This is a genomic window from Saccharothrix xinjiangensis (assembly GCF_039527585.1).
Lineage (GTDB): Bacteria > Actinomycetota > Actinomycetes > Mycobacteriales > Pseudonocardiaceae > Actinosynnema > Actinosynnema xinjiangensis.
This window is the reverse complement of sequence record NZ_BAAAKE010000015.1, coordinates 113,121-170,791: the sequence shown is the minus strand read 5'-3', so window position 1 is coordinate 170,791 and position 57,671 is coordinate 113,121. Positions and strand designations below refer to the sequence as shown.

Annotated in this window: 50 protein-coding genes (2 of these 50 cut by a window edge); 13 read left to right on the top strand and 37 right to left on the bottom strand. The window is 73.4% G+C overall.

The window, feature by feature from the left end; translation table 11 throughout:
• A protein-coding gene (locus ABD223_RS26910; RefSeq protein WP_344039314.1) for a heme o synthase crosses the window boundary here: on the bottom strand, positions 1 to 603 show its 5' portion. It extends 321 nt beyond the left edge of the window; 603 of the gene's 924 nt are visible here — the first part of the coding sequence; it begins with the start codon at positions 601 to 603; its stop codon lies beyond the left edge, outside the window.
• Positions 604 to 841: 238 nt separating this feature from the next.
• Here ABD223_RS26910 and tkt point away from each other — a divergent pair, with 238 nt between their 5' ends.
• The 7 genes from tkt (at position 842) to ABD223_RS26875 (ending at position 10,966) form a co-directional block, all read left to right on the top strand.
• Positions 842 to 2,959, top strand: a complete 2,118-nt coding sequence (tkt, locus tag ABD223_RS26905) for a transketolase (RefSeq protein ID WP_380648454.1) — start codon at positions 842 to 844, stop codon at positions 2,957 to 2,959.
• Between the two features lie 27 nt (positions 2,960 to 2,986).
• Positions 2,987 to 4,099 (top strand): transaldolase, encoded by a 1,113-nt coding sequence (gene tal / locus ABD223_RS26900; protein ID WP_344039312.1) that lies wholly within the window; start codon positions 2,987 to 2,989, stop codon positions 4,097 to 4,099.
• 13 nt (positions 4,100 to 4,112) lie between these two features.
• On the top strand, positions 4,113 to 5,729 hold the full coding sequence (locus tag ABD223_RS26895) for a glucose-6-phosphate isomerase (protein WP_344039311.1): 1,617 nt from the start codon (positions 4,113 to 4,115) through the stop codon (positions 5,727 to 5,729).
• Entirely contained in the window at positions 5,726 to 7,270 is a 1,545-nt protein-coding gene (gene zwf / locus ABD223_RS26890) for a glucose-6-phosphate dehydrogenase (RefSeq protein WP_344039310.1), read from the top strand. Before ABD223_RS26895 ends, zwf begins: the two co-directional genes overlap by 4 nt.
• The gene (opcA, locus tag ABD223_RS26885) at positions 7,267 to 8,544 is read left to right on the top strand and encodes a glucose-6-phosphate dehydrogenase assembly protein OpcA (protein ID WP_344039309.1); all 1,278 of its coding nucleotides are present in this window, start codon (positions 7,267 to 7,269) and stop codon (positions 8,542 to 8,544) included. The genes zwf and opcA overlap by 4 nt, the downstream gene beginning before the upstream one ends.
• Complete coding sequence (gene pgl, locus ABD223_RS26880) at positions 8,541 to 9,275, top strand: 6-phosphogluconolactonase (protein ID WP_344039308.1); 735 nt, start codon at positions 8,541 to 8,543, stop codon at positions 9,273 to 9,275. The genes opcA and pgl overlap by 4 nt, the downstream gene beginning before the upstream one ends.
• Positions 9,276 to 9,703: 428 nt before the next feature.
• Positions 9,704 to 10,966: a sensor histidine kinase gene (locus ABD223_RS26875; RefSeq protein WP_344039307.1), complete on the top strand. Its 1,263-nt coding sequence runs from the start codon at positions 9,704 to 9,706 to the stop codon at positions 10,964 to 10,966.
• A 418-nt stretch (positions 10,967 to 11,384) separates the two neighbouring features.
• Here ABD223_RS26875 and ABD223_RS26870 read toward each other — a convergent pair whose 3' ends face one another.
• Positions 11,385 to 12,167 (bottom strand): hypothetical protein, encoded by a 783-nt coding sequence (locus ABD223_RS26870; RefSeq protein ID WP_344039306.1) that lies wholly within the window; start codon positions 12,165 to 12,167, stop codon positions 11,385 to 11,387.
• Between the two features lie 40 nt (positions 12,168 to 12,207).
• Between ABD223_RS26870 and ABD223_RS26865 the strand changes: the two genes are divergently transcribed.
• On the top strand, positions 12,208 to 13,119 hold the full coding sequence (locus ABD223_RS26865) for a hypothetical protein (RefSeq protein ID WP_344039305.1): 912 nt from the start codon (positions 12,208 to 12,210) through the stop codon (positions 13,117 to 13,119).
• Positions 13,120 to 13,197: 78 nt separating this feature from the next.
• Here ABD223_RS26865 and ABD223_RS26860 read toward each other — a convergent pair whose 3' ends face one another.
• The 12 genes from ABD223_RS26860 to ABD223_RS26805 all read right to left on the bottom strand — a co-directional run bounded on the left by ABD223_RS26860 (position 13,198) and on the right by ABD223_RS26805 (position 24,024).
• Positions 13,198 to 13,542, bottom strand: coding sequence for an RNA polymerase-binding protein RbpA (locus ABD223_RS26860; RefSeq protein WP_344039304.1), 345 nt, complete (start codon positions 13,540 to 13,542; stop codon positions 13,198 to 13,200).
• A 69-nt stretch (positions 13,543 to 13,611) separates the two neighbouring features.
• Positions 13,612 to 13,842 (bottom strand): preprotein translocase subunit SecG, encoded by a 231-nt coding sequence (gene secG / locus ABD223_RS26855; protein WP_344039303.1) that lies wholly within the window; start codon positions 13,840 to 13,842, stop codon positions 13,612 to 13,614.
• 90 nt (positions 13,843 to 13,932) lie between these two features.
• Positions 13,933 to 14,721 (bottom strand): triose-phosphate isomerase, encoded by a 789-nt coding sequence (gene tpiA, locus ABD223_RS26850; RefSeq protein WP_344039302.1) that lies wholly within the window; start codon positions 14,719 to 14,721, stop codon positions 13,933 to 13,935.
• Positions 14,721 to 15,887: a phosphoglycerate kinase gene (locus ABD223_RS26845; RefSeq protein WP_344039301.1), complete on the bottom strand. Its 1,167-nt coding sequence runs from the start codon at positions 15,885 to 15,887 to the stop codon at positions 14,721 to 14,723. The genes tpiA and ABD223_RS26845 overlap by 1 nt, the downstream gene beginning before the upstream one ends.
• A gap of 20 nt (positions 15,888 to 15,907) precedes the next feature.
• Positions 15,908 to 16,912 carry a type I glyceraldehyde-3-phosphate dehydrogenase gene (gene gap, locus ABD223_RS26840; RefSeq protein WP_344039300.1) on the bottom strand — a complete coding sequence of 335 codons (1,005 nt, stop codon included), beginning with the start codon at positions 16,910 to 16,912 and terminating at the stop codon, positions 15,908 to 15,910.
• Between the two features lie 256 nt (positions 16,913 to 17,168).
• Entirely contained in the window at positions 17,169 to 18,155 is a 987-nt protein-coding gene (gene whiA / locus ABD223_RS26835) for a DNA-binding protein WhiA (RefSeq protein ID WP_344039298.1), read from the bottom strand.
• A complete protein-coding gene (locus ABD223_RS26830) occupies positions 18,146 to 19,177 on the bottom strand; it encodes a gluconeogenesis factor YvcK family protein (RefSeq protein WP_344039296.1) in 1,032 nt (343 codons plus the stop codon). The genes whiA and ABD223_RS26830 overlap by 10 nt, the downstream gene beginning before the upstream one ends.
• Positions 19,174 to 20,031, bottom strand: a complete 858-nt coding sequence (gene rapZ / locus ABD223_RS26825) for an RNase adapter RapZ (RefSeq protein WP_380648505.1) — start codon at positions 20,029 to 20,031, stop codon at positions 19,174 to 19,176. The genes ABD223_RS26830 and rapZ overlap by 4 nt, the downstream gene beginning before the upstream one ends.
• 26 nt (positions 20,032 to 20,057) lie before the next feature.
• Positions 20,058 to 21,998, bottom strand: coding sequence for an excinuclease ABC subunit UvrC (uvrC, locus tag ABD223_RS26820; protein WP_344039294.1), 1,941 nt, complete (start codon positions 21,996 to 21,998; stop codon positions 20,058 to 20,060).
• 252 nt (positions 21,999 to 22,250) lie between these two features.
• The gene (locus tag ABD223_RS26815) at positions 22,251 to 22,724 is read right to left on the bottom strand and encodes a Rieske (2Fe-2S) protein (protein WP_344039293.1); all 474 of its coding nucleotides are present in this window, start codon (positions 22,722 to 22,724) and stop codon (positions 22,251 to 22,253) included.
• A 103-nt stretch (positions 22,725 to 22,827) separates the two neighbouring features.
• On the bottom strand, positions 22,828 to 23,241 hold the full coding sequence (locus tag ABD223_RS26810) for a Rieske (2Fe-2S) protein (protein ID WP_344039292.1): 414 nt from the start codon (positions 23,239 to 23,241) through the stop codon (positions 22,828 to 22,830).
• A 291-nt stretch (positions 23,242 to 23,532) separates the two neighbouring features.
• On the bottom strand, positions 23,533 to 24,024 hold the full coding sequence (locus ABD223_RS26805) for a hypothetical protein (RefSeq protein WP_344039291.1): 492 nt from the start codon (positions 24,022 to 24,024) through the stop codon (positions 23,533 to 23,535).
• A 329-nt stretch (positions 24,025 to 24,353) separates the two neighbouring features.
• Here ABD223_RS26805 and ABD223_RS26800 point away from each other — a divergent pair, with 329 nt between their 5' ends.
• From ABD223_RS26800 to ABD223_RS26790, 3 genes are all read left to right on the top strand, one after another.
• Entirely contained in the window at positions 24,354 to 25,850 is a 1,497-nt protein-coding gene (locus ABD223_RS26800) for a helix-turn-helix domain-containing protein (protein ID WP_344039290.1), read from the top strand.
• 2 nt (positions 25,851 to 25,852) lie between these two features.
• Positions 25,853 to 26,335, top strand: coding sequence for a hypothetical protein (locus tag ABD223_RS26795; protein WP_344039289.1), 483 nt, complete (start codon positions 25,853 to 25,855; stop codon positions 26,333 to 26,335).
• Positions 26,336 to 26,398: 63 nt separating this feature from the next.
• Positions 26,399 to 27,361 (top strand): helix-turn-helix transcriptional regulator, encoded by a 963-nt coding sequence (locus ABD223_RS26790; RefSeq protein ID WP_344039360.1) that lies wholly within the window; start codon positions 26,399 to 26,401, stop codon positions 27,359 to 27,361.
• A 3-nt stretch (positions 27,362 to 27,364) separates the two neighbouring features.
• Here ABD223_RS26790 and ABD223_RS26785 read toward each other — a convergent pair whose 3' ends face one another.
• The 7 genes from ABD223_RS26785 to rpe form a co-directional block, all read right to left on the bottom strand.
• Entirely contained in the window at positions 27,365 to 28,711 is a 1,347-nt protein-coding gene (locus ABD223_RS26785) for a M28 family peptidase (protein ID WP_344039287.1), read from the bottom strand.
• A 410-nt stretch (positions 28,712 to 29,121) separates the two neighbouring features.
• Complete coding sequence (locus ABD223_RS26780) at positions 29,122 to 29,553, bottom strand: PH domain-containing protein (RefSeq protein ID WP_380648507.1); 432 nt, start codon at positions 29,551 to 29,553, stop codon at positions 29,122 to 29,124.
• Positions 29,554 to 29,561: 8 nt separating this feature from the next.
• The gene (ribH, locus tag ABD223_RS26775) at positions 29,562 to 30,041 is read right to left on the bottom strand and encodes a 6,7-dimethyl-8-ribityllumazine synthase (protein WP_344039284.1); all 480 of its coding nucleotides are present in this window, start codon (positions 30,039 to 30,041) and stop codon (positions 29,562 to 29,564) included.
• The gene (locus tag ABD223_RS26770) at positions 30,038 to 31,312 is read right to left on the bottom strand and encodes a bifunctional 3,4-dihydroxy-2-butanone-4-phosphate synthase/GTP cyclohydrolase II (RefSeq protein WP_344039283.1); all 1,275 of its coding nucleotides are present in this window, start codon (positions 31,310 to 31,312) and stop codon (positions 30,038 to 30,040) included. The genes ribH and ABD223_RS26770 overlap by 4 nt, the downstream gene beginning before the upstream one ends.
• Positions 31,309 to 31,932 carry a riboflavin synthase gene (locus tag ABD223_RS26765; protein WP_344039282.1) on the bottom strand — a complete coding sequence of 208 codons (624 nt, stop codon included), beginning with the start codon at positions 31,930 to 31,932 and terminating at the stop codon, positions 31,309 to 31,311. Before ABD223_RS26765 ends, ABD223_RS26770 begins: the two co-directional genes overlap by 4 nt.
• A 12-nt stretch (positions 31,933 to 31,944) precedes the next feature.
• Positions 31,945 to 32,928, bottom strand: coding sequence for a bifunctional diaminohydroxyphosphoribosylaminopyrimidine deaminase/5-amino-6-(5-phosphoribosylamino)uracil reductase RibD (gene ribD / locus ABD223_RS26760; protein ID WP_344039359.1), 984 nt, complete (start codon positions 32,926 to 32,928; stop codon positions 31,945 to 31,947).
• 14 nt (positions 32,929 to 32,942) lie between these two features.
• Positions 32,943 to 33,593, bottom strand: coding sequence for a ribulose-phosphate 3-epimerase (gene rpe, locus ABD223_RS26755; protein ID WP_344039358.1), 651 nt, complete (start codon positions 33,591 to 33,593; stop codon positions 32,943 to 32,945).
• 198 nt (positions 33,594 to 33,791) lie between these two features.
• Here rpe and ABD223_RS26750 point away from each other — a divergent pair, with 198 nt between their 5' ends.
• The gene (locus ABD223_RS26750; protein WP_344039281.1) at positions 33,792 to 34,427 is read left to right on the top strand and encodes an SDR family NAD(P)-dependent oxidoreductase; all 636 of its coding nucleotides are present in this window, start codon (positions 33,792 to 33,794) and stop codon (positions 34,425 to 34,427) included.
• 69 nt (positions 34,428 to 34,496) lie between these two features.
• Here ABD223_RS26750 and ABD223_RS26745 read toward each other — a convergent pair whose 3' ends face one another.
• The 8 genes from ABD223_RS26745 to ABD223_RS26710 form a co-directional block, all read right to left on the bottom strand.
• Positions 34,497 to 37,049 carry a helix-turn-helix transcriptional regulator gene (locus ABD223_RS26745; RefSeq protein WP_344039279.1) on the bottom strand — a complete coding sequence of 851 codons (2,553 nt, stop codon included), beginning with the start codon at positions 37,047 to 37,049 and terminating at the stop codon, positions 34,497 to 34,499.
• A 112-nt stretch (positions 37,050 to 37,161) separates the two neighbouring features.
• Positions 37,162 to 37,689 (bottom strand): flavoprotein, encoded by a 528-nt coding sequence (locus tag ABD223_RS26740; protein WP_344039277.1) that lies wholly within the window; start codon positions 37,687 to 37,689, stop codon positions 37,162 to 37,164.
• A gap of 88 nt (positions 37,690 to 37,777) precedes the next feature.
• The gene (locus tag ABD223_RS26735) at positions 37,778 to 39,202 is read right to left on the bottom strand and encodes an RsmB/NOP family class I SAM-dependent RNA methyltransferase (RefSeq protein WP_344039276.1); all 1,425 of its coding nucleotides are present in this window, start codon (positions 39,200 to 39,202) and stop codon (positions 37,778 to 37,780) included.
• Positions 39,199 to 40,128 carry a methionyl-tRNA formyltransferase gene (gene fmt / locus ABD223_RS26730; RefSeq protein ID WP_344039357.1) on the bottom strand — a complete coding sequence of 310 codons (930 nt, stop codon included), beginning with the start codon at positions 40,126 to 40,128 and terminating at the stop codon, positions 39,199 to 39,201. The genes ABD223_RS26735 and fmt overlap by 4 nt, the downstream gene beginning before the upstream one ends.
• A 134-nt stretch (positions 40,129 to 40,262) precedes the next feature.
• Complete coding sequence (def, locus tag ABD223_RS26725) at positions 40,263 to 40,811, bottom strand: peptide deformylase (RefSeq protein ID WP_344039275.1); 549 nt, start codon at positions 40,809 to 40,811, stop codon at positions 40,263 to 40,265.
• Positions 40,812 to 41,109: 298 nt separating this feature from the next.
• Entirely contained in the window at positions 41,110 to 42,894 is a 1,785-nt protein-coding gene (gene ggt / locus ABD223_RS26720) for a gamma-glutamyltransferase (RefSeq protein WP_344039274.1), read from the bottom strand.
• A 329-nt stretch (positions 42,895 to 43,223) separates the two neighbouring features.
• On the bottom strand, positions 43,224 to 45,209 hold the full coding sequence (locus ABD223_RS26715; protein WP_380648466.1) for a primosomal protein N': 1,986 nt from the start codon (positions 45,207 to 45,209) through the stop codon (positions 43,224 to 43,226).
• Between the two features lie 292 nt (positions 45,210 to 45,501).
• Positions 45,502 to 47,475, bottom strand: a complete 1,974-nt coding sequence (locus ABD223_RS26710) for a phosphocholine-specific phospholipase C (protein WP_344039273.1) — start codon at positions 47,473 to 47,475, stop codon at positions 45,502 to 45,504.
• A 205-nt stretch (positions 47,476 to 47,680) separates the two neighbouring features.
• Here ABD223_RS26710 and ABD223_RS26705 point away from each other — a divergent pair, with 205 nt between their 5' ends.
• The gene (locus ABD223_RS26705) at positions 47,681 to 48,589 is read left to right on the top strand and encodes an alpha/beta hydrolase (protein WP_344039272.1); all 909 of its coding nucleotides are present in this window, start codon (positions 47,681 to 47,683) and stop codon (positions 48,587 to 48,589) included.
• A gap of 118 nt (positions 48,590 to 48,707) precedes the next feature.
• Here the strand turns inward: ABD223_RS26705 and metK are convergent, their stop codons facing one another.
• The 8 genes from metK to carA form a co-directional block, all read right to left on the bottom strand.
• Positions 48,708 to 49,910: a methionine adenosyltransferase gene (gene metK / locus ABD223_RS26700; protein WP_344039271.1), complete on the bottom strand. Its 1,203-nt coding sequence runs from the start codon at positions 49,908 to 49,910 to the stop codon at positions 48,708 to 48,710.
• A gap of 64 nt (positions 49,911 to 49,974) precedes the next feature.
• Positions 49,975 to 51,213, bottom strand: a complete 1,239-nt coding sequence (gene coaBC / locus ABD223_RS26695) for a bifunctional phosphopantothenoylcysteine decarboxylase/phosphopantothenate--cysteine ligase CoaBC (protein ID WP_344039270.1) — start codon at positions 51,211 to 51,213, stop codon at positions 49,975 to 49,977.
• On the bottom strand, positions 51,210 to 51,488 hold the full coding sequence (rpoZ, locus tag ABD223_RS26690) for a DNA-directed RNA polymerase subunit omega (protein WP_015103666.1): 279 nt from the start codon (positions 51,486 to 51,488) through the stop codon (positions 51,210 to 51,212). The genes coaBC and rpoZ overlap by 4 nt, the downstream gene beginning before the upstream one ends.
• Positions 51,489 to 51,548: 60 nt before the next feature.
• A complete protein-coding gene (gene gmk / locus ABD223_RS26685) occupies positions 51,549 to 52,151 on the bottom strand; it encodes a guanylate kinase (protein WP_344039269.1) in 603 nt (200 codons plus the stop codon).
• The gene (gene mihF / locus ABD223_RS26680) at positions 52,148 to 52,465 is read right to left on the bottom strand and encodes an integration host factor, actinobacterial type (RefSeq protein ID WP_033427832.1); all 318 of its coding nucleotides are present in this window, start codon (positions 52,463 to 52,465) and stop codon (positions 52,148 to 52,150) included. The genes gmk and mihF overlap by 4 nt, the downstream gene beginning before the upstream one ends.
• 299 nt (positions 52,466 to 52,764) lie before the next feature.
• The gene (gene pyrF, locus ABD223_RS26675) at positions 52,765 to 53,583 is read right to left on the bottom strand and encodes an orotidine-5'-phosphate decarboxylase (protein ID WP_344039268.1); all 819 of its coding nucleotides are present in this window, start codon (positions 53,581 to 53,583) and stop codon (positions 52,765 to 52,767) included.
• Positions 53,580 to 56,879, bottom strand: coding sequence for a carbamoyl-phosphate synthase large subunit (gene carB / locus ABD223_RS26670; RefSeq protein WP_344039267.1), 3,300 nt, complete (start codon positions 56,877 to 56,879; stop codon positions 53,580 to 53,582). Before carB ends, pyrF begins: the two co-directional genes overlap by 4 nt.
• Positions 56,879 to 57,671, bottom strand: the 3' portion of a protein-coding gene (gene carA, locus ABD223_RS26665; protein ID WP_344039266.1) for a glutamine-hydrolyzing carbamoyl-phosphate synthase small subunit. It continues 320 nt past the right edge of the window; 793 of the gene's 1,113 nt are visible here — the last part of the coding sequence; its start codon lies off the right edge, out of view; it ends in the stop codon at positions 56,879 to 56,881. Before carA ends, carB begins: the two co-directional genes overlap by 1 nt.

Sequence of the window (57,671 nt, the reverse complement as noted above, 5' to 3'; positions counted from 1 at the left end):
GTAGTCCTCCTTGAACTTCATCGCGAGCGCCCACGTGTGCGGCGGCGTCCAGAAGAAGATCACGCCGAACATCACCAGGGCGGGCCACGCCACCGTGCCGGTCACCGCGGACCAGCCGATGATCACCGGCATGCAGCCGGCCATGCCGCCCCAGATGATGTTCTGCGAGGTCCGACGCTTGAGCACCAGGGTGTAGACGAAGATGTAGAACAGGATCGTGGCCACCGCGAACACGGCCGAGATGAGGTTCGTGGTCAGCCACAGGAAGCCGAACGAGACCACGCCGAGCACGATGCCGAAGATCAGCGCGTTGCGCGGCGGGATCGAGTCCTTCGCCAGCGGCCGGGCGCTGGTGCGCTTCATCACCGAGTCGATGTCGGCGTCGACGTAGCAGTTCAGCGCGTTCGCCGAGCCCGCGGCCAGGGTGCCGCCCGCCAGGGTGCACGCGATCAGCCACAGCGGCGGCAGGCCGCGCTGGGCCAGCAGCATCGCCGGGATCGTGGTGATCAGCAGCAGCTCGATCACCCGCGGCTTGGTCAGCGCCACGTACGCCCCGACGACCTGTCGGGGCGACCGCGCCGGGGCCTCGGTGACGGCACTCATCGCAGGGCGCTCCTCGTCGGGGTCAAGGGGGATGCGCAGATCGTAACCAGGGGTTCCCCGGACAGCCCGTTCGGGTACTCCTCGATCGCACGAACTAAGCCTGTGCGTACGCCCACAGAGCGTGTGACGACACGAGTGTCCGCTCGCCGGACTAGGCTTGCCGGCGGACCTTGGTAACCGCGGATCGGACCTGACGGAAACGATTGAGTTCACCGCCAGCCGTCACCCGTAGCCGCCTATGCGAGTTTGGAGCTGGAAGTCAGTGTCCGTCACCGATGACATCGCCCGGTTGACCGAAGCCCACCTGCCCGACGACTGGACCGATCTCGACAAGCGCGCCGTCGACACCGCCCGCGTGCTGGCCGCGGACGCGGTGCAGAAGGTGGGCAACGGCCACCCCGGCACGGCGATGAGCCTCGCGCCCCTGGCCTACACCCTGTTCCAGCGCGTGATGCGGCACGACCCCGCCGACGGCGACTGGCTCGGCCGGGACCGGTTCGTGCTCAGCGCGGGCCACTCCAGCCTGACCCTCTACGTCCAGCTGTTCCTCAACGGCTACGGCCTGGAGCTGGACGACCTGAAGGCGCTGCGCACGTGGGGCTCGAACACCCCGGGCCACCCCGAGCACCGCCACACCCCCGGCGTGGAGATCACCACCGGCCCGCTGGGCCAGGGCCTGGCCTCCGCGGTCGGCATGGCGATGGCCGCCCGCCGCGAGCGCGGCCTGTTCGACCCGGACGCCCCGGTCGGCGAGAGCCCGTTCGACCACCACGTCTTCGTGATCGCCTCCGACGGCGACATCGAGGAGGGCGTGACCAGCGAGGCGTCGTCCCTGGCCGGCACCCAGAAGCTGGGCAACCTGACGGTCGTCTACGACGACAACAAGATCTCCATCGAGGACGACACCACCATCGCGCTGTCCGAGGACACCGCGAAGCGCTACGAGGCGTACGGCTGGCACGTCCAGGTCGTCGAGGGCGGCGAGAACGTCGCCGGGATCCTGGAGGCGCTGGAGAACGCCAAGGCCGAGGTCGACCGGCCGTCGTTCGTCCTGCTGCGCACGATCATCGGCTACCCGGCGCCGAACAAGCAGAACACCGGCGCGGCCCACGGCGCGGCGCTGGGCGCCGACGAGGTCGCCGAGGTCAAGAGGATCCTGGGCTTCGACCCGGAGCAGACCTTCGAGGTCGCGCCCGAGGTGCTGGAGCACACCCGCTCCGTGGTCAAGCGCGGCGAGCAGGCCCGCGCCGAGTGGCAGGAGTCGTTCGACGCGTGGGCCGGGGCGAACCCGGAGCGCAAGGCGCTGCTGGACCGGCTGCTGGCCGACGAGCGGCCCGACGGCTGGACCGACGCCCTGCCGTCCTGGGACCCGGACCCCAAGGGCGTGGCCACCCGCAAGGCGTCCGGCGAGGTGCTGAACGCGCTGCGGGACGTGCTGCCGGAGCTGTGGGGCGGCTCGGCCGACCTGGCCGAGTCGAACAACACCACGATGAAGGGCGTCGACTCGTTCGGCCCCGAGGCGATCTCCACCAAGATGTGGAACGCCGCGCCGTACGGCCGCACCCTCCACTTCGGCGTCCGCGAGCACGCCATGGGCGCGATCCTCAACGGCATCGCGCTGCACGGCCCGACCCGCCCGTACGGCGGCACGTTCCTGGTGTTCAGCGACTACATGCGCCCGGCGGTCCGGCTGGCCGCGCTGATGAAGTCGCCCGCCGTCTACGTGTGGACGCACGACTCCATCGGCCTGGGCGAGGACGGCCCCACGCACCAGCCGGTCGAGCACCTGGCCGCGCTGCGCGCCATCCCGGGCCTGCACGTGGTGCGCCCCGGCGACGCCAACGAGACCGCCGCGGCTTGGAAGACGACCGTCGAGCGCCGCAACGGCCCGGTGGGCCTCGCGCTGACCCGGCAGAACCTGCCGGTGCTGGTCGGCACCAAGGAGAAGGCGCCGGAGGGCGTGGCGCGCGGCGGCTACGTCCTGGAGGGCGAGGGCGAGCCGGAGCTGATCCTGGTCGCCACCGGCTCCGAGCTCCAGATCGCGGTCGAGACCCGGAAGGTGTTCGAGTCCGAGGGCATCGCCACCCGGGTGGTGTCCATGCCGTGCGTGGAGTGGTTCGACGCCCAGGACGAGTCCTACCGCGAGAGCGTGCTGCCGACCTCGGTCAAGGCGCGCGTGGTCGTCGAGGCGGGCATCGCCCAGCCGTGGCACCGCTTCGCGGGCGACGCGGGCGAGATCGTCTCCATCGAGCACTTCGGCGCCTCCGCGGACTACCAGACGCTGTTCCGCGAGTTCGGCTTCACGACCGAGAACGTCGTCGCGGCGGCGCGGCGGTCGCTGTCCCGGACCCGCTAAGAGACTTCTTCGCAGGGAGATGACGACATGAGCAGCAACCCACTCGCCGACCTCAGCGCCGCGGGCGTGTCGATCTGGCTGGACGACCTGTCCCGCGAGCGGCTGAACACGGGCAACCTGGCGAGCCTGATCGCCGAGCAGCACGTGGTCGGCGTGACCACGAACCCGACGATCTTCGCCGCCGCCCTGTCCAAGGGCACGGCCTACGACGAGCAGGTCCGCGAGCTGGCCGCCCGCGGCGCGGACACCCACGCCACCGTGCGCGAGGTCACCACGACCGACGTGCGCAACGCGTGCGACCTGTTCCGCGACGTCCACAACGCCACCGACGGCGTCGACGGCCGCGTGTCGATCGAGGTCGACCCGCGCCTGGCCAAGGACACCGAGCGCACCGCGGCCGAGGCGCTCGACCTGTGGAAGACCGTCGACCGGCCCAACCTGATGGTCAAGATCCCGGGCACGGTCGAGGGCCTGCCCGCGATCACCCGGACCCTGGCCGAGGGCGTCAGCGTCAACGTCACGCTGATCTTCTCCGTCGAGCGCTACCGCCACGTGATGGAGGCCTTCGTCGCGGGCCTGGAGCAGGCCAAGGCCAACGGGCACGACCTGCGCACCATCCACTCCGTGGCGTCGTTCTTCGTGTCCCGCGTGGACGCCGAGATCGACAAGCGGCTGGACGCGCTGGACGACCCGCGGGCGAAGGACCTGCGCGGCAAGGCGGCCACCGCCAACGCCGTGCTGGCCCACGCGGCGTTCCAGGAGACGTTCCAGGGCCCGCGCTGGGAGGCGCTGGCCGCCGACGGCGCCCGCGCGCAGCGCCCCCTGTGGGCGTCGACCGGCGTCAAGGACCCGGCGTACTCCGACACGCGCTACGTGGACCAGCTCGTCGTGGCCGACACGGTCAACACGATGCCCGAGAAGACCCTGCACGCGGTCGCCGACCACGGCAAGATCGAGGGCGACACCGTGACCGGGCGGGCCGCCCAGGCCCAGGAGGTCTTCGACGCGCTCGTCGAGGTCGGCATCGACCTGGACGACGTGTTCATCACGCTGGAGACCGAGGGCGTGGACAAGTTCGAGAAGTCCTGGGCGGAGCTGCTCGAGACGGTGACCGGACAGCTGGACCAGGCCAAGGGCTGAGGACGAGGACAACATGACCGAGGTGATCTCCGTGGAGATCGTCCGCACACCGAACCAGGACCAGGTCGACACCGTCATCGGTGACCTGGTCCGGGACTCGGCGCCGAGCAGGCTCGCCGCCGGGGACGCCACCCTGTGGGGCCCCGCGGCGGAGCCGGAGGCGTCGATCCGCCTGTCGTGGACGACGCTGCACGAGACGTCGCGCCCGCTGGTGGCCGAGATCACCGCGCTGCGCGAGGAGCTGCACGCGGAGGGCGTGGACCGCGTGGTCCTCGCCGGCATGGGCGGCTCCTCGCTGGCCCCCGAGGTGATCACCGGCACGGCGGGCGTGCCGCTGGTCGTGCTCGACACCACCGACCCGGGCCAGGTCGCCGACGCGCTGGAGGGCGACCTGGAGCGGACCGTCCTGGTGGTGTCGTCGAAGTCGGGCGGCACCGTCGAGACGGACAGCCACCGGCGGATCTTCGAGGAGGCGTTCGCCGCCGCGGGCGTCGACGCCGCCTCGCGGATCGTCGTGGTGACCGACCCGGGCTCGCCGCTGGAGGCGGCGGCCCGGGAGGCCGGCTACCGCAGGGTGTTCCTGGCCGACCCGAACGTGGGCGGCCGCTACTCGGCGCTGACCGCGTTCGGCCTGGTCCCCTCGGGCCTGGCCGGCGCGGACGTCGCCGGGCTGCTCGACGACGCGGCCGCCGTCGCGCCGCTGGTCTCGGCGGACTCGCCGGACAACCCGGCGGTGGTGCTGGCCGCGACGTTCGCGGTGGCGCACGCGCACGGGGCCGAGAAGATCGTGTTCGCGGACACCGGCTCGGGCATCTCCGGCTTCGGCGACTGGGCCGAGCAGCTGATCGCCGAGTCGACCGGCAAGGACGGCACCGGCCTGCTGCCGGTGGTCGTCGAGGGTCCGGGCGCGCCCGGTTTCTCGGACGCCCGCTCGGACGCCACGACCGTCGCGATCGGACCGGCCACCGGCTCGTCCACCCTCGCCGTCGAGGGCAGGCTCGGCGCGCAGTTCCTGGTGTGGGAGTACGCGACCGCGCTGGTGGGCCGCGTGCTGGACATCAACCCGTTCGACCAGCCGGACGTGGAGGCGGCGAAGAAGGCCGCCCGGTCGCTGCTGGACGCCCCCGCCGCGTCCTCGGTGTCGCCCGCGTTCACCGACGGCCCCATCGAGGTGCACCCGAGCGAGGGCTGGCTGTCGCCGGACGTGAAGACCGTCGCCGAGGCGATCAAGGCGCTCGTCGCGGCCACCTCGGAGCACGGGTACCTGTCGGTGCAGGCGTACCTGGACCGGATCGACGACGCTTCTTTCGCCCTCGTGCGCCCGGAGTTGGCGCGGCGTTCACATCTCCAGACCACCTTCGGCTGGGGACCGCGGTTCCTGCACTCCACCGGCCAGTACCACAAGGGCGGCCACCAGAACGGCGTGTTCCTCCAGCTCACCGGGGCTTCGGAGACGTCGTTGGACGTGCCGGGCCGCCCCTACGACCTGAGCACGCTGCAACTGGCGCAGGCGCTGGGCGACGGCCAGGTGCTGGCCGAGCACGGCCGGCCGGTGCTGCGGCTGCACCTGACCGACCGCGTCGCCGGGCTGGCGCAGCTCGTCGAGGCAATCCAGGAGGATGGTTCGTGACTGCGCCTTCCGCCAAGCGCAATCCGCTGCGGGACCCGCGGGACAAGCGGCTGCCCCGCATCGCCGGGCCCTCGGGCCTGGTGATCTTCGGCGTGACGGGTGACCTGTCGCGCAAGAAGCTCATGCCCGCGATCTACGACCTGGCCAACCGCGGCCTGCTGCCGCCGGGCTTCGCGCTCGTCGGCTTCGCCCGCCGCGACTGGGCCGACCAGGACTTCATGCAGGTCGTGCACTCCGCGGTCAAGGAGCACGCCCGCACGCCGTTCCGGCAGGAGGTCTGGGACCAGCTCGCCGAGGGCATCCGGTTCGTCCAGGGCACCTTCGACGACGACATCGCGTTCGACACGCTGGCCACCTGCCTGTCCGACCTGGACCGCGAGCGCGGCACGGGCGGCAACCACGCGTTCTACCTGTCGGTGCCGCCCAGCGCGTTCACCACGGTGGTCAACCAGCTCAAGCGCGCGGGCCTGGCCACGCCGCCGAACGACAACCCGGGCCAGTGGCGCCGGGTGGTCATCGAGAAGCCGTTCGGCCACGACCTGAACAGCGCCAAGCAGCTGAACAAGACCGTCAACGACGTCTTCCCCGAGGAGTCGGTGTTCCGCATCGACCACTACCTCGGCAAGGAGACGGTGCAGAACATCCTGGCGCTGCGCTTCGCCAACCAGCTCTACGAGCCCATCTGGAACGCCAACTACGTCGACCACGTGCAGATCACCATGGCCGAGGACATCGGCCTGGGCGGTCGCGCGGGCTACTACGACGGCATCGGCGCGGCGCGGGACGTGATCCAGAACCACCTGCTCCAGCTGCTCGCGCTGACCGCGATGGAGGAGCCGGTCTCGTTCCGGCCGAGCGACCTGCGCGCGGAGAAGGTGAAGGTGCTCTCCGCGACCCGGGCGATCACGCCGTTCGACGAGACCAGCGCCCGCGGCCAGTACACCGGCGGCTGGCAGGGCGGGCAGAAGGTGCCCGGCCTGCTGGAGGAGGGCGGGTTCGCCAAGGACTCGACCACCGAGACCTACGCGGCCATCACCGTCGAGGTCAACACCCGCCGCTGGGCCGGGGTGCCGTTCTACCTGCGCACCGGCAAGCGCCTCGGCCGCCGCGTCACCGAGGTGGCCGTGGTGTTCAAGCGGGCGCCGCACCTGCCGTTCGACGACACCGCCACCGAGGAGCTGGGGCAGAACGCCCTGGTCGTGCGGGTGCAGCCGGACGAGGGCGTGACCATGCGGTTCGGCTCGAAGGTGCCCGGCAACTCGATGGAGGTCCGGGACGTCACGATGGACTTCGGCTACGGCCACGCGTTCACCGAGTCGTCCCCCGAGGCCTACGAGCGGCTGCTGCTGGACGTGCTGCTCGGCGAGCCGTCGCTGTTCCCGAAGAACGACGAGGTCGAGCTGTCCTGGGAGATCCTCGACCCGGTGATCGAGCGCTGGGCCTCGCACGGCGAGCCCGAGAAGTACAAGGCAGGCACCTGGGGCCCGGCGTCCGCGGACGCGATGCTGGCCCGCACCGGCAGGCAGTGGAGGCGTCCGTGATCATCGACCTGCCCTCGACGACCACGTCGCAGGTCAACAGCAAGCTGGTGCAGATCCGCGAGGAGGGTGGCGCGGTCACCCTCGGCCGCGTGCTGACCCTGGTCATCGTGACCGACGACGGCGCGAAGACCGAGGAGGCCGTCGAGGCGGCCAACGACGCCAGCCGCGAGCACCCCTGCCGGGTGATCGTGGTGGCCCGCGGCGCCCGCAAGGCCGCGCCGCGGCTGGACGCGCAGATCCGCGTCGGCGGCGACGCGGGCGCGTCCGAGGTGATCGTGCTGCGCCTGTACGGGGAGCTGGCCAACGAGGGCGCTTCGTGCGTGGTGCCGCTGCTGCTGCCGGACACCCCGGTGGTGGCGTGGTGGCCGAACGAGTCGCCCGCCGTGCCCGCGGAGGACCCGATCGGGCAGCTGGCGCAGCGCCGCATCACCGACGCGGCCGCCGAGAAGAACCCGATCAAGGCGCTGGAGCAGCGGCGCGCCTCGTACACGCCGGGTGACACGGACCTGGCGTGGACGCGGCTGACGCTGTGGCGGGCGATGCTGGCGTCGGCGTTCGACCTGCCGCCGTACGAGAAGGTCACCGAGGCCGAGGTGAGCGGGGAGAGCGACTCGCCGTCGACCGACCTGCTGGCCGCGTGGCTCGCCGCGTACCTGAAGGTGCCGGTGAAGCGGTCGAAGGCCACGCACGGCGAGGGCATCGTGGACGTGCGGCTGGTGCGCCGGTCCGGCATGGTGGAGCTGGCGCGGCCGGACGGCAAGGTCGGCACGTTGAGCCAGCCCGGCCAGCCGGAGCGGCGGGTGGCGCTCCAGCGGCGCGTCGTGCGGGACTGCCTGGCCGAGGAGCTGCGCCGGCTCGACCCGGACGAGGTGTACGACACGGCGCTGAAGGCGCTGGGCAAGGTGGTGCGGGGGCGGCCCGCGCCGAAGGCCGCCGCGGCGACCGCGCGCAAGCCCAAGCCCGCGCCGGCGAAGGTGTCGACGGACCTCAAGACCGTCGAGGCGAAGGCGCCGATCCCGGCCTCCGTGCCGGCCCCGGAGTCGGTTTCGGTGCCGGAGTCGGTTTCGGGTTCGACGTCGGGTTCGGGTTCGGACGGCAAGGCCGCCGAGGGCAAGCCGGCGTCGACCAAGCCCGCGGCCAAGTCGTCGAGCGCCAAGCCCGCCGCGAAGTCCGCCGCCAAGCCCGCGGCCAAGGCCAAGGCGGCGTCGGACGGCAAGGCCAAGGCCCCGGCCAAGGCGACGAAGTCACCGGGCAAGGCGAAGGCGGGTTCGTGAGCCGCCCGGACGTCGTGGTGCACCGTGGCGGCGACCTGTTGGCCGCCGCCACGGCCGCCCGCCTGGTGACCGCGCTGGTGGACGCCCAGGCCGCGCGCGGCGAAGCGCACCTGGTGCTGACCGGCGGGCGGACCGGAGCCGCCGTGCTGGAGCAGGTGCGCGCCACGCCCGCGCGGGACGCGGTGGACTGGGCGCGGGTGGAGCTGTACTGGGGTGACGAGCGGTTCCTGCCGTCCGGCGACCCCGAGCGCAACGAGACCCAGGCCCGTCGGGCGCTGCTGGACCACATCCCCGTGCCCGCCGAGCACGTGCACGTCGTGGAGCCCTCGGACGGCCGGTTCGGCGACGACCCGGACGCGGCCGCCGCGGCGTACGCCGAACTGCTGGGCGGGGGTGTCGCGTTCGACGTGTGCCTGCTCGGTGTCGGCGAGGAGGGGCACGTGGCGTCGGTGTTCCCGGACTCCCCCGCGGTGCACGAGCGGGAGCGCCCGGTCGTGGCGGTGCGGAACTGCCCCAAGCCGCCGCCGACCAGGGTGAGCCTGAGCCTGCCCGCGATCCGGGCGTCGCGCGAGGTGTGGCTGATGACGACCGGCGCGGCGAAGGCCGGCGCCGTGGCCGCCGCGCTGAGCGGTGCCGGCGAGGTGGACCTGCCCGCCGCGGGCGCGGTCGGCACCGAGCGCACCCTGTGGCTGCTGGACACCGCCGCGGCGGCGGAGCTGCCGCCCCGCTAGGTGACCTCCCGCTGGAGGGAGGGCCGCCAACCGCCCTCCCTCCAGCCGCACTTCCTGCCAGCCGCACTTGCCGCGCCGGCCCTCCCCGCGCCGGCCCTCCCCGCGCCGGCCCTCTCCACGCCACCCTCCCTGCGCCACCCTCCCTGCGCCACCCTCCCTGCGCCACCCTCCCTGCGCCACCCTCCCTGCGCCACCCTCCCCAACCTGGCCTCCCCAACCTGGCCTCCCCAACCTGGCCTCCCCAACCTGGCCTCCCCAACCTGGCCTTCTTCCTCTCGGCTCTGCTCTCCTCTCCTCCCGGTTCCGCTCTCCCGCGTTCGCTCAGCGGACGTTCGCGGTCGCAATTTGTTGGCCGTCCGAGCGTCCCTTTCCGGTGATCAGCCAGTCTCGATGGGTGAGCGGGCGGGTCGGAGGCGGAGGTGCGGGTCATGCCAAGCGTGATGGCGGCGCAGTACGGTGAGGACCGGCGGATAGCTGACTCGGGAGGTCCGACCCTGGCCGGCAACGCTGTGGAGAGGCCGCCGGGCGGTCGGGTCAACGGCGTTCCGACCGATCGGGTGTCGAGTGCTGCCCGGGGTTGGGTGGGGCGGTACCGGCAGGTGGCGTTCGACGTGGCCGCCGTGGCGATCGCGGCGCTCGACGTGTGGCTGCGGGTGGTGCCCGAGGCCGAGACGTACAACTACGTGCTGTCGGCCTTGGCGGTGGTGGCGGTGGCGCTGCGCCGCCGGTTCCCGTTCCTGGTGGTGCTGGTCACCGCGCCGGGGTTCCTGGCCGGGTGGGCGCAGCTGGCGGCGATGATCGCGCTCGGCACGTTGGCGCGGCGCAGGCTGCTGTCGACGCAGACGTTCATCGGCGCGGGGCTGGTGTGGTTCAGCCGGTTCTTCCTGTGGCCGCCGGCCGAGTTCGTGGAGCTGGACTGGAAGACCCACGTCCACAACGCCATCTACGGGTGCCTGGTGGCGGGGATGCCGATCGCGATCGGGCTGCTGGCGCACGCGCGCGAGGAGCTGTCGGCGCGCATCGCCGAGCTGGCCGCGAGCCGGGAGCGGGAGCGGTTGCTGCACGCGCACACCGTGCGGGCCGACGAGCGGGCCCGGCTGGCGCGCGAGATGCACGACGTGGTGTCGCACCAGGTGAGCCTGATCGCGATGCAGGCGGGCGCCCTGCGCGTGGCGGCGGACGACCCGAACGCGCGGCAGGTGGCGGGCACGATCCGCAAGCTGAGCACCCGCACCCTGGACGAGCTGCGCCAACTGGTGAGCGTCCTGCGGACCACGAACGGCGACGACTCGCCCCAACCGAGGATCGAAGACCTGCCACAACTGGTGGCCACCGCGGGCTTCCCCACGACCCTGACCGTGCACGGCGAGGTGTCGACCCTGCCGGCCCCGGTGTCGGGCGCGGTGTACCGGACGGTGCAGGAGGCGCTGACGAACGTCCGCAAGCACGCCGGCGGCGCGCCCACGAGGGTGCTGGTCATCGCCGACGCCGAGGAGCTGCGCGCGGAGATCCGCAACGACCACCCTCGCCACCGGCAGGAGACCGGAACCCTCCCCGGCGGCGGCCACGGCCTCATGGGCCTGCGCGAAAGAGCCGCCCTGCTGAACGGGGACTTCGCCGCGACCCCCACCGAAGACGGCGGCTACCTGGTCCGCGTGACGTTCCCGGTGACCAGGACGCTGAACACCTGACCCGACACACGATCGGGTGGCCGATGTACGGAAACACCGTTACGGCCATCGGTTGGAACATGAGGAAACCCGACCACACCCCTCGGCCACCGCAACCCCGCCCCCACCACCGGCGACCACCACCAGCGAGACCACCACAGCCCCCGCCATGGCAGCCCCCCGAGCCTCGCACCAGCACCCGCACTGGCATCGCTGCCGCCGCCCACAGCACCCGCACGGCCGGCCGCCACACGGCCCCGGCCATCTGCCCGCCGCCCCCTGCCCGGCACCCCACAGACCGACACCCACGGCCCGACACCCACGGCCCGACACCCACGGCCCGACACCCACGGGCCCGGCACTCCCACGGCCCGGCACCGCCGCTACCCCACCAGCTGAACCCGCACCCGCCCCCAAGCCCGCGTCCGCGCCCGCACGGTCACCCCACGCGCCCAGGCAACGGCCGAACAATGCGTTGGGTCGCCTCGGGATCGGCAGGCGGCGGCGCGTCGTCGGTGTCCGGGTTCGGCGTCAGGCAGCCCAGCACGAACGCCACGACAGCCGCGCCCAGCACGATCGGCACCTCCAGGGCGGGTGAGAGGGACACGAACCGCAGCACCGACAGCGAGACCACCGCCACCAGCCCGGTCCCCACCCCCGCGGGCAGGAAGCGGGCCGCTCGCCGCCACCGGTTGGGCGGCAGCCGTCGACGTGACAGGGCCAGCAGGACGCCGCCCCAGGCCAGCACGGTCAGGCCGAACACCGCGAGCCCGAACAACCCGTACACCGACCACGTCGAGCCGCGGACGTCGCCGATGGTCTCGGCGGAGCCGATGACGTCCCGGTTGGCGTCCAGCACCTCCAGCGAGGTCGGCACGAAACCGGTCGCCTGCCCGCCCACCTGGCTCACGTCCAGCACGAACGCCCGCGTCACGCTCTGCCTCCCCGGCACCTCGAACGGCAGGGTGGTGTCGTAGGAGAAGAAGGTCAGCGCCAGCGCGCCGCCGGACAGCCGGATCGACTTGACGTGCCGCACCACGTCCGTTCCATTGTGGACGGTCACCTCGATGCGCGGCGAGGTCGTCGGGTCGAGCACCAGCGGTTCCTCGCCCACCGGTGTTCCGTCCACAGTGGCGTTGACGGTGACCGACTCGCCCTGCGCGACGGCCGGGGCGACGCCGAGGGAGGTCCCGCACAGGAGCAGTAGGACGAGGCTGCTCATAATGCGTCTCACAGGGCACCTCTGAGTGGGGAAGGTCGACATGCGATCGGCAGGAACACTAGCTCTACTCGGCGCCCTGGCCTACGGCGTGGCCGCGCTCGTGGCGACACCGGTGTCCGCCCAACCGCGGGCCACCGCCACCGCGTCGCCCGACACCGGTCCGGCGGGCGCGTCGTTCACCGTGAGCTGGGCCGACCTCTACCTGGACCCGCGCTGTGCCAACCGCACGGTGCAGCTCGTCTGGGACTCGGGCCAGGTCGTCGGCACGGGGCGGCACGGGGATCGGGGGCGCGGTTCCGGCACCGCGACCGTCCCGGCGGGGGCGGCGCCGGGTCCTCACTCGGTCACGGCTCGCCCGCTCTGCGCGGCCACGGGCAGTCCTGCCGACACCTTCACCGTGACCGCCGCGCCGACCACCACGAACCCGGTCACGACCACGACGACCGCTCCCCCGGCCGCCACGACGACGACCGGTTCGCCGAGGACGACCAGCAGCTCGACGACGACCACGACCACCACCACGACAACAACGACCACGACGACAACGACGTCGTCCGGCAGTTCGTCCGCCCCCGCGACCACGCCGTCGTTCGAGGGTGACGGCGCGCTGACCCTCGACAAGGACAGCGTCCAGCCGGGTCACGCCCTGACCGCCACCGGCACCGGGTGCACGCCCGGCTCCGAGGTGAAGCTGACCTCGTTGGACGAGGACGTCGGCGCCACGAGGGCCGACGCGTCCGGGACCTTCAGCGCCGACGTCGAGTTCAGGACCGTCCAACCGGGTCGTCACGTCATCCGGGCGGACTGCGGCATCGTGCTGGTCGGCAGCGTCGACGTGGCCCTGACCAGCTCGACCGGTGGCGCCACGGCCGCTCTCGTGGTCCTGTTCGTCCTGCTCGGCGCCTTCGTGGTCGGCCGCCAGTTCACCGGGCTGTTCGCCAGGCGGACCTGATCGCGGGGTCGTCCGGGTGCGGCAACGGCCCCCGTGGGATTCCCACGGGGGCCGCTGTCACCTCAGGTCCCTTCCCGACTAGGGCTCTTCGCGCTGCTTGCGCAGCTTCATGAGCGCCTCTTCGAGGATCGCCTCGCCGTCCGCGTCGGAGCGGCGCTCCTTCACGTACGCCAGGTGCGTCTTGTACGGCTCGTTGCGCGGCGGAGCAGGGGGTGCCTGCTCGTCGCGCCCCGCCGGAAGACCGCACCGGGGGCAGTCCCAGTTCTCCGGGATCTCCGCCTCGACCGCGAACGACGGCCTGGACTCGTGCCCGTTCGCGCACCAGTACGACACCCGACGTCGGGGCGCGGACTCGCCGCGTTCCGATTCGCCCATCGGGCCTGCGCCGACGCGGGTACCGCGAATCGCGTTACCACCAGCCATCGACCCTCACACCCCCACCACGTGGTTTCCCTGTCTGCCGGACCGAAGCTCGGACCGAGGAGAGCTCGGTCAGAGCTTCATGAGCAGCCCGGTGCCCACGATGGCGATGACCCAGATCGCGCCGACGAACAACGTCAGCCGGTCGAGGTTCTTCTCCACCACGCTGGAACCGGACAGGCTCGACTGCATACCGCCGCCGAACAGCGAGGACAGACCGCCGCCACGCCCGCGGTGCAGCAGCACCAGCAGGATGAGCAGCAAGCTGGAGACGATCAACAGGATCTGAAGGAACAGGATCATTTCATCCTCGCTGTCAGGCAGGTGACGCCACAGAGTACCCGGTCAACTGCCGACCGTGGACCACTGCCGTGGGAGTGCGTGTCAATCACATCAGGGTAGAGGGCCACCCGCGGCGAGCGCGCAGAGCTTGGCGAACTCGTCCGCATCCAGGCTCGCACCACCCACGAGGGCGCCGTCGACGTCCTTCTGGGCGATGAGCTCGGAGATGCTGCCGGACTTGACCGAACCGCCGTAAAGCACCCGAACGGCCGAAGCGACGTCCTCGCCGTGCAGCTCGGCGAGCTTGACGCGCAGGGCGGCGCAGACCTCCTGCGCGTCGGCCGCCGAGGCGACCTTGCCGGTGCCGATGGCCCACACGGGCTCGTAGGCGATGACGACCTTGGCCACCTGCTCGGCGTTCAGGCCCTTGAGGCCCTCGACCAGCTGGGTGGTGCAGTGCGCGACGTGGTTGCCCGCCTCGCGGACGTCGACCTGCTCGCCGAGGCAGAAGATCGGGGTGATGCCGTGCTTGAGCGCGGCCTTGACCTTCTTGTTGACCAGGGCGTCGTCCTCGTGGTGGTACTCGCGCCGCTCGGAGTGGCCCACGGTGACGTAGGAGCAGCCGAGCTTGGCGAGCATCACGCCGGACACGTCACCGGTGTAGGCGCCGGAGTCGTGCGGCGACAGGTCCTGCGCGCCGTACTTGAGCAGCAGCTTGTCGCCGTCGACGAGGGTCTGGATGGACCGGATGTCGACGAACGGCGGCAGCACCGCGACCTCGACCTTGGCGAAGTACTTCTCCGGCAGGGAGAAGGCGATCTTCTGCACCAGGGCGATGGCTTCGAGGTGGTTGAGGTTCATCTTCCAGTTGCCCGCGATGAGGGGCTGGCGCGCGGCCATCAGTCCTCCAGCACCTTCACGCCGGGGAGTTCCTTGCCTTCGAGGAACTCCAGGGATGCGCCGCCACCGGTGGAGATGTGCGAGAAGCCGTCCTCGGGCAGGCCGAGGGCGCGCACGGCCGCGGCGGAGTCGCCGCCGCCGACCACGGTGAACGCGTCGCTCTTGACGAGGGCCTCGGCCACGGCGCGCGTGCCGCCGGAGAAGGCCTCGAACTCGAACACGCCCATGGGGCCGTTCCAGAACACGGTCTGCGCGTCGGCGAGCTTGCCGGCGAACAGCTCCCGGGTCTCGGGGCCGATGTCCAGGCCCTCCCGGTCGGCCGGGATGGCGTCGGTGCGCACGACCTCGTGGGACGCGTCGGCGGCGAACTCGGTGGCCGCGAGCACGTCCACGGGGAGCACCAGCTCCACGCCGCGCTCCTCGGCCTCCTTGAGGAAGCCGCTGACCTGCTCCAACTGGTCCTCCTGGAGCAGCGACCGGCCGACCTCGTGGCCCTGGGCCTTGAGGAAGGTGTAGGCCATGCCGCCGCCGACGAGGAGCCTGTCGACCTTGGAGAGCAGGTTCTTGATGACGCCGAGCTTGTCGGAGACCTTCGCGCCGCCGAGCACCACGACGTAGGGCCGCTTGAGGTCGTCGGTGAGCTTGCGCAGCACCTCGACCTCGGCCAGCACGAGGCGGCCCGCGTAGTGGGGCAGCTTCCGGGCGACGTCGTACACCGAGGCCTGCTTGCGGTGCACCACGCCGAAGCCGTCGGAGACGAACGCGTCGGCCTTGGCGGCGAGCTCGTCGGCGAGGGCGGCGCGCTCGGCGTCGTCCTTGCTGGTCTCGCGCGCGTCGAAGCGGATGTTCTCCAGCAGCACCACGGAGCCGTCGGAGTCGGCGGTCCCGGTGCCGATCACGACGTCCTGGCCGAGCAGCTCGCCGAGCCGCGCGGCGACGGGCGCGAGGGAGAACTTGGGGTCCGGCTCGCCCTTGGGGCGGCCGAGGTGGGCGGCGACGAGGACGCGGGCGCCCGCGTCCACGAGCGCCTTGAGCGTCGGGACCGACGCGCGCACGCGGCCGTCGTCGGTGATCCGGTCGCCGTCGAGGGGGACGTTCAGGTCGGCGCGCACCAGCACGCGCCGACCTGACACACCCTCGCTGAGCAGGTCTTCGAGAGTCTTCACAGCGAGCGTCCCGTACTTCGTCAGAGCTTGCCGGCGACGAGGTTGACCAGGTCGACGAGGCGGTTGGAGTAGCCCCACTCGTTGTCGTACCAGCCGACGACCTTGACCTGGTTGCCGATGACCTTGGTCAGCGGCGCGTCGTAGATGCAGGACGCCGGGTCGGTGACGATGTCGGCCGACACGATCGGGTCCGTGTTGTAGCGCAGGTAGCCCTTCAGCGGGCCCTCGGCGGCGGCCTTGTACGCGGCGTTGACCTCGTCCACGGTGACGTCGCGGCCGACCGTGACGGTCAGGTCGGTGGCCGAGCCGGTGGGCACGGGCACGCGCAGCGCGTAGCCGTCGAGCTTGCCCTTCAGCTCGGGCAGCACCAGGCCGATGGCCTTGGCGGCGCCGGTGCTGGTGGGCACGATGTTCAGCGCGGCGGCGCGGGCGCGGCGCAGGTCCTTGTGCGGCGCGTCCTGGAGGTTCTGGTCCTGCGTGTAAGCGTGGATGGTGGTCATCAGGCCACGCTCGACGGTGAAGGAGTCGTGCAGCACCTTGGCCAGCGGGGCCAGGCAGTTCGTGGTGCACGAGGCGTTCGAGATGACGGTCTGCGAGCCGTCGTACTGGCCCTCGTTGGCGCCCAGCACCACGGTGAGGTCCTCGTTCTTGGCCGGGGCCGAGATGATGACCTTCTTCGCACCGCCCTCGTCGACGTGCTTCCGGGCCACGGTGGCGTCGGTGAAGAAGCCGGTCGACTCGACGACGACGTCGACGCCCAGGTCCTTCCAGGGCAGCTTGCCCGGGTCGCGCTCGGCGAGGGCCTTGATGACCTTGCCGTCGACCGAGATGCCCTCGTCGGTCACCGCCACCTCGCCGTCGAGGCGGCCGAGGATGGAGTCGTACTTGAGCAGGTGAGCCATCGTGTTGACGTCACCGAGGTCGTTGAACGCGACGATCTCGATGTCGTGCCCGCTGGCCTGAACGGCGCGCCAGAAGTTGCGACCGATGCGGCCGAAACCATTGACACCTACGCGAACCGTCACGGTGGGTCTCCTCGATACTCGACTGGCGATAGGAACGCCAGGGGCGTGCAGTCATGGGCTGACCAGGCAGCCGTTGGTCAGCCTAGCCTCCGCGTTGAGGCCCTGGTCACTCGCACCACCAGGATCTCTTTATCGAGCAAGAAAATCCAGCTCGACCGCATTGTTACCAGCAGGTAACAGACTTCGGGGTGCGGCGGGGCGAACGCCACCCGGGATTTCCGGCCGAAGTGGGACCCGGGTCACACCCGGGGTCCGGTCAGACCTCGGCCTCCAGCATTTCCGCGGTCACCGCGGACTCCGTGTCGGGCATGCCCAGCTCCCGGGCGCGCTTGTCGGCCATGGCCAGCAGCCGCCGGATCCGGCCGGCCACCGCGTCCTTGGTCATCTGCGGTTCCGACAGCTGGCCCAGCTCCTCCAGCGACGCCTGCCGGTGCGCCAGCCGCAGCGCGCCCGCCGCCGCCAGGTGGTCCGGCGCCTCGGCGCCGAGGATCTCCAGCGCCCGCTGCACGCGCGCCGCCGCCGCCACCGCGGCCCGCGCCGAGCGCCGCAGGTTCGCGTCGTCGAAGTTCGCCAGCCGGTTCGCCGTGGCCCGCACCTCGCGGCGCATCCGGCGCTCCTCCCAGGCCAGCACGCTGTCGTGCGCGCCCAGCCTGGTCAGCATCGCGCCGATCGCGTCGCCGTCCCGGATGACGACCCGCTCCGCGCCGCGCACCTCGCGCGACTTCGAGCCGATGCCCATCCGTCGCGCCGCTCCCACCAGCGCCAACGCCGCTTCCGGCCCCGGGCAGGTGATCTCCATCGACGACGAGCGGCCCGGCTCGGTCAACGAGCCGTGGGCCAGGAACGCGCCGCGCCACGCCGCCTCCGCGTCGCACACGCCGCCGGACACCACCGGCGCGGGCAGGCCGCGCACCGGGCGGCCGCGGGGGTCGAGCAGGCCGGTCTGGCGGGCCAGGCCCTCGCCGTCCTTGACCACGCGCACCACGAACCGGGTGCCCTTGCGCAGACCGCTGGAGGTGATGGTGAACACGTCCGACTGGTGCCCGTACAGCTCGTGGATCTCGCGGCGCAGCCGCCGGGCCGTCGAACCCAGGTCCAGCTCCGCCTCCACGACCACCCGGCCGCCGACGATGTGCAGCCCGCCCGCGAACCGCAGCAGGGACGCGACCTCCGCGCGGCGGCAGCAGGTCTTGGAGACGGCCAACCTGCTCAGCTCGTCCTTGACCGCAGACGTCATCGCCACGGTGCCTCGCCTTCCCTGGTCGTGCGTTCTTCCTGCAGGGTTGTACTCGACGCCCCACCGGTCCCGTCAGCTGGGCTGCCCAACGCCCGCTGGATGCTCAACGCCAGGGCGGCCGGGTCGTGGCGGTCCGGCGCGCCGTCCACGGCGACGGGCGCGAGGAGCGCCTCGGCCCCCAGAGCTGCGGCGGCCCGCCGCAGGCGGTCCGGGACGGGCACCGCGCCGGTGTCCGCGACCACCGCGTCCACGCGCAGCCCCGGCGCGTGCTCGCACAGCACGTCGAGGTGCAGCTCCGGGGAGAAGCCGGCGGTTTCGCCCGGTTGGGGGACGAGGTTGAGCACCACGACCTTCTTCGCGGTGGTGCGCGCCAACGCGTCGTGCAGCTCGGGCACCAGCAGGTGCGGCAGCACGCTGGTGAACCAGGAGCCCGGCCCGAGCAGCACCACGTCCGCGCCCAGCACCGCTTCGACGGCCTCCGGGCAGCCGCGCGGCGCCTCGCCGGGACCGCCCGGCCCGTGCAGCCGGATGCGCCGCACCCGGCCCGGGGTGGTGGCGATCGCGACCTGGCCGCGGATGCGGCGCACCACGTCGGCGTCGTCGTCCAGCCCGGACACGTCCGCCTCGATCTCCAGCGGCTCGGTGCACATGGGCAGCACGCGCCCGCGCACGCCGAGCAGCCGGGCGGCCTCGGCCAGCACCGCCACCGGGTCGCCCAGCTGCTCCAGCAGGCCCGCCAGCACCAGGTTGCCCACCGCGTGCCCGGCCAGCGCGCCCGTGCCGCCGAACCGGTGCTGGAACAGCTTCGCCCACATCGCGCTGGCGGGGTCCTCGCCCGCCAGGGCCACCATCGCCTTGCGCAGGTCGCCGGGCGGCAGCAGGCCCAGCTCACGGCGCAGGCGGCCGGAGGAGCCGCCGTCGTCGGCGACCGTCACCACGGCCGTCACGTCGTCGGTCACCCGGCGCAGCGCGGTGAGCGTGACGTGCAGGCCGCGCCCGCCGCCCAGCGCCACAGCTGTCCAGCTCACTCGCGTCCCAGGTCCCGGTGCACGACCTTGACCGCCATGCCGTCCTCGCTGGCCAGGCGCGCGGCCAGCTCCTCGGAGATGGCCACGCTGCGGTGCTTGCCGCCGGTGCAGCCCACCGCGAGCGTCAGGTACCGCTTGCCCTCGCGCCGGTAGCCGGCGCCGATGAGCCGCAGCAGCTCGTGGTAGCGGTCCAGGAACTCCTCCGCGCCCTCCTGGGTGAGCACGTAGTTCCGCACGTCGCCGTCCAGGCCGGTCTGCTCGCGCAGCTCGGGGATCCAGAACGGGTTCGGCAGGAACCGCACGTCCATGACCAGGTCGGAGTCCATCGGCAGGCCGTACTTGTAGCCGAACGACAGCACGGTGACGCGCGTGCGGGTCGCCGCCTCGGTGCCGAAGGTGTCCTCGATCTTGTTGCGCAGCTGGTGCACGGACAGGCCGGAGGTGTCCAGCACCAGGTCGGCCTCCTCGCGCAGCGGCGTGAGCAGGACCCGCTCGGCCTCGATGCCGTCCGCGAGGCGACCGTCGCCCTGGAGCGGGTGGCCGCGGCGGACCGACTCGAACCGGCGGATCAGCACCGCGTCGGTGGCCTCCAGGAACAGCACCTTCGGCTTGTAGCCGCGGGCGTCGAGGTCCTTGATGATCGCCGCCAGGTCGTCGGTGAACGCGCGGCTGCGCACGTCCATGACGACCGCGACCCTGGTGATGGCGCCCCTGGCCTGCGCGCCCAGCTCCACCATGGTCGCGATCAGCTCGGGCGGCAGGTTGTCCACCACGAACCACCCGAGGTCTTCCAGGCACTTGGCGGCGGTGCTGCGGCCCGCTCCGGACAGGCCGGTCACCACCGCGACTTCGATGCCGGACTTCTCGCCGGCCGGTGCGCTCACTTCGTTTCCCCTTCGGTACCGGACGCGCTCAGCGTCGCGTGCACGGCCTCCGCGGTGCGACGGCCCACGCCCGGCACCACGCTGATCTCCTCGATGCTCGCCTCACGCAGTCTCTTCAGCGAGCCGAAGTGCTTGAGCAGGGCGGTCTTGCGCGTCTGCCCCAGACCCGGCACGTCGTCCAGCGCCGAGGTCGTCATGCGCTTGGACCGCTTCTGCCGGTGGTAGGCGACGGCGAACCGGTGCGCCTCGTCGCGCACGCGTTGCAGCAGGTAGAGGGCCTCGCTGGTGCGGGGCAGGATCACCGGGTCCGCCTCGCCGGGCACCCACACCTCCTCCAGCCGCTTGGCCAGGCCGATCACCGCCACGTCGGTGATGCCCAGCTCGGCCAGCACGTCGGAGGCCGCCTGCGCCTGCGGCGCGCCACCGTCGACGACCAGCAGGTTCGGCGCGTAGGCGAACCTGCGCGGCCGGCCGGTCTCGGGGTCGATGCCCGGGTTCGGGCCGGCGTTCGCGGTCTCCTTCAGGTAGGCCTGGAAGCGGCGGCGCACCACCTCGGCGATGGAGGCGACGTCGCCCTGGTCGGCGGCCTCGCGGATCGCGAAGCGCCGGTACTCGGACTTGCGCGCCAGACCGTCCTCGAAGACGACGAGCGAGGCCACCACGTCGGTGCCCTGGACGTGGCTGATGTCGGTGCACTCGACGCGCAGCGGCGCCGAGTCGAGGCCCAGCGCCTCCTGGAGCTCCTGGAGGGCGGCCGAGCGGGCCGTGAGGTCGCCCGCGCGGCGCAGCTTGTGCTGCTGGAACGCCTCCTTGGCGTTGCGCTGGACGGTGTCCATGAGGGCCCGCTTGTCGCCGCGCTGCGGGACGCGCAGCGCCACCCGGCCGCCGCGCAGGTCGGACAGCCACTTCTCCACGGCGGGCGCGTCGTCGGGCAGCTCGGGCACCAGCACCTCGCGCGGCACGGGCGCCGCCTCGACCCCGCCGGCCCGCGCGGAGTCGACCTGCTCGCCGTAGAACTGGGTGACGAACTGGTCGACCAGCTCGGGCACGCCGACCTCGTCCACCTTGTCGACGACCCAGCCGCGCTGGCCGCGCACGCGCCCCGCGCGCACGTGGAAGACCTGGACGGAGACCTCCAGGTCGTCCTGGTCGAACGCCACCACGTCGGCGTCGGTGCCGTCGCCGAGGACCACGGCCTGCTTCTCCAGGGCCCGCTTGAGGGCGGCCTGGTCGTCGCGGAGGCGGGCGGCCTTCTCGAACTCCAGCTGCTCGGCGGCGGCGGTCATCTCGCGTTCGAGCCTGCGGACCATCGAGTCGGTCCGGCCGGCCAGGAAGTCGCAGAAGTCGTCGACGATGTCGCGGTGCTCGTCGGCGGTGACGCGGCCCACGCACGGCGCGGAGCACTTGTCGATGTAGCCGAGCAGGCACGGGCGGCCGATCTGGCCGTGGCGCTTGAACACGCCGGTGGAGCAGGTGCGGGCGGGGAAGACGCGCAGCAGCAGGTCCAGGGTCTCCCGGATGGCCCAGGCGTGGGCGTAGGGGCCGAAGTAGCGGACGCCCTTGCGGCGCGGGCCGCGGTAGACGTGCAGGCGGGGGAACTCGTCGCCCAGCGTCACGGCCAGCACCGGGTAGGACTTGTCGTCGCGGTAGCGGACGTTGAAGCGCGGGTCGAACTCCTTGATCCAGTTGTACTCCAGCTGGAGCGCCTCGACCTCGGTGGTGACCACGGTCCACTCGACGCTCGCCGCGGTGGTGACCATCTGCCTGGTGCGCGGGTGCAGGCCCGCGATGTCGGCGAAGTAGGAGTTGAGGCGGGAGCGCAGGTTCTTGGCCTTGCCGACGTAGACCACCCGGCCACCGGCGTCGCGGAACTTGTACACGCCGGGGGCTTCGGGGATGGTGCCTGTCGCGGGGCGATAGGTCGACGGGTCGGGCACGCGACAAGCCTACGTGCGGGCACCGACAAACGATCGCGTGGTCGGTTCACCCGGTTCGGTGGGCGGCCGGTCCCGGGCCCGCGACGTCCGTCGCGGGCCCGGGACCGGTGGCGCCGGGGTGCCCGGGTGTGCGGCACGCGGCGCCCGGGTGGACGACTCGCGGTGCCGGAGTGGAGGACACGCGGTGCCGGAGTGGAGGACACGCGGTGCCGGAGTGGACGACACGCGATGCCCGGGTGGAGGACACGCGGGTCAGGCCAGGAGGACCTGGTCCCCCTCCACCTTGACGCCGACCTCGGTGAGGCCCTTGGTGGCCGGGCCCTTGGCCAGCGAGCCGTCCGCGGCGCTGAACTGGCTGCCGTGGGCCGGGCAGGTGATGGTGCCGTTCTCCGGCGGGGTGACGGCCACGCCCTGGTGGGGGCACGTCGCGTCGTACGCCTTGACGGTGTCGCCGGTGCGGACCAGCACGAGCGGTTTGCTGGTGGCCGGGTTGCCCGCGACCAGGCCGCCGCCGTCGGGCACGTCGGCCAGCGCCGCGATCACCGCGGCGCTCGTCGTGCCGGTCGGGGCGCCGCCGCCGGTCGGGGCGCCGGTGGCGGTGTTGCCGCCGGTCTGGGCGGGCTCGCCGCTGCTGCACGCCGCGAGCCCACCGGGCACCGCGAGCGCGACGAGGACCCCGCACAGCACCGAGCGGCGGGGCAGCCCTGCTTTCTCCGTTGAACTCAAAACCGGTCCTCCGCTGCGTGGTGGGTGGTGGTCGTTCGGGTACACACGCAATACGACACCACGTGAAGCGGGGTTCAACAGATCCCGCGGACTGGGACGTTCTTCAGGAGAGCACCACGTCCGCCCCGGTCACCGCGACCGGCACCTCGACCAGCCCGCGCGGCGACGGACCCGACAGCACCTCGCCCGAATCCGGGTCGAACGTGCTGCGGTGGGTCGGGCAGGTGATCACGCCGGCCGTGGGCGGGCTCACCGTGGTGCCCTGGTGCGGGCAGGCCGGGTTGAACGCGCGGACGACCTCATCGGACGGCCTGACCAGCAGCAACTGCCCGTCGCCCGCCACGTCGACCAGCGCGCCGGAGCCGACCGGGACGTCGGCGAGCCCGGCGACGCGGTCACCGGGGCGGGCCGAGCCGACGCCGGGGCGGCGCGTGGGCGAGCTGGCGCCGCACGCGGTCAGGCCGGCGCCGCCGGCGGTCAGGGCGAGCAGGCCGCACAGCAGCGTTCGTCGGTCCACGCGCCCATTTTGACCGGTGACGAACGGCGCAGCGCGGGCGGCCGGGTGGAGCAAGGCAGGACCCTGGGCAGGACCTGAGGGGTGCGGGCGCGGATCGGGCCGCGACGCGGACCTGGCGGCCGGCACCCCGGATCGGCCGCGTGGGGCGGCGGTCCCGGGTGCCGGCGCCCCGGCGGCCCGGTGGTCGGAGCGCCTCCCGCAGCGGCGCGCCGGCGTCCCGGGCGGTCGGAGTGCGAACGGCCGGCGCCGCGGGCTTCGGGGGTGCCCGCGGCGCCGGCTCAGCGGCCCGGCTCAGCGGTCCTGCGCCACGGCGGTCCGCGCCAGCGCCAGCACCGCCGTGAACGGCGGGAACCAGTGGCGCGAGTGCGACGGCGGGTTCGCCCACCTCAGCGAGCCGTACCGGGTCATGGTCGGCGGCAGGGCGATGCGCTGCGGCGAGCGGACGAACTGGACCTCCGGCGGCGCCTTCAGGTGCGTGGGCAGCAGCGCCACCAGCTCGGCGAGGAAGATCCAGTGCTCCCGCGGGCCGGGTATCACCGTGACCGGGCCCGCCAGCATGCGCGCCTTCAGGTCGGCCAGCACCCGCGAGCCGATCCGGGCGGGCATGGCGAGGGCCGTGGTGGCCGGCCCGAGGGGCAGGAAGACGCCCTGCTCGGTGACGGAGACCTTCCAGCCGAGCAGCCGGTAGCCCGCGATGGCCTCACCCAGTACCTGCTGGTGAGCGCGCTCGCGTGGCCCCAGTCGCGGGCCGTTGTCTGCGGTGGTGGCAGCGGTGACGCTCATCGGTGCGTTCCTCCCCGGTCGGGTGGAGCGGGCGTGGTGCTCGGGGCCGCGGGTCGTCCCGGAACCGGCACACCTCGGAGGGTCCGGGCGCGCGGCCCGCTCCACCACACCGCCGTCGTGTGGGATCCATGCACCGGACGGATCCCGCTCATCCACCACTCGGCGTCACCAGGCCGGGTTCGGCGGGCCCACTTCGCCATATGCATGAAATGCATGGACTCCCGATCACATCTCTATACACTGTTGACCACGCTCAGTGACGGGAGCGAGGCATGGACCGGAAAGCCAGGAGAGCCACCACCAGGCGCGCATGCCCGTCGTGCGGGGCGTTGGTCGCAGCCGACAACACCGATCAGCTCTGCCAGCGCTGCCGGCGCACCGCGGGCGCGGAGCTCAACGGACCACCCCGCGTCCCGGGGGACTTCTGGGACCACCAGGCGATGGCCCCCGCGTTCTCCGACCGGAACATGGGAGCGCTCATCGCCGCCTACCGGCACCACCCCGGGCACGTCAGCCGCATCACCCAGGACCGCATGGCGTCCTGGCTGGGCATCTCCCAGGCACAGCTTTCGCGGTACGAGACCGGTGAGAACCCGATCGACCGGATCGACCGCCTGCGGCACTTCGCGCGGGTGCTCGGCGTCCCCGGCGACCGGCTGTGGTTCGACCGAGTCGGAATCCCAAGCCAGGCGGGCCCCGATGGTGGTGCCCCGCCCGATGTGCTCGGCGCGGCGTGGGACGCGTCGAGCATAGCCAGATCGGTCGAGGAGACGGCGAGGAACGACTTGGCGATCAGCAGACGAGCGGCGCTCAGCGGAGCTGCCGCGGTGGCGATGGGTCCCGCACTGGTCGAGCCGTTGCAGCGGTGGCTCCACCCCTTGCAGCCCCTGTCCCGGTGGTCGTCCAGCGCGGCGATCAGCGAGGAGGAGCTGGCGGCGTTGCAGCACGTCGCCGACGGGCTGCGCGGGTGGGGCGGTCGAGGCGGGTACGGGCTGGCGCGCAAAGCGGTGCTCGGGCAGTTGGAGGAACTGGCCGAGCGCTTGTCGCGCGCGCCGGCGAGCCCGACCACGGAGCGGGCCTTCTTCATCGGCGCGGAACTGTCCAAGGTCGCGGCGAGCATGTCCTGGGACGCCGGCATGCACGACGCGGCGCAGCGGTACTACGTGCTGGGCGTGCGCATGGCCAAGGCCGGGCGCAACGACCCGTTCGCGGCGCTGTGCCTGGCCGCGATGGCGCGGCAGATGTTCGACCTGGGCCGTTCGGAGGACGGCCTGGAGCTGGTCCAGCTGGCCCAGTACGGCACCAGGCGCACCGCCACGCCGACGTTGCGGGCGCTGTTGCAGACGCGGGAGGCGTGGGCGTACGCCCAGCTGGGTCAGGTGCAGGAGTTCCACCGCGCGGTCGGGCAGGCGCAGGACAGCTTCGCCCGGCGGCGGACCGACTCCGACCCGTGGTGGCTGGACAGCTTCGACGAGGCCGAGATGGAGGGTGTCATCGGGGCGAGGATGCGGGACCTGGCCAAGCACGACCCGTCACAGGCGCCGAAAGCCGAGCACCACATCCGGCGGGCGCTGAGCCTGCGCGACCCGTCGCGGGTGCGGAACCGGGCGTTCGACGTCATCGGGCTGGCCCGCACGAAGATGGTGGCGGGTGAGCCCGAGGAGGCGTGCGCGCTGATCCAGCAGGTGCTGCCGAAGGCGGCGGGTCTCGCGTCCGGGCGGGTGGTGCGCAAGCTCCAGGACTTCGCCAAGGAGGCCGAGCTGCACCGGGACCTGGCCGTGGTGCGGGACACCCGGGAAGCGATCAGGGGACTGCGGACGGCCTAGTGATGCGCGTGGGTGTGACGGGGCACAGCAAACTGGTGCCCGAATGCGTCGACGACGTCCTGGACGCGATCCGGGCGGCGTTGGAGGCCGAGGCGGCGGGCGGGTCATCCCTGGTCGGGGTGACCTGCCTGGCGCCGGGCGCGGACCAGCTGTTCGCGCGGGTGGTGCTCGACCTCGGCGGGCGGGTGGAGGTCGTGCTGCCCGCCGCCGACTACCGGGACAAGCTCAAACCGGAGAAGCGCGCCGCCTACGACGAGCTGCTGGCACGGGCGCACGTGGTGAGCGTGCTGCCGAACGAGCTGTCCGGGCGGCACGCGTACGTGATGGCCAACGAGCGGATGCTCGCGTCGGTGGAGCTGCTGGTCGCGGTGTGGGACGGGCAGCCGCCCGACGGGCGCGGCGGCACCGCGGACGTGGTGGAAACGGCGCGGGCGTCGGGCGTGCCGGTGGTCGTCGTGTGGCCGGAGGGCGCTGAGCGGGGGTAGCCGGAGGGCGCCAGGGGGAATGGCGGACGGTGGTTGTCCTCGATGTCCGGCAGACTCGGCGTCGTGCTGGAGACCTCCGCCCGCTTGCTCAGGCTGCTGTCGTTGCTCCAGGTCCGCCGCGACTGGACCGGGGCGGAACTGGCGCGGCGGCTCGACGTCGACGTGCGCACCATCCGCCGGGACGTGGACAAGCTCCGCAACCTCGGCTACCCGGTGAACGCCGCGCCGGGCGTCGCGGGCGGCTACCAGCTGGGCGCGGGCGCCGAGCTGCCGCCGCTGCTGCTGGACGACGACGAGGCCGTGGCGGTGGCCGTCGGGTTGCGGACGGCGGCCAACGGCACGGTGTCCGGCATCGAGGAGACCTCGGTGCGGGCGCTGGCGAAGCTGGAGCAGGTGCTGCCGTCACGGCTGCGGCGGCGGGTCAACGCGCTCCAGGCGCACACGATCTCCCTCGCGCCGGACGTGACGCGGGTGGACCCGGCCACGCTCACCGCGATCGCCGGGGCGTGCCGTGACCACCAGCGGCTGCGGTTCCCCTACTCGGGGCGGGAGGGCAACGCCACCCGCAGGCACGTGGAGCCGCTGGGCCTGGCCCACACCGGGCGGCGGTGGTACCTGGTCGCGTGGGACGTGGACAAGGACGACTGGCGGACCTTCCGGGTGGACCGGATCGAGGCCGAGCCGACGCCGGGCGCCCGGTTCACGCCTCGCGAGCCGCCCGAGGAGGACCTCGCCTCGTACGTGTCGCGGCAGCTGTCGGTGGCCCCCTACCCGCACGAGGCGCGGCTGATCATGCACGCGCCCTACGACGTGGTGGCGGCGCGGACGTCCTACACCTCGGTGCACCTGGAGCGGATCGACGACGAGCGGACCAGGCTGACCGTCGGCGCGCCGACGCTGGAGGACCTGGGCCCGTGGATCGCGATGATCGGGGTCGACTTCGAGGTGGAGGGCCCGGAGGAGCTGAAGCGGCACCTCCGGGCCGTGGCCGAGCGGTTGTCGCGGGCCGCGGGCGACCGGCCCTGAGCCTCAGTCGCCGACCCGCGTGCGGGCCAGGCGGTAGGCGGCGGCCCCGATCAGCTCCAGGGAGACCTGGAGGCGTTCGGTGCTCACGTTCTGCGCGATGGTGTCCTCCGGCGTGTGGTACAGCGGCTCCAGCTCGTGCGGACCGCCCTCGCCGCGCCAGCTGAAGTTCGCCGACGCGATCCCCCGCTCGTGGAACGGCACGTGGTCGCTGCTGCCGCGCGGCACCGGGCCGTGCACCCGGGCGCCGTAGCCGAGGCGGGTGGCGGCCGCGGCGACCTGGGCGGTGGTGGCGTTGTCGCCGCCGTCGACCGACAGCAGCCAGTAGGCGGTGGCCGGGCCGTGGCTGGTGGCGACCATGTCGTTCTGGAAGACGCCCGCGATGCGGCCCGCCTCGGCGTCGGTGAGCTGGCTGACGTGGTGGCGGGAGCCGATCAGGCCCTGCTCCTCCGAGCCCCACAGCGCGAAGCGGAGGGCCCGGTGGGTCGGCAGGTGGCGCAGGACGCGGGCCAGTTCGAGGGCGAGGACGGTGCCGCTGCCGTCGTCGTTGGCGCCGGGCGAGCCGGGGACGCTGTCGTAGTGGGCGGTCACCATGACCACGCCCTGGTCGCGGCGGGAGGGGAACGTGGCGGGCCGGTCGGCGATGACGTTGTACGAGGTCAGGTTGGCGTGGTGGGTGGTGGCGACGGTGACCTCGACCGGACCCGCGGCGCGCAGCCGCTCCACGTGCACCTGGGCGATGCCGAGCACGGGCACGGCCACGTTCGCGGTGAGGGTGGGTGAGAACGCGCTGGTCTTGCCCGCGGGCGGGGTCGACACCCGGCCGATCAGCACGGCCGCCGCGCCCAGCCGGATCGCGTCCGTCACCGCGGTGGCGCCGGCGGGCACGTTGACCAGCAGCGCGACCTTGCCGGTGAGGTCGGCGGGCAGGGACGCGCCGTTGTCGAGGTCCACCACCTGGCCGGACGCGGTGGCGCCGAGGGCGCCGAAGCGGGACGCGCCCGCGGTCCAGGTGTCCCGGCCGACCTTCAGCGTGGACAGGTACTTGTCGGGGGCCGGGAACGGCTGGAGCGTCACCCGGTAGCGCAGGTCGCGCAGGACGTGGGCGAGGTAGTCGCGGGCGCGGTGCTCGGACTCCAGGCCGCCGATGCGCGGACCGATCCGCTCGCTGAGCACCCGCAGGTGCTCCATCGCCTTGCGCGACCGCACCCGACCCACCACGGGGTGGTCGCCCAGGCCGAGGTCGGGCAGGTCGGAGGCGCCGGGCCGCTGGGCGCGGGCGGCCGGGTTGAGGCCGAGCGTCACCGCTCCCGCCACCGCCGCGGCACCGGTGATGAGTGAACGTCTGCGCATGAGCGGACCCCCAAGGTTCGTGGTCACCCGAACCTAGGCAGGCCCCCCGAACCGGACAAGCCGCCGATGGAGCACACCGGATCCGCCAACGGCACCACGCCGATCAGCGGGTCGACCCCCGATCGCGCGACTCACCGGGCCCCACCGGACGACACGCGATGCCCGAGTGGACGACACGCGATGCCCGAGTGGACGACACGCGATGCCCGAGTGGACGACACGCGATGCCGGAGCGGAGGACACGCGGACCTGAGCGTTGAACTCGGGGGGCCTGGGCGTTCGACACGGTCGACCTGGACGTACGACTCGCGCGCGAGTCGTACGTCCAGGTCGCGCGAGTCGCACGTTCAGGGCAGGTGAGTCGTACGTTCAGGGCAGGTGAGTTGTGCGTTCGAGGCCGTTGCGGGTGGTCAGGGGTGGGCGGTTCGGTGCAGGTCCCGCAGGGCTCGGACGGCGGCCACCGCGTGTTCGCGGTCCACGGCCTGGATCGCCATGACCGAGATGTACTCGTCCTCCGGGAGCTCCAGGCGCGCCCAGGAGGCGCCGTCGGGGAACGAGACGTGCAGGACGTCCTGCCAGGCGAAGCGGTGGCTGGTGATCACGTTGCGGACCTCGACGCCCTCGGCGTCGGCGCGGACGCGCGGGCGGGTCAGCAGGAGGACGCCGCAGGCCAGCAGGACGCCCAGGCAGATCATCGCCACCTGGTCGGAGGTGCGGAAGATGACGCCGGTCGGCGTGTCGCCCAGCAGGAGGCCGACCACGGTGAACACCGCGACCAGGAACACCGCGCAGGCGCCGGCCACGAGCCGGATCTTCTTCGGGCGGAACTCGACGGCGGCCACGGCGGTCCTCACGACCCCGCTCGCAGCCCGCGCAGGACGAGCGCCGTGTCCAGCGCCGCCACGCACGCCTCGAAGCCCTTGTCCTCCACCGAGCCCGGGAACCCGGCGCGGTCCAGGGCCTGCTGCTCGTCGTTGGTGGTGAGCACGCCGTTGCCGACCGGGGTCGACGAGTCCAGCGCCACCCGCGTCAGCCCGGCGGTCACCGCGTCGCACACGTACTCGAAGTGCGGTGTGCCGCCGCGGATCACCACGCCCAGCGCCACCACCGCGTCGTACGCGCGGGCCAGCTCCTGCGCGACCACCGGCAGCTCGACCGCGCCGGCGACCCTGACCACGGTCGGCGACGGCACGCCCGCCAGGGACGCCGCCTCCAGGGCCCGTGCGACCAGGTTGTCGGTGATCTCCGCGTGCCACCGCGTGGCCACGACGGCCAGCGTCAGCCCCGCCGCGTCCGGGACGTCGCCCTCGGGCCGCCCTTCGCCGCTCATTCCGCTCCTTCCGTGGTGGACACCACCGCGCCGCCCTGGGCCAGCGCCTCGTACTGCTCCAGCTGGTGCAGCTCGTGGCCCATCCGGTCGCGCTTGGTGCGCAGGTAACGCAGGTTCTCCGGGTTGGGTGAGATAGGCAGGGGCACGCGGTCGAGCACCCTCAGCCCGTAGCCCTCCAGCCCCACCCGCTTGGCCGGGTTGTTGGTCAGCAGCCGCATCGACCTCACGCCCAGCGAGCACAGGATCTGCGCACCGGTGCCGTAGTCGCGCGCGTCGGCGGGCAGGCCCAGGCCGAGGTTGGCGTCCACGGTGTCCGCGCCGCGGTCCTGGAGCTGGTAGGCCTGCAACTTGTGCATCAGGCCGATGCCGCGGCCCTCGTGCCCGCGCATGTAGAGCACGACGCCGCGGCCCTGCGCCGCGACCACCTCCAGCGCCGCGTCCAGCTGCGGGCCGCAGTCGCAGCGCAGCGAGCCGAACACGTCGCCGGTCAGGCACTCCGAGTGGACCCGCACCAGCACGTCCTCGCCGTCGCCGAGGTCGCCGTAGACCATCGCGATGTGCTCGATGCCGTCGAGCGTGCTGTCGAAGCCGACCGCGGTGAACGTGCCGTGCGCGGTCGGGATGCGCGCCTCCGCGACCCGCTCCACCTGCGTCTCCACCCGGCGCCGGTAGGCGATCAGGTCGGCGATGGTGATCAGCGCGAGGTCGTGGTCGGCGGCGAACACCTCCAGCTCGTCGCGCCGCGCCATGTCGCCCTCGTCCTTCTGCGACACGATCTCGCACAGCACGCCCGCCGGCTCCAGCCCGGCCATCCGGGACAGGTCGACGGCGGCCTCGGTGTGCCCGGCGCGGCGCAGCACGCCACCGTCGCGGGCGCGCAGCGGCACCACGTGACCGGGGCGGGTGAAGTCCTTGGCGGTGGACGCCGGGTCGGCCAGGAGGCGCATCGTGCGCGCCCGGTCCGCGGCCGAGATGCCCGTGGACACGCCCTCGCGCGCGTCGACCGTCACCGCGTACGCGGTGCCCCGCTGGTCCTGGTTGGTGTGGTACATCGGCGGCAGGTCGAGCCGCTCGCAGTCGGCCTCGGTGAGCGCCACGCACACGTACCCCGACGTGTAGCGGACCATGAACGCCAACAGCTCCGGCGTGGCCTTCTCCGCGGCGAAGATCAGGTCGCCCTCGTTCTCGCGGTCCTCGTCGTCCACGACGATGACGGGCCGGCCGGCCGCGATGTCGGCCACGGCCCGCTCTATGTCGGCGAAGTCCTTCACCGCTCCCCCTCGACGTCGGCCTGTGCCCGGAAGTGGGGTGCGGCGAGCCGTTCGACGTACTTCGCCAGGACGTCCACCTCCAGGTTGACGGTGTCGCCCGGCAGGCGCCTGCCGAGCGTGGTCAGCTCCAGCGTGGTCGGGATGAGGCTGACGGTGAACGAGTCCTCGTTCGCCGACACCACGGTCAGCGACACGCCGTCCACGGTGATCGAGCCCTTCTCCACCACGTACCGCGCCAGCCGGGGCGGCAGGCCGACGTGGACGACCTCCCAGTGCTCGGCCTTCTCGCGCGCCAGCACGGAGCCCGTGCCGTCCACGTGGCCCTGCACGATGTGCCCGCCCAGCCGCTGCCCGACGGCGGCGGCGCGCTCCAGGTTGACCGCGTCGCCCCGGGCGACCTTGGCCAGGCTGGACCGGTTGAGCGTCTCGCGCATGACGTCCGCGGTGAAGGCGCCGCCCTCGACGTCCACGACGGTGAGGCAGACGCCGTTCACCGCGATGGAATCGCCGTGCTTCGCGTCGCTGGTCACCAGCGGGCCCGCGATGGTGACGCGCGCCGCGTCCGGCAGGTCGGCGACGGCGACGACCTCGCCCAACTCCTCGACGATCCCGGTGAACACCCGTGTCCTCCTCTAGGGGCCGGGGACGGCGGAGATCCGCACGTCCGGCCCGGACATACTGACCTGCTCCACGACCAGCCCGACCGCACCGGTGATCGTCGACACCCCGGCGTCCCGCAGTGCGGGAGCACCGTCGCCCAGGAACTTCGGGGCGAGGTAGGCGAGCACCCGGTCGACGCGGCGCGCGGCCGTGAACGCACCCGCCAGGGTAGGCCCGCCCTCCAGCAGCACGTCCACGACACCGCGCCTGGCCAGTTCGGCGAGCACCGCGTCGGGGTCGTGCGTGCGCAGGTGCACGGTCTCCGCCGCGTCGTCCAGGACCCGGGCGCGGGGCGGCAGGTCGCCGGCGCCGACCACGACCCGCAGCGGCTGGCGGGTGACGGCCGGTCCGCGCGCGGTCAGCCCGGGGTCGTCGACGCGGACCGTGCCGGCGCCGACCACGATCGCGTCCACCTTGGCGCGCAGGTCGTGCACCTCGGCGCGGGAGGCCTCGGAGCTGATCCAGCGGCTGGTGCCGTCGGCGGCGGCGACCCGGCCGTCGAGGGTGGCGGCGTACTTCCAGGTCACGTGCGGGCGGCCGGTGCGGGCGAAGTGCAGCCAGGCGCGCAGCGGGCCGCGCTCCACCTCGCCGGCGAGCAGGCCGGACTCGACCGCCACCCCGGCGGCGCGCAGCGCCCCCGCTCCCCCGGCCGCCTCCGGGTTGGGGTCGGCCGCGGCGTGCACGACCCGCGCGACGCCCGCGGCCAGCAGCGCGTCGACGCACGGCGGGGTGCGGCCGTGGTGGTGGCAGGGCTCCAGGGTGACCACGGCCGTGCCGCCGCGGGCGCGTTCACCCGCCTGGGCGAGGGCGACGACCTCGGCGTGCGCCTGGCCGGGCGGCCTGGTGGCGCCCTCGCCGACCAGCTCGCCGGACGCGTCCAGGACCACGCAGCCGACCGGTGGGTTCGGGCTGGTGGTGCCCCTCACCCGCTCGCTCGCCGCGATGGCCCGCGCCATCGCCTCGTCCAGGTTCACCGGGCGCGGGCCGCCTGCTCGCGCAGCCGCTCCAGGGCCGCGCCGGGGTCGGCGGCGTCGTAGATCGCGGACCCGGCGACGAAGCAGTCGACGCCCGCCTCGGCCGCCTGCTCGATGGTGTCCGCGTTGATGCCGCCGTCGATCTCCACGACGAGCTTGAGGTGGCCGGTGTCGACCAGGCGGCGCGCGGTGCGCACCTTGTCCAGCACCTCGACCATGAACTCCTGGCCGCCGAAACCGGGCTCGACCGACATCACCAGCAGGGTGTCGTAGTGCTTGAGCACGTCCAGGTGCGGTTCCAGCGGTGTGCCCGGCTTGATCGACAGGCCGGCCCTGGCGCCCGCCGCGCGCAGGTCCTTGGCCAGCGCCACCGGGTCCTTCGCGGCCTCGACGTGCACGGTCACGTTGTGGGCGCCCGCCTCGGCGTACCCGGTGGCCCAACGGTCCGGGTCGTCGATCATCAGGTGGCAGTCCAGCGGGATGTCGGTCGCCGCGCGCAGCGCCTTCACCACGGGCAGGCCGATGGTCAGGTTGGGCACGAAGTGCGCGTCCATCACGTCCACGTGCAACCAGTCGGCGCCCGCCACGGCGGCGGCCTCGTCCGCGAGGCGGGCGAAGTCGGCGGACAGGATGCTCGGGGCGATCATCGGCTGGTGGACCACGGCTGGTGAGTCTAAGCTTCCGCGCCCCGGCGGACCCGGCCGGGACTTGTGTTCCGGCCCACTGCCCGATCACCCGGTTTTCCCCTCCGGGTCGTCCATTCCCGACTACTCACGCGGGTAGTTCCCCTGCCGTGCGCGGCCTATTACGTTCGAGTCGGGGGGTAAGTGCTGGGGAGTGTTCGGATGAATGGCGAATTCCGCCGCCGCGTCGCGCTGGTCACCGGCGCCTGTTCGCGGTTCGGCGGCGAGGTGGTGGAGGCGCTGGCCCGGCGGGGCGCGCTGGTGGCGGCCGTGGACGGTGACGGGCCGCGGCTCGCGGACCTGGTCGAGCGGCTGCGCGACGAGGGGCTGCTGGTGGCCGGGCGGCAGGTCGACGTGACGTCGAGCGACGCCGTGGACGCGCTGGTGGACCAGGTGGAGCGCGAGTTCGGGCCGGTGGACGCGCTGGTCGCGATGGCGGGCGCGCTGCGGCTCGGACCCGCGCTGTCGATCACCGACCAGGACTGGGCGCACAGCTTCGCGGTGAACGCGACCGGGGTGTTCAACGCCTGCCGGGCGGTGGCGACGCGCATGGTGGGCCGGGAGCGCGGCACGATCGTGGTGGTGCCCGCGCACGCGGTGGCGGCGCCCCGGTCCGGGATGGCGGCCTACGCGGCGTCACGGGCGGCGGCCGTCGCCTACGCCGAGTGCCTGGCCGTGGAGGTCGCGTCGGGCGGGGTGCACTGCGCCGTGGTGGCGCCCGCGGACGCGCGGCGGGTGGTGGACGAGGTGTGCTTCCTGCTCGGCGGGGCCGGCGCGTCGGACGCGCTCGGGGCGTGACCACGGGGCGGGGCGCGGGGACTGGTCGCGGGGCGGGGCGCGGGGCGTGACCACGGGCGCGGCTCGGGTTCACGCCTTCGAGGCCTCCTGCTCGTGGGCCAGGCGGGCGAGTTCCACCCGTGAGCTGATGCCGAGCTTCTTGAAGATGCCCCGCAGGTGGTAGTTCACCGTGTGCGGGGACAGGTAGAGCTGCTTGGCGACCTGGCGGTTGGTGAGCCCGGCGCCCACTAACCGGGCGATGTCGCGCTCCGGCTCGGACAGCCGCTGCCAGTCCGCGCCACCGCTCTCACGCGCGTGCCCGGCGCTCCCCCGCGCGTGCCCGGCGCCCTTGCGCAGCCGCGCCGCCTCGCCGTCCGCGCCCATCCGCTCGAAGATCCGCAGCGCCAGCGCGGTGTGCGCGGCGGCCCGGCCATCCTGCCCGGCCTCCGCCAGCAGCGCCGCCAGGTCCTCGTTGGCGTTGGCCTTCGCCCACGGGTGGTGGTGCCGCCCGGCCACCCGCAGCAGCTCGTCCACGTCGCGGTCCAGCACGGCCCGCGCGTGGGCGGCGGCCACCGCGACCGTCGCGATGCCCGGGTTGTCCGCGGCCAGCCCTTCCGCGGCGTCCACCACCGCGGCGGCCAGCTCGTCGTCGTCCGCGGCCAGCGCGAGCCGCACCAGCCACGCCGCGGCGCCCGGCTCGTCGACGAGCATCCGCCGGGTGGCGTCCTGGTCGGCCACGCGGCGCCGCACGTCCTCGACGGCCGCTACCGGGCCGCCCCGGGCGTGGGAGAGCAGCAGCTCGACCCAGTCGTACTGGCCGGAGTGCAGCACCGCCTCGCCCGCAGCCAGGTCGGCCCGGTAGCGGCGCACGTGCTCGGCCGCCGCCACGACCTCGCCCCGGTGCAGCGCCACCGTGGCCAGCACCGTGGAGGCGAGCGGGACGAGCAGCCGGAGGCCGCGGTCGCGGGCCGTGACCAGGCCCTGCCGGGCCGCGGCGTGGGCCTGCACGAGCCGCCCGGCCTGGGTGAGCACGCGGGCGCGGGCGATGGTGCGGGCCGCGGACGCGCCGCGGGTCACCACGTGGCCCTCGTCGAGGCCGTCGCCGCGCACCAGGCGTTCCGCGTCGGCGAACTCGCCGAGCGCCGACAGCTTCAGCGCGAACGACACCGCCGACTGCGACTGCCACCACGCGGTGGGCCGGTCCAGCTCCCAGCGGGTCGACTCGCGACCCCAGTACACGCTCTCCGCGAGGTTCCCGGCGCTCCACTCCAGGCACGAGTGGACGGTCGCGGCCATCACCACGTCCGAGTCGCTGGCCTCGCGGTCCCGCGCGGTCAGCACCGACAGCGCGTGCGCGCCCGCGCGGGAGCCGGTGGCGAAGTACAGCGACAGCAGCCTGCCCGCCGCGGCCAGCCGCCGCACCGGCTCGGACACGTCCGGCATGGTCGCCACGTGCTCGACCTCGGTCGCCGCGTCGGACGGGCGGCCGTCGGCGAGCAGGATGCCCGCGAGCACGACGCGCAGCTCGGCGGCCGCCTCGGGGGAGGGCCGCCGGGCCAGGCTGTCCCTGGCCAGCGCGATGGCCGCGCCGAGGCGGCCGTTGGCGGCCAGTTCGCGGACCCCGTGCACGGCGCTCGCGCCGTGGTCCTGGTCGGGGAGGAGGACAACCGCCGGGTCGGCCCGCTCGGTCTCCCCCGCCCGCTCGCTCTGCACGGTTTGCCGGGTTCGTGCGGTCGGCCCGGTCTGCCCGACCTGCTCGGTGTGCTGGGCCTGCCCGGCCTGCCCGGCCTGCTGGGTCTGCTCGGTCCGCAGCGCGGCCGCGTCGCGCCGCAGGGCGTACCGCACCAGCTCGGGGGTCGACTCGACCACGGCCCGCCACACCAGCTCCGAACCGAACTCCAGCTGCTCGTCGGTGCACACCACCAGGCCCGAGGAGATCACCTGGTCCGTGGCCAGCAGCAGCGCGGCGGAGGTCTCGCCCATCACCGCGGCCACGTCCCGCAGCAGGAACGACCTGCCGATCACCGCGGCGGTCCGCACCAGCTGGGCCGCCCTGGCGGGCAGGTCCTCGACCTGGCCGCGCACCAGGGCGAGCACCCGACGCGGCAGCCGCCCCCCGGGTGACCGGTCCGCGCGCAACCGGGCCACGCCGGCGCGCACGTCCAGCCGCTCCTCCTCGCACAGGCCGACGACCAGCTCGGCGACCAGGCGCGGGTTGCCGCCCGCGGTCGCGACGAAGGCCGCCAGGTCGGGATCGGGCACGGCGTCCAGCAGCTCGCGGACCACCCGCTCCACCACCGCCGCGCCCACCGGTCCGAGGGTGAGCACGTCGCCTTGCTCGGCCAGGGCGCGCCGCACCTCGGCGCCCGCCACCGTGCCGGTCAGGGCGACCAGGGCGGTGACCCGGCGCTCGCGCAGCCGCGGGAGCAGGGCCAGCAGGGCGGCCGGGTCCTGGTGCGCGTGGTCGACGGCGATCAGCGGGCGGGCGGCGTCCTGCTCCAGGGCCCGGGACAGGTCCGCGGAGGTCGCCAGCCGCTCGCCGGGGACCGGGACGACGGCGTAGCCCAGGCCGCGGGCGGCCTCGACCGCCTCGCGCAGCAGGAGCGTCTTGCCGGCGCACGGTGGGCCGTCGATGGCCAGCAAGCCACCGGGCTCGGACAGGAACCGGAGAACCGAAGCCCGTTCACGATCCCGTCCGTACGATTTCGACACAATCAAGCCTGCTACGCATCTTCGCGGGCTGTCAATTCATCGGTCAGGGCGTGTTGTCACCATTTTTGCGGAAAGGGGCGGGCGGACCGACGCGTTCCAGTTCGCGGACCACGGCCCGGGGATCGGCCGCGAGCGCGACACCGGCGGAAGTCAACACGTTCAGGTGACCTTCGAACGCGGGGTGCGCGGCCTGGTCGGCCGACAGCTGCGGCATGACCACCACCGGCGCGCGGCTGCCCAGGCCCTCGCACAGCACGGTGAGCGCCTGGTTGTCGCCGATGCCCAGGGCCAGCTTGGCCAGCGAGTTCGCGGTGGCGGGCGCGAACGCGAACGCGTCGGGCACCGGGTGCGGTTTCGGCTCGGTCGGCAGGCGCGAGGTCCAGCGGACGGGCAGGTCGGTGGTCCCGGCCAGGGCGGCCAGGTGCGGTTCGAGCCAGCGGGCGGCGGTCGGGGTGAGGGTGATGGCCAGCCGCCAGCCCCGGGCCGCCAGGGGCCGGGCGAGGTCGTCGACCAGCCACCGCTCCACCCCGCCCGCGGCGGAGGCGACCAGGGCCAGCACGGGTCGGTTCACCGCGGTGCCCCGGGCGCCGGGGAGGGGACGGGGCGGGCCCCGTCCCGCACGACCGCGAAGGGCGTGCGGGAGGGGTGGGGGCCGCCGGTCACGCGGGCCGCCGCAGCACGGCGCAGAACATCGCGTCCGTGCCGTGCAGGTGCGGCCACAGCTGCACCTGCGGCCCGTCGCCCAGCTCCGGCACGTCGGGGAAGAACTCGCGCGCGTCCAGCCGCTCGGCGCCGGTCCGGCGGGCCACGTCGGCGACCACGCCCACCGTCTCGGACAGGTGCGGCGAGCACACCACGTACGCCACCACCCCGCCCGGCCGCACCAGCTCCAGCGCGGAGGTCAGCAGCTCCCGCTGCAAGCGGGCCAGCGGCGCGACGTCCGACGGCTGCCGGCGCCAGCGCGCCTCCGGCCGGCGGCGCAGCGCGCCCAGCCCCGTGCACGGCGCGTCCACCAGCACCCGGTCGAACGAGCCGGCCGGCAGGCCCGGGTCCCGGCCGTCGGCGACGTGCACGGTGACCGGCAGGTCACCGATCGCCTTGCGGACCAGCTCGGCGCGGTGCGGCGCCTTCTCGACCGCGTCCAGGTCGGCGCCGGACAGCGCGGCGAGCGCGCCCAGCATCACCGCCTTGCCGCCGGGGCCCGCGCACAGGTCCAGCCAGCGCGAGTCGGGGCCCTCCAGCGGCGCGCGGGTCAGCGCCAGCGCGCACAGCTGGCTGCCCTCGTCCTGCACGACCGCCAGCCGCTCCCGCACCGCCTCCAGGTCACCGGGGTCGCCGCCCTCCTCCAGGCGCACCCCGTACGGCGAGTACGGCGCGGGCTCGCCGCCGGTCATCGCGGCCAGCTCGTCCGAGGTGACCTCGCCGGGCCGGGCGGCCAGGTGCACGGCCGGTCGCGCGTCGTCGGCCGCCAGGGCGTGGCGCAGCGCCTCGCCGCGGCTGCCCAGCGCCTCGGCGAACGCCTGGGCGATCCACTTCGGGTGGGCGTTGGCCATGGCCAGGTAGCCGATCGGGTCGCTGTCCTCGTCGGGCGCGACCTCCTCCACCCAGCCCTGCTCGTCCTGCCCGGTGACGCGGCGCAGCACCGCGTTGGCGAACCCGGCCGCGCCGGAGCCCAGCGCGGCGCGCACCAGGTCGACGGTCGAGGCGACCGCCGCGTGCGCCGGGATCCTGGTGCGCAGCAGCTGGTAGGCGCCGAGCCGCAGCGCGTCGAGCACCGAACCGTCCACTTCGGACAGCGGACGGTCGGAGCAGGCGGCCAGCACGGCGTCGAGCAGGCCGCGGGCACGCAGGGAGCCGTAGGTGAGTTCGGTGGCCAGGGCCGCGTCGCGGCCGGTGATCCGGCGGTCCCGCAGCAGGCCGGGCAGCACGAGGTTGGCGTAGGCGTCGCGCTGGCGCACCGCGCGCAGGGTGTCCAGCGCCGCCTGGCGCGCCGGGTCGTCCTGCGGCGGCCGGGCGGGACCGGTCCGCCGGCGGGGCGGGTGGGGGCGATGGGGTCGCGAGGGCTTGGACGACCGCTGTGTCATGAGATCCGCTCCCCCGCCTCGACCCGGGCGCCCCGCGCCCAGTCCGTGGCGGGCATCCGCTTCTTGCCCTGCGCCTGGACCTCGCCCAGGGCGACGGGCTCGGTGGCCGTGCCTACGAGCACGCGCTTGCGCTCTGCCTTGATCTCGCCCGGGGCGAGGTCGTGCTCCTCTTCGACCGGCAGCACCGGGCCGAGCTTGAGGCGCTCGCCGCGGAACTCCGCCCACGCCCCCGGGTCCGGGGTGACCGCGCGGGCCACCCGGTCCAGGGCGGCGGCGGGCGTGCCGAAGTCGAGCCGGGCGTCGTCCACCGCCACCTTCGGCGCGTAGCTGACGCCCTCCTCCGGCTGCTCGACGGCCCGCAGCGTGCCGTCCTCGACGCCATCCACAGTGGACAGCAGCAGCTTGGCGCCGGACTCGGCGAGGCGGGCCAGCAGCTCACCGGCCGTGTCGCGCTCGCGCACCCGCTCGGTCAGCACGCCGAACACCGGACCCGCGTCGAGGGCCTTGACGATGCGGAACGTGGTCGCGCCGGTGATGTCGTCGCCGTGCCGCACCGCCGCCTGCACCGGAGCCGCGCCGCGCCACGCGGGCAGCACGGAGAAGTGCAGGTTCACCCATCCGTGGGTGGGGATGGACAGGGCGGACTCCGGCAGCAGCGCGCCGTAGGCCACCACCGGGCACAGGTCCGGTCGCAACTCGCGCAGGCGGGCCTGGAACACCGGGTCACCGGCCTTGGCCGGGGTCAGCACCTCGATGCCGTGCTCGTCGGCCAGCGCCGCGACCGGCGACCGCTCCACCTTCCGACCGCGACCGGACGGAGCGTCGGGCCGGGTGACCACGGCCACCACCTCGTGCCGGTCGGACTCCAGGAACGCCCGCAGCGACGGCAGGGCTACCTCGGGCGTACCCGCGAAGACCAGGCGCATCGTCACGCGCCCCCGGACGGCACGGCGGGACTTCGGTGGGACGGCGGACTGGCTGGGTCGAACACGCGCTCTCCTCGCATCGGGGCAGGGCGCAAGTCTAGGAGAGCCCGCCAGTCCAGGAGAGCCCGCCGGCGCTAGCCCGCTCCACCGAGCAGCGGGTGCGGCGACTGCTTGATCGTCGGCACGGCGCCGTCGAACCACGACTGCTGCCGGATCTCCCGCATCGCCCTCTTGCGGGTCTCCTCGTCCAGGCGGTCCAGGAACAGCACGCCGTCGAGGTGGTCGGTCTCGTGCTGGATGCAGCGCGCCAGCAGGTCGGTGCCCTCCACCTCGACCGGCTCGCCGTGCATGTTCCAGCCGCGGGCGATCACCTGGCGGTGGCGGCGGCAGTCCCAGCCCAGGCCGGGGATGGACAGGCAGCCCTCCAGGCCCTCCTGGTACTCGTCGCCGACCACGTCGAACGTGGGGTTGACCAGGTGACCCGCGAACCCGTCGCAGTGGTAGGTGAAGACGCGCAGGCCCACGCCGAGCTGCGGTGCGGCGAGCCCCGCGCCACCGGCGTCGCTCATGGTGTCCCACAGGTCCTTGACCAGCCTGCGCAACTCCGCGTCGAAGTCGCCGACCTCGACCGCGGGGCTCCGCAGCACCGGGTCGCCGAACAGCCGGATCGGTTGGACGGTCACGCACACTCCTCGCACTCGCGCCGGGAGGCACCAGTCTACGGAACGTGAGGGGGGTGGGTCAGTGCTCCAGGTCAGTGCTCCAAGTCAGTGCCCCAGGTCACCACCCCGGAGGGCCACGCCGAGCAGCGCTGCCGCGCAGTGACCGACGAAGCGGGTGGCGGGGAGGGTGCTGGTGCTGGTGAGGACAGGGCGGGGCCGGGGGCAGAGGTGGTGATAGCAGAGATGGGGGTGGTGAGACGCCTCGGGCCCACCCGAACGGCAGGTGGGCCCGAGGCGTCTCACGGGGCGGTGACGGGTGTCAGCGGGAGGGCCAGACCGCGCGGGCCGCGCCGCCTCCTCGCCTGCTGGTCTCGGCGGCCGCGCGCCAGCGGCCGTCGTGGAGGCGTTCGACCGCGGTCACCGCGCCGATCTCGCCGGTCGAGGTGAAGCGGTGACCCAGGGCTTGCAGGGCCTGCGCCTCCGGGGTGGCCAGGAAGGCGGCTTCGGCCTGCGTGCTCGCGGCGTTGCGCTGGGAGGCGCGCGGTGCGGCGATGGCCTCGACGAGGGGCACGCCCCGGTCCAGCCGCTGGGTCAGCACCTGGATGACCGTGGTGATGATGCTCGCGCCGCCGGGTGAGCCGAGGGCCAGCACCGGCTTGCCGTGGTCCAGCACGATGGTCGGCGACATCGACGAGCGCGGGCGCTTGCCGGGACCCGGCAGGTTCGGGTCGGGCACGCCCGGCGTGACCGGGGTGAACGAGAAGTCGGTCAGCTCGTTGTTGAGCAGGAAGCCCCTGCCGGGCACGACGATGCCGCTGCCGCCCTCCTGCTCGATGGTCAGCGTGTAGGCGACGACGTTGCCCCAGCGGTCGGCGACGGTGAGGTGCGTGGTGTCCGTGCCCTCGTACGGGGTGGCGGCGGGTTCGCCGGTGGTCGCGCACGGAGCCGGGTTGCGCGGGTTGCCGGGGGCGACGGGGCTGGTCAGGGCCTTGGCCGGGTCGATGAGGCACGCCCGGCTGTCGGCGAAGCGCTGGGACAGCAGCTCCCGGGTCGGGACGTCGACCGCCGCCGGGTCGCCCACCCACCGGTTGCGGTCGGCGAAGGACAGGCGGCTCGCCTCCAGGAACCGGTGCAGGTACTGGGTGGGCGTCTCCTCGGCGAGCTTCGTGGTCTCCAGGATGTTCAGGGCCTCGCCGACCGTGGTGCCGCCGGACGAGGGCGGGGCCATGCCGAACACGTCGAGGCCGCGGTAGCGCACGTGGGTCGGCTCGCGGCGCGGGACGGTGTAGCCGCGCAGGTCGGCGGTCGTCATCCCGCCCGAGCGGACCTCGCGGGTGACCCCGGCGACGACCGGCGGCTGCTGGACGGTCCGCGCCACCTCACGGGCCAGGTCGCCCTCGTAGAAGGTGCGGACGCCCTTCTTGCGCAGGTCGCGGTAGGTGTCGGCGAGGTCCGGGTTGCGGAACGTGCTGCCGACGGCGGGCGGGGTCCCGTTCGGCAGGTACAGCTCGCGGGTCGAGGTGAAGTCGGCGAACCGGGCGGCGTTCTCGGTGACCTGGCGGTTGAAGGTGGCGTCGACCTGGAAGCCGCGCCGGGCCAGCTCCTCGGCCGGCCTGACGGCCCGGTCCAGCGAGAAGGTGCCCCACCTGCGGAGCGCCTGCTCCCAGGTCTTGGGCGTGCCCGGGACACCGATCGACAACCCGCTGGTGACGGCTTCCGCGAACGGGATCGGCGCCCCGTCCTCGACGAACAGGTCGGCGTCGGCCGAGGCGGGCGCGGTCTCCCGACCGTCCAATGTGGAGATCTGGCGCGTGCGGGCGTCGTAGTGGACGAAGAAGCCGCCACCGCCGATGCCGGCGGAGAACGGGTCGGTGACGCCCAGCGCGGCGGCGGTGGCGACCGCGGCGTCCACCGCGTTCCCACCGCGGCGCAGGACTTCGACCCCGATCTGCGAGGCGTCGGGGTCGACGCTGGACACCACCCCACCACTGCCGACGGCTTCGGGCACCCGTGGCGGCGCGGCGGCGGTGGCACCCGCGACGGCAGGCAGGAGCGGGACGAGGAGGAGTGATGCGAGGGCGCTGGCGACAGTCGACCGGAGCATCGTTCCCTTCTACTCCAAGCCGGCGGAAACCTGAACCTCCCGAGTGGCTGGTTCCTGATGGACGAGGGCAGGGCGAGAGCGGATGCGGGAGGGCGGACGCGGCTGAGGATCGGGTAGGGCAGCAGGCCCGACGACCGGCGGCGGGTGCTCGGGCGGGTTCAGGCGACCGGCGACCGGCAGCAAGCGACCAGCAACAAGCAACTTGCGGTCAGCGACCGGCGACCGGCGACCGGCGACCAACAGCGGGCAACAGGTAGCCAGCGGCAGGCGACCGGCAACAGGTAACCGGAGGCAGATGGCGAGGGGTTCGGTGTGGTTCGGGAGTTGGGTCAGAGGACTTCGAGGGGGTCCAGTTTCACGCGGACCGCCTCGGGTTCTTTCCGCGCGCTGCGCACCGCCTGGACCTCGCCGAGGATCGCGGCCAGGTTCCGGCCTTCCGGGCGGGCCACTCGCACCAGGGCGCGTTCCCGGTCCTCGTCGAGTGGGACCGGGCCCAGGATTTCGCCGGTCGGGGGCAGGTGGAGGTCTTCCAGGACGGCGGCCAGCGCGTCCCGGGAGCCGTCCACCGTGGCCATGCGCACCGCCGGCGGGAAGCCCAGCTCCTCCCTGGCCGCCAGCTCCTGCCTGGCGTGCCACACCGGGTCCCAGCGGACCAGGGCCTGCACCGGCGCGAGGGCCGAGTCCGCGACCACCACCACCCGTCCCGCCTCGTGCACCAGCGCCGCCGCCGTCATCCAGCGGCGCAGGGCCTCCTCGGCGGCCCGCAGGTCGGCGCGGCCCAGCAGGGCCCAGCCGTCCAGGAGCAGGGCCGCCCCGTAGCCGCCGGGGGCCACCGGTTCCGCGCCGGGGGTCGCCACCACCAGCGACCGACCGCCGGGCACGGTGGACAGCACCTCGTCGCCGCCCGAGGTGCGGACCGGGACGCCGTTGAACGCGCGGCCCAGCTCCTCGGCCGTCCGGCGGGCGCCGATGACCTGCCCGCGCAGGCGGCGCGAGCCGCAGTTCGGGCAGCGGTAGGCGGCTTCCGTCGCGCCGCACCAGCGGCAGTACGCGGGTCTCGGCTCGCCGTCCCGCGTGCCGCCCGGCAGGGCCAGCGGCCCCGCGCAGCGGCGGCACCGGGCAGGTGCCCGGCACTGGCCGCACGCCAGCGCAGGCACGTAGCCCCGGCGCGGCACCTGGATCAGGACCGGGGTGTCGGCCGACAGCGCGGCGCGCGCCGCGTCGAACGCGATGGACGGGAGTCTCGCCGACCTCGCCGCCGGGTCCTTCACCTCCTGCCAGTCGTTGTCCCCGACGGCCGCCACGCGCGGCGCCACCGAGCGCAGCGTGTCGCGGGCCGCCACCACCTCGTGCGCCCAGCCGCTGTCGACCAGCACCTGGGCCTCGGCGGTCCGGGCGAAACCGCCGACCAGGAACGACGCCCCGGTCAGGTGCGAGCGCTGCACCAGCACGTCGCGCACGTTCGGGTAAGGCATCCTGGGTTCGGCGTGCAGGTCGTCGCCGTCGTCCCACACCACGACCAGGCCCAGGTCGTGCACCGGCGCGAACGCGGCCCCGCGCGTGCCGAGCACCACCCGCACCGAACCCCGCCGCACGGCCAGCCACCGCTTGTACCGCTCGGCGGGCCCGAGGTCGGCCAACAGCGCCACCACGTCCGCCTCGTGCATGAGCTCCAGGCACGCCGCGTGCAGCCTCGCGAGGTCGCGGTGGTCCGGCACGACCACCAGCGCGCCCCTGCCCGTGCTCGCCATCGACGCCGCCGCCTCGGCCAGCCGGGCCGGCCAGTCCTCGGCGGGCAGCGCCTGCCACACCGCCCGGGCGGCGCGGCCCGAGCGCAGCGCTTCGAGCAGGCGCGGCCCCAGCGGGTACCGCTCCCAGCCCTCGCCCGAGGGCACCGCCGGGGCGGGCCCCGGCTCCGGCGACGGCTTCGCCTCGGCCCGCGCGTGCCGGGGCGGGATGGCCATCCGCAGCACGTCGATCAACGACCCGGCGTACCGGTCGGCCACCGTCCGCGCCAGCTCTGCCACCTCGGGGGACAGCACCGGCTCGGGCGAGACCACCCGGTCCAGGAACGTGAGCTTCCGGTCGTACTCCGACGACTCCGCCCGCTCCAGCAGGTAGCCGTCCACCAGTTGCCCCGCGAACCGCACCCGGACCCGGCAGCCGGGCACCGCCTCCGCGTCCTGCTCCGTGGAGATCTGGTAGTCGAACGGGCGGTCCAGGTGCGCCAACGGCACGTCGACGCACACGCGGGCAACCGGCATCGAGGCGGCGGGGACCCGCTCCCCGCGCCTGGTGCTCGCCTCGCCCGCCACGGAGGGAGGTCTACCAGAGACCGCTGTGGACGCTCGCGCCCCGGGTCGCCGCCACCGGTCCGTCACGACCGCGCTCGGAGAACGGTGGGCGGGACGCGGCGGACGAAGGGGAAGGCGAGGACAGGGAGGAGGGCCGAGAAGAGGGCGACGGAGAGGAGGGCACAGGAGAGGGGAACGCCGGAGAGGAGGAAGTGGCAGGAAGGAGAAGAGCTGGGCTGATGAGGGGGTTTGACGTGGTCATGGGATTAGTATCGAACAGGTGTTCGACGGGGGCAAGTTCCCTATCGGGTGATCATCCGGAGATGCTCTCCCGGCCGTTCTCCACGTGCCCCGCCAGCCTGCGGTGGAACGCGCCGCAGGTCACCACCAGGTCGTACCACCCGTGCCGGAACTCGGTCAGCCACGGCACCAGCCGGCGACGCCCCGGTCGCACGGCCACCTTGAAGTCCCGCCCGTCGCCGGTGATCGAGAACGTCGCGTCCGACGTGCCGGAGTTCGCCAGCGTCACGCTCAGCACGCGGCTGTGCCCGTGCACCGACGACGACGCGGACACCGACTCGCCGCGCGTCCCCGCGAACTCACGCCGGAAGCCGTTCGGCCCGATGAGCGTGAACCGGTACGAGTCGCCGAACGGCACCGCGAAGTCCTCCGACGAGCGGACGTCGAAGTGCGCCGGGAACTCGAACTCCCCCGCGTACGGGTACAGCGCGAGGTGCGCGCTCTCCGCCCCGGAGTTCACCATCGTCAACCGCACCTCCCCGCCCGAGACGACCCCGAACGCGTCCGGCTGGTACGGCAGCGCCCGCGCGGGCCGCACGCCCGGCTCCTGCCCCGGCATCCGCTGGTCCGCGGGTGGCGTCGGCCGCCAGCGCGGCGCGGCGGGCGGCACCTCGGGCGGCGGCGCGATCGCGGGGCGGCGCAGGCGGCGGCTGAAGTCGAACGCCGAGGTCAGGTCGCCGCACGCGGTGCGCCGCCAGGCGCTGACGTCCGGCGCGGGCACGCCCAACCAGCGCTCCAGGAAGCGGGTCGTCGAGGTGTGGTCGAACACCTGGGAGTTGACGTAGCCGCCGACGGTCCAGGGTGACACCACGGTCATCGGCACCCGCGGGCCGAGGCCGAGCGGCCGGTCGCCCACGTGCTCGTCGGCGACCCGGCCGGGCGGGCGCGGCGGCGGGACGTGGTCGAAGTAGCCGTCGTTCTCGTCGTAGGTGATGAACAGCGCGGTGGTGTCCCACACCTCCGGCACGGAGGCCAGGGCGTCCAGGACCTGGTAGGTGAGCGACGCGCCCGCGGCGGGCGAGGACGCGCCGGGGTGCTCGGACCCGGTGGACGGCGCCACCAGGTACGAGACCCGGGGCAGCCGGCCCGCGGTCACGTCGGCGCGGAACTCCGACGCGAGGTCACCGGGCCGCACGCGGTGCAGGCCGCGGTCGTAGAGCGCGCGTTCCACGGGCGTGAGGGCGTTCACGCCCTCACGCAGCTCCGCCAGCATCTTCTCCGGCTCCGCGGAGCGCGCCAACGCGGCGTAGAAGGAGTCGAGGCTGCGGTGCCCGCCGCGCAGCGCCTTGCGCGCGACCTCCTTGAAGCGGGTGAAGAACTCCAGGTTGTTGTCCTGGAAGTTGTCCCACTCCTGGTACACGCGCCAGGAGTGACCGGCCTCCTGGAGCCGCTCGGCGTAGGTCCGCCACGAGTAACCGGGGTGGGTGTCCTCCGCGTAGGCGGCGTTGGTGACCGCGCGTTCACCGGAGGGCTCGAACCCCGTGTAGCCGCTGACCCAGTAGTTGCGGTTGGGGCTGGTGGAGGTGGGCACGGAGCAGTGGTAGGCGTCGCAGAGGGTGAACGTGTCGGCCAGCTCGTAGTGGAACGGCAGGTCCCGGCGGTCGTAGTAGGCCATGGTCGCGGGGGTCTTCGCCGGGACCCAGGAGTCGTGCCAGCCGCCGCGCAGGGCCCGGTGGCCGCCGTCCCAGCTGTGGTCGAGGTCGCCGATGTACTGGGCGTCGCCCGCGCCGCCGCGGACCGGGAACGGCAGGGTGCCGCCCTGGTCGAACACGCCTTCGAGGGCGTTGCGGTCGGCGAAGCCGCGGACGCCGCGCAGCGTGCCGTAGTAGTGGTCGAACGACCGGTTCTCCTGCATCAGCAGCACGACGTGCTCGATGGCGGACAGCCCGCCGCGGCGCGGTTCGCGGGCCAGGGCCTGGTGCACCGAGGGCGGCAGGAGGGAACCCGCCACGGCGGCGGTGAGCAGGGCGCGGCGTGAGACGACCATGGTCACGGTGTCTAGTGGCCCGAGGTGAACCGGCGGCCACGCCGGTGTGGCGGGCAGCGGCCGGCCGCCGGAACTGTCGCAGCCGGGACCGCCGGCGCCGGGGTGGTCACCACTGGAACTGCCACCGACGGGACGTGGGCCGCGGTGGGACAAGTACGGTTCGCCCCGAACGCCGCTCCGGGTTCGCCGGCACCGGGAGGACCAGATGCCCGAGCACGCCTTCCACCCCGACCTCCGGGCCGCGCGCTTCCTCCCGCGCGCGGCGGTCGGCCCGCGCACCCTGCCGCTGCTCAGGCTGGTGTCGAAGATCGGCGGGAACCGGCCGCTGCCGGGCGCGGAACGGGTGGTGGTGGAACCCGGGGTGTCGATGCACGTGTTCCGGCCGAGCGGCGCGCCCGGACCCGCGCTGCTGTGGGTCCACGGCGGCGGGCTGGTCATGGGCAGCGCCGCGCAGGACGCGCGGTTCTGCCGCCGGGTGGCCGACGAGCTGGGGGTCGTGGTGGCCTCGGTGGAGTACCGGCTCGCGCCCGAGCACCCCTTCCCCACCCCGCTGCACGACTGCTGGGCGGCGCTGCGCCGGCTGGCCGACCTGCCGGGCGTGGACCCCGACCGCATCGCGATCGGCGGCGCCAGCGCCGGCGGTGGGCTGGCCGCCGCGCTCGCGCTGCTGGCGAGGGAGCGCGGCGACGTGCGGCCGGCGTTCCAGCTGCTGGTCTACCCGATGCTGGACGACCGGACCTCGGCGCGCACCGATGTCGACGAGAGCCGGCTGCGCATGTGGAACGTGAGCAGCAACCGCTTCGGCTGGCGCTCCTACCTGGGCGCCGACCACGCCGCCGAGGTGCCGCCGCTCGCGGCGCCCGCGCGCTGCGAGGACCTCTCGGGCCTGCCGCCCGCCTGGGTCGGCGTGGGCACCAACGACCTGTTCCACGAGGAGGACGTCGCGTACGCCAACCGGCTGCGGCGGGCGGGCGTCGACTGCGGGCTGCTGGAGGTGCCCGGCGCCTACCACGGGTTCGACGCGGTCCAGGGGAAGGCCCCGGTCTCCCAGGCCTTCGTGGACGCGCAGGTCGCGGCGCTGGCCGGCGGTCTCGGCATCACGGCCCGCGGCTGACGGCCGGGGGCTCGCGACCCACAGCTCACCGCCCCCGGCAGCCCACAACCCGGCAGCCCACGAAACCCGACCCGCGAAACCCGCGGCCCCGGCGGTCGCCGGGGCCCGGGGAACGTCGTCAGGCCCCCGCAGCGGAGCGCAGGGCGGTCGCGCGGTCCGTGCTCTCCCACGGCAGGTCGACGTCGGTGCGGCCGAAGTGGCCGTAGGCGGCGGTCGGGGCGTAGATCGGGCGCAGCAGGTCCAGGTCGCGGATGATCGCGGCCGGGCGGAGGTCGAAGACCTCCTGGATGGCCTGCTGGATCTTCTGCGGGTCGACCGTCTCGGTGCCGAAGGTCTCCACGAACAGCCCGACCGGGGCGGCCTTGCCGATCGCGTACGCCACCTGCACCTCGATGCGCGTGGCCAGGCCCGCGGCCACGGCGTTCTTCGCCACCCAGCGCATCGCGTACGCCGCCGACCGGTCCACCTTCGACGGGTCCTTGCCGGAGAACGCGCCGCCGCCGTGGCGGGCCATGCCGCCGTAGGTGTCGACGATGATCTTGCGGCCGGTCAGGCCCGCGTCGCCCATCGGGCCGCCGATGACGAACCGGCCGGTGGGGTTGACCAGCAGCCTCACGTCGGAGGTGTCCAGGCTCAGCTCGGCCACCTCGGGCGCCACCACCTGCTCGCGCACGTCGACGCCGAGCAGCTTCTCCAGGTCGATGCCGTCGGCGTGCTGCGTGGACACGACCACGGTGTCCAGGCGCACCGGCTGGTCGCCCGCGTACTCGATGGTGACCTGGGTCTTGCCGTCGGGCCGCAGGTACGGCACGGTGCCGTCCTTGCGGACCGCGCTCAGCCGGCGGGACAGGCGGTGGGCCAGCGCGATCGGCAGCGGCATCAGCTCGGGGGTGTCGGTGCAGGCGTAGCCGAACATCAGGCCCTGGTCGCCCGCGCCCTGCTTGGCGATGTCGTCCTGCTCGCCCTCGACCCGCTGCTCGAACGCGGTGTCCACGCCCTGCGCGATGTCGGGCGACTGGGCGCCGATGGCCACGTTGACCCCGCAGGAGTGGCCGTCGAAGCCCTTGGCCGACGAGTCGTAGCCGATCTCCAGGATCTTGTCCCGCACGATGGCCGGGATGTCCGCGTAGACCTCGGTGGTCACCTCGCCCGCGACGTGCACCTGACCGGTGGTGACCAGGGTCTCCACCGCCACGCGCGAGCGGGGGTCCTTGGCCAGCAGCGCGTCCAGGATCGAGTCGCTGATCGCGTCGCAGATCTTGTCGGGGTGCCCCTCGGTCACGGACTCGCTGGTGAACAGCCTCCTGCTGTGCTGGCTCACGGCACTCCCTAGCTAGACCTACCCGACAACGGGTCAAGCTTACTGAGCCCGGCCGGGGACTTCCTCAATGTTCGGTCGAGGACGCAATGGCGTCCCACACAACGGACGCCAGTTTTGCCTTCGGACCGTGCGGGATCGGGGTCTCCGCACCGCCCGAGGAGAGCAGCCAGCCGGCGTTGTCCTCGACCTCGAACGCCTTGCCGTCGCCGACCGCGTTGACCACGAGCCAGTCGCAGCCCTTGCGCTTGAGCTTGGCGCGGCCGTGGCCGAGCACGTCGGTCTCGCCGTCGCCGGTCTCGGCGGCGAAGCCGACGACGACCTGGCCGGCGCGCCGGGCGGCGACCAGCTCGGCGAGGATGTCCGGGTTGCGGGTGAGCGCGACGGGGTCCGGGTCGCGGTCACCCTTCTTGATCTTGTGCTCGGCGAGGGCGACCGGCCGGAAGTCCGCCACGGCGGCGGCCATCACCAGCACGTCCGCGGTCTTGGCGGCGGCGTGCATCGCCGCGCGCAGCTCCTCGGCGGAGCCGACGCGCACCAGGTCCGCGCCGGCGGGGGTGGCCAGGTCCGCGGTGTGCGCGGCGACGAGCGTGACGCGCGCGCCGCGCTGGGCGGCGACCCTGGCCAGGGCGTAGCCCTGCTTGCCGGACGAGCGGTTGCCCAGGTAGCGGACGGGGTCGAGCGGTTCGCGGGTGCCGCCCGCGGACACCACGACGTGCCGGCCCTCCAGGTCGCGCGGCAGCGCGTCGGGTCGCGCCAGCAGCAGCCGCGCCAGGTCCACGATCTCCGCGGGCTCGGGGAGCCTGCCCTTGCCGGTGTCCTTGCCGGTGAGCCTGCCGCTGGCGGGCTCGGCCACCACGACGCCGCGCGAGCGCAGCAGCGCCACGTTGGCCCGGGTGGCCGGGTGCTCCCACATCTCGGTGTGCATCGCGGGCACGAGCAGGACCGGGCAGCGCGCGGTCAGCAGCGTGTTGGTGAGCAGGTCGTCGGCCAGGCCGTGGGCGGCCTTGGCGATCAGGTTGGCCGTGGCGGGCGCCACGACGACCAGGTCGGCGGTCTGGCCCAGCTTCACGTGCGGCACCGCGGGGACGTCCTCGAACACCCCCGCCCGCACCGGCTGGCCGGACAGCGCCTCGAACGTCGCCGCGCCGACGAACTTCAACGCCCCGTCGGTGGGCACGACGCGCACGGAGTGGCCGGACTCGGTGAGCCGGCGCAGCACCTCGCACGCCTTGTACGCGGCGATGCCCCCTCCGACCCCGAGGACGATCCTGGGCCGGTCGGGGGCGTCGGCGGTCCCGGTCACTCGCCTTCGGTGTGCTCGAGGAGACCGGCGTGGATCTCCCGGAGCGCGATCGACAGCGGCTTCTCGCGGGGACCGGGCTCGACCAGCGGGCCGACGTACTCGAGCAGGCCCTCGCCGAGCTGCGCGTAGTAGTCGTTGATCTGGCGCGCCCGCTTGGCCGCGTAGATCACCAGCGCGTACTTCGAGCTGACCTGCTCCAGCAGGTCGTCGATCGGCGGGTTGGTGATGCCCTCCGGAGAACCCGACAGCGGGCCCAGCTCGGTGTGCGTGGTCACTCGTCAACGCTCCTGCGGTTGGTGTGCGTTCGGGGTCGTCCCGCGCCTGCCGCGCACGCGTCAGGGCGTGCCGGGCACAGGGCCGACCACCAAGTTTAGCAAGCTCGCGGCGGCGGCCTCGACGTCGTCGTTCACGACGACGTCGTCGAACTCCGGTTCGGCCGCCAGCTCCTCGCGGGCGATCTCCAGCCGGCGGGCCACCACGGCGGGGTCCTCGGTGCCGCGGCCGACCAGCCGGCCGACCAGGTGGTCCCAGGACGGGGGCGCCAGCATGACCAGCCGGGCCTCCGGCATGGCGGCCCTGACCTGGCGCGCGCCCTGCAACTCGATCTCCAGCAGGGACGGCTTGCCGGACGCCAGGGCCCGCGCGACCGGCTCCCGGGGCGTGCCGTAGCAGTTGCCCGCGAACTCGGCGTGCTCCAGCAGCTCGCCGCTCCGGGCCATGCGGTGGAACTCGGCCACGTCGACGAAGTGGTAGTGCACCCCGTCGACCTCGCCGGGCCTCGGCTCCCTGGTGGTCACCGAGACGCTGAAGTGGATGTCGGGCCCCATGCGGCGCAGCTCGGCCAGCACGCTGGACTTGCCGACGCCGGAGGGCCCGGACAGGACGGTGAGGCGGGGGCGGGCGCGAGCGCCCGACCCCGCCCCGGTGCCATCACTCACTCGCCGCTGAACTCGGTGAGCAGCGCCTTGCGCTGCCGCTCACCGAGGCCGCGCAGCCGACGGCTCGGCGCGATCTCAAGGCGCTCCATGATCTGCTGCGCGCGAACCTTGCCGACGCCCGGAAGGGCTTCGAGCAGCGCGGACACCTTCATCTTGCCAAGGACCTCGTCGCTCTCGGCGGCCTTCAGCACGTCCGTCAGGGTCGTGCCGCCACGCTTGAGGCGCTCCTTGAGCTCAGCCCGAGCGCGACGAGCGGCAGCAGCCTTCTCCAGCGCTGCGGCCCGCTGCTCCTCGGTAAGCTGGGGAAGGGCCACGATTTCCTCCGTGGTGTGGGAATTTCAATTCTGGATCGGTGCCGCGACCGTACCGAGCGCAATTGCCTGGGTACAACGTGGGCCCAGTCAGGTGAATCTTTCAGCGCTGGTGTGGTGCGGCGGGTGGTAGTAGTACCAACACCCTCCAACAGGCCCATCACCGCCACCGGTAACGCCCTGCGCACGCCCTGTGTGGTATGCGCTCGATGGGGGATGGACCCGTTGGTGGACTGGACCGTACCAGGGACCGTTTGCGCAGGTGAGCGGACCACGCGAAGCGTGTCGCGATTTGACCGTGATCACATCTCCAACGAGCGCCTCACGGCGTCCACCGCAGACCGCAAGGATGCGGTCCCCGGACCGTGCCTGAGCACGTCCCGGGAGGACGTCGGGAGCACGCCGCGCAGGTCCTCGCCGAACAGCGCGCGCAGGTCCCCGACCGTCCCGCCCTGGGCCCCGAAACCGGGCGCCAGGATCGGTCCTCGCAGGTCAGACAGGTCGAGGTCGAGTTCGCCCACGGTCGCGCCGATCACCAGGCCGACGTCGCCGAGGGGCTCGGCGCCCGCGTTCGCGCGAGCCGCCTCGTCCACCACCGACTGCGCCACCGAGCGACCTCCCGGGCCCGTCGCGCGCTGCACCGAAGCGCCCTCCGGATTCGAAGTCAACGCGAGCGCGAATATTCCGCGACCACTCGCCGCGGCGGCTTCCAGGGCGGGTCGCAGCGAGCCGAACCCGAGGTACGGCGACACCGTGACCGCGTCGCCGGCCAGCGGTGAGCCCTCGGTCAGGTAGGCCGCCGCGTAGGCGGCCATGGTCGAACCGATGTCGCCGCGCTTGGCGTCCACCAGGACGAGCGTGCCGCTGCCGCGGAGGTCGGAAATGACCTTTTCCAGCACGGCCACGCCCCGTGATCCGCACGCCTCGAAGAACGCGGACTGCGGCTTCACCACCGCCACCCGGCCGCCGAAGGCCTCGACGCACGTGAGGGCGAACCGCTCCAGCCCGGAGGCGTCCTGGGGCAGGCCCCAGGACGCCAGCAGGCCGGGGTGGGGGTCGATGCCGACGCACAGCGGGCCGTGCTCGGCGACGGCCCGGGTCAGGCGCTCCCCGAACCTCATCCGCCACCCCGCAGGGCCGCCTGGAGGGCCTGGAGGGGCCGCACGCCGATGTCGCCGCGGATGGCCGCCTCGATGCCGTGCACGGCCGCCGCCGCGCCCTGGATCGTGGTGACGCACGGGATGTCCTTGGCCACCGCCGCGGTGCGGATCTCGTAGCCGTCCACGCGCGGGCCGCTGTTGCCGTACGGGGTGTTGATGATCAGGTCCACGGTGCCGTCGAGGATCGCGTCGACCACGTTCCCCTCGCCCTCGAAGTGCTTGCGGACCACCGTGCACGGGATGCCGTTGCGGCGCAGCACCTCGGCCGTGCCGCTGGTGGCCAGCACCTCGAAGCCCAGGTCGGAGAGCCTCTTGACCGGGAAGATCATGGCCCGCTTGTCCCGGTTGGCCACCGACACGAACACCCGGCCCGAGGTGGGCAGGGAGCCGTAGGAGGCGGTCTGGGACTTGGCGAAGGCGGTGCCGAAGGACACGTCGATGCCCATGACCTCGCCGGTGGACTTCATCTCCGGGCCGAGCAGCGAGTCGACGCCCTTGCCCTCCGGGGTGCGGAACCGGTGGAACGGCAGCACGGCCTCCTTGACCGCCACGGGGGCGTGCGCGGGCAGCCGGGCGCCGTCGCCGGTGGCGGGCAGCAGCCCCTCCTCGCGCAACTGGGCGACGGTGGCGCCGAGCATGATCCGGGCGGCCGCCTTGGCCAGCGGCACCGCGGTCGCCTTGGACACGAACGGCACGGTCCGCGAGGCCCGCGGGTTGGCCTCCAGCACGTACAGGACGTCGTCCTTGAGCGCGTACTGGACGTTGAGCAGGCCGCGCACCCCGATGCCGCGGGCGATGGCCAGCGTGGAGCGGCGGACGCTCTCGATGTCGCTCTCGCCCAGCGTGATGGGCGGCAGCACGCACGCCGAGTCGCCGGAGTGCACGCCGGCCTCCTCGATGTGCTCCATCACACCGCCGATGAAGACCTCGTGCCCGTCGAACAGGGCGTCCACGTCGATCTCGATGGCGTCGTCGAGGAACCGGTCGACCAGCACCGGGTGCTCGGGGCTGACCTCGGTCGCGCGCTGGATGTAGCCGTGCAGGGACTCCTCGTCGTAGACGATCTCCATGCCGCGGCCGCCCAGCACGTACGACGGACGCACCAGCACCGGGTAGCCGATCTCGTCGGCGATGGCCTTGGCCTGCGCGAACGAGGTGGCGGTGCCGTACTTCGGCGCGGGCAGGCCCGCGTCGGTGAGCACCCGGCCGAACTCGCCGCGGTCCTCGGCGAGGTCGATGGCGTGCGGCGGGGTGCCCACGATCGGCACGCCCGCGTCCGCCAGGCGCTGCGCCAGGCCCAGCGGCGTCTGCCCGCCGAGCTGCACGATCACGCCCGCGACGGTGCCGGAGCGCCGCTCGGAGTGCACGACCTCCAGCACGTCCTCGAAGGTCAGCGGCTCGAAGTAGAGCCGGTCGGAGGTGTCGTAGTCGGTCGACACGGTCTCCGGGTTGCAGTTGACCATCACCGTCTCGTACCCGGCGGCGCGCAGCGCCATGGCCGCGTGCACGCACGAGTAGTCGAACTCGATGCCCTGGCCGATGCGGTTGGGCCCGGAGCCGAGGATCAGCACCTTCGGCTTCTCGCGCTGCTCGGTGACCTCCGTCTCGGCCTCGGGGTCCAGCTCGTAGGCCGAGTAGTGGTACGGGGTCCGCGCGGCGAACTCGGCGGCGCAGGTGTCGACGGTCTTGAACACCGGTCGCACGCCCAGCCGGTGCCGCAGCGCGCGCACGCCGTCCTCGCCGGCCAGCTCCGGGCGCAGCGAGGCGACCTGCCGGTCGGACAGGCCCGCCCGCTTGGCCTTGCGGAGCAGGCGCTCGTCGAGCACGGGCGCGCCCATCAGCTCCTGGCGCAGGTCGACCAGCCAGGCGATCTGCTCCAGGAACCACGGGTCGATGCGCGAGGCCTCGTGCACCTGCTCGATGCTCGCGCCGAGCCGCAGCGCGCGCTCCACCGTGTAGACCCGGCCGTCGTGGCCCGTGCGCAACGCCTCCAGGGTGGCTTCGAGGGTCGTGTCGGGGTCCGGAGTGGTCCAGAAGCCGCCCGCCTTGGTCTCCATCGAGCGCAGGGCCTTGCCGAACGCCTCGATGAAGCTGCGGCCGATCGACATGGCCTCGCCGACGGACTTCATGGTCGTGGTCAGGGTGCGGTCCGCGCCGGGGAACTTCTCGAAGGCGAACCGCGGCACCTTCACCACCACGTAGTCCAGCGTCGGCTCGAACGACGCCGGCGTCTCGCCGGTGATGTCGTTGCGGATCTCGTCGAGGCTGTAGCCGATGGCCAGCTTCGCGGCGATCTTGGCGATCGGGAAGCCGGTCGCCTTGGACGCCAGCGCGGAGGAGCGGGACACGCGCGGGTTCATCTCGATGACGACCATGCGGCCGTCCTCCGGGTTGAAGGCGAACTGGATGTTGCAGCCGCCGGTGTCCACGCCGACCTCGCGGATGACCGCGATGCCGACGTCGCGCATGTGCTGGAACTCGCGGTCGGTGAGCGTCATCGCCGGGGCCACGGTCACCGAGTCGCCGGTGTGCACGCCCATCGGGTCGATGTTCTCGATGGAGCAGACCACGACCACGTTGTCGTTGCGGTCGCGCATCAGCTCCAGCTCGTACTCCTTCCAGCCGAGCACGCTCTCCTCGATCAGCACCTCGGTGACCGGGGACTCCGCGAGGCCGGTGGCGGCCAGCCGCTCCAGCTCCTCGGGGGTGTGCGCCATGCCCGAGCCGAGGCCGCCCATGGTGAACGACGGCCGGATGACCACGGGCAGGCCCAGCTCGGCGACGGTCTCGCGGACCTCGTCCATGGACTTGCACACGGCGCTGCGCGGCACCTCGGCGCCGATCTTGCGCACGATGTCCTTGAACATCTGGCGGTCCTCGCCGCGCTGGATGGCGTCGATGTCCGCGCCGATCAGCTCGACGTCGTACTTCTCCAGCACGCCCCGCTCGTGCAGGGCGATGGCGGTGTTCAGCGCCGTCTGCCCGCCCAGGGTGGCCAGGACGGCGTCCGGCCGCTCGGCCGCGATGACCTTCTCCACGAACTCCGGGGTGATCGGCTCGATGTAGGTGGCGTCGGCGAACTCCGGGTCGGTCATGATCGTCGCGGGGTTGGAGTTGACCAGGGAGACCCGGATGCCCTCCTCGCGCAGCACCCGGCACGCCTGGGTGCCGGAGTAGTCGAACTCGCAGGCCTGACCGATGACGATCGGGCCGGAGCCGATGACCAGCACGTGCTTGAGATCAGTCCTCTTCGGCATCAGCGACCCTCGTCCATCATCGTCACGAACTCGTCGAACAGCGGTGCGGCGTCGTGCGGACCGGCCGCCGCCTCCGGGTGGTACTGCACGCTGAACGCGGGCACGTCGAGCGCGCGCACGCCCTCGACCGTGCCGTCGTTCGGGCAGTAGTGGCTGAGCTGGACGCGGCCGAAGTCGGAGCCGAACTCCTCCCCCGGCTCGCCCTCCAGCGCGAAGCCGTGGTTCTGCGAGGTGATCGCGACCCGGCCGGTGGCCACGTCGATGACCGGGATGTTGATGCCCCGGTGGCCGTAGCGCAGCTTGTAGGTGTCCCGGCCCAGGGCGCGGCCCAGGATCTGGTTGCCGAAGCAGATGCCGAACAGCGGGATGCGCCGGTCCAGCACCGCGCGGGTCAGCTCGACCGCGTGCGCCTGGGTGGCCGGGTCGCCGGGGCCGTTGGACAGGAACACGCCGTCCGGGTTGACCGCGGCGATGTCCTCCGCGGTCGAGGTCAGCGGCAGCACGTGCACCTCGATGCCGCGGGCGGCCATCATCCGCGGGGTGTTGGACTTGATGCCCAGGTCCAGGGCGGCCACCGTGAACCGGCGCCCGCCGACCGCCTCGACCACGTACGGCTCGGGCGTGGTCACGTCGCCCGCGAGGTCCGCGCCCGCCATCTCCGGCGCGGTGCGCACGCGCTCCAGCATCTCCTCGGCGGAGGCCAGCTCGTCGCCGGAGAACACGCCCGCGCGCATCGCGCCCCGCTCGCGCAGGTGGCGGGTGAGCATGCGGGTGTCGATGCCGGACACGCCG

Bases quoted from the DNA above. Each gene is read 5' to 3' on its own strand.
- tkt (WP_380648454.1), top strand. From the start codon at position 842: ATGCGAGTTTGGAGCTGGAAGTCAGTGTCCGTCACCGATGACATCGCC.
- tal (WP_344039312.1), top strand. From the start codon at position 2,987: ATGAGCAGCAACCCACTCGCCGACCTCAGCGCCGCGGGCGTGTCGATC.
- ABD223_RS26895 (WP_344039311.1), top strand. From the start codon at position 4,113: ATGACCGAGGTGATCTCCGTGGAGATCGTCCGCACACCGAACCAGGAC.
- ABD223_RS26875 (WP_344039307.1), top strand. From the start codon at position 9,704: ATGCCAAGCGTGATGGCGGCGCAGTACGGTGAGGACCGGCGGATAGCT.
- ABD223_RS26870 (WP_344039306.1), bottom strand. From the start codon at position 12,167: ATGAGCAGCCTCGTCCTACTGCTCCTGTGCGGGACCTCCCTCGGCGTC.
- ABD223_RS26865 (WP_344039305.1), top strand. From the start codon at position 12,208: ATGCGATCGGCAGGAACACTAGCTCTACTCGGCGCCCTGGCCTACGGC.
- ABD223_RS26860 (WP_344039304.1), bottom strand. From the start codon at position 13,542: ATGGCTGGTGGTAACGCGATTCGCGGTACCCGCGTCGGCGCAGGCCCG.
- secG (WP_344039303.1), bottom strand. From the start codon at position 13,842: ATGATCCTGTTCCTTCAGATCCTGTTGATCGTCTCCAGCTTGCTGCTC.
- tpiA (WP_344039302.1), bottom strand. From the start codon at position 14,721: ATGGCCGCGCGCCAGCCCCTCATCGCGGGCAACTGGAAGATGAACCTC.
- ABD223_RS26805 (WP_344039291.1), bottom strand. From the start codon at position 24,024: ATGAGCGTCACCGCTGCCACCACCGCAGACAACGGCCCGCGACTGGGG.
- ABD223_RS26795 (WP_344039289.1), top strand. From the start codon at position 25,853: ATGCGCGTGGGTGTGACGGGGCACAGCAAACTGGTGCCCGAATGCGTC.
- ABD223_RS26785 (WP_344039287.1), bottom strand. From the start codon at position 28,711: ATGCGCAGACGTTCACTCATCACCGGTGCCGCGGCGGTGGCGGGAGCG.
- ribH (WP_344039284.1), bottom strand. From the start codon at position 30,041: ATGAGCGGCGAAGGGCGGCCCGAGGGCGACGTCCCGGACGCGGCGGGG.
- ribD (WP_344039359.1), bottom strand. From the start codon at position 32,928: ATGGCGCGGGCCATCGCGGCGAGCGAGCGGGTGAGGGGCACCACCAGC.
- rpe (WP_344039358.1), bottom strand. From the start codon at position 33,593: ATGATCGCCCCGAGCATCCTGTCCGCCGACTTCGCCCGCCTCGCGGAC.
- ABD223_RS26750 (WP_344039281.1), top strand. From the start codon at position 33,792: ATGAATGGCGAATTCCGCCGCCGCGTCGCGCTGGTCACCGGCGCCTGT.
- ABD223_RS26735 (WP_344039276.1), bottom strand. From the start codon at position 39,202: ATGACACAGCGGTCGTCCAAGCCCTCGCGACCCCATCGCCCCCACCCG.
- fmt (WP_344039357.1), bottom strand. From the start codon at position 40,128: ATGCGCCTGGTCTTCGCGGGTACGCCCGAGGTAGCCCTGCCGTCGCTG.
- ggt (WP_344039274.1), bottom strand. From the start codon at position 42,894: ATGCTCCGGTCGACTGTCGCCAGCGCCCTCGCATCACTCCTCCTCGTC.
- ABD223_RS26710 (WP_344039273.1), bottom strand. From the start codon at position 47,475: ATGGTCGTCTCACGCCGCGCCCTGCTCACCGCCGCCGTGGCGGGTTCC.
- ABD223_RS26705 (WP_344039272.1), top strand. From the start codon at position 47,681: ATGCCCGAGCACGCCTTCCACCCCGACCTCCGGGCCGCGCGCTTCCTC.
- pyrF (WP_344039268.1), bottom strand. From the start codon at position 53,583: ATGAGGTTCGGGGAGCGCCTGACCCGGGCCGTCGCCGAGCACGGCCCG.
- carB (WP_344039267.1), bottom strand. From the start codon at position 56,879: ATGCCGAAGAGGACTGATCTCAAGCACGTGCTGGTCATCGGCTCCGGC.